This window comes from Ezakiella coagulans (genome assembly GCF_003096635.1).
Classification (GTDB): domain Bacteria; phylum Bacillota; class Clostridia; order Tissierellales; family Peptoniphilaceae; genus Ezakiella; species Ezakiella coagulans.
In genome coordinates, this window is the sequence record NZ_QEKV01000004.1 from 1 (window position 1) to 57,671 (window position 57,671).

At 34.5% G+C, this 57,671-nt stretch carries 54 protein-coding genes, 4 tRNA genes, 1 pseudogene and 1 riboswitch (1 of these 60 running past the window's edge); of the genes and pseudogenes, 54 read left to right on the forward strand and 5 right to left on the reverse strand.

Going from position 1 to position 57,671, the window contains the following annotated elements:
- The first annotated feature begins 279 nt into the window (after positions 1 to 279).
- The 16 genes from C7381_RS03840 to C7381_RS03915 all read left to right on the forward strand — a co-directional run bounded on the left by C7381_RS03840 (position 280) and on the right by C7381_RS03915 (position 18,522).
- Complete coding sequence (locus C7381_RS03840; RefSeq protein WP_116479956.1) at positions 280 to 1,005, forward strand: rhodanese-like domain-containing protein; 726 nt, start codon at positions 280 to 282, stop codon at positions 1,003 to 1,005.
- 125 nt (positions 1,006 to 1,130) lie between these two features.
- On the forward strand, positions 1,131 to 2,582 hold the full coding sequence (locus tag C7381_RS03845; RefSeq protein WP_116479957.1) for a TIGR04282 family arsenosugar biosynthesis glycosyltransferase: 1,452 nt from the start codon (positions 1,131 to 1,133) through the stop codon (positions 2,580 to 2,582).
- A 1-nt stretch (position 2,583) separates the two neighbouring features.
- On the forward strand, positions 2,584 to 3,303 hold the full coding sequence (locus C7381_RS03850) for a TVP38/TMEM64 family protein (RefSeq protein WP_116479958.1): 720 nt from the start codon (positions 2,584 to 2,586) through the stop codon (positions 3,301 to 3,303).
- Entirely contained in the window at positions 3,269 to 3,964 is a 696-nt protein-coding gene (locus tag C7381_RS03855; RefSeq protein ID WP_116479959.1) for a TVP38/TMEM64 family protein, read from the forward strand. Before C7381_RS03850 ends, C7381_RS03855 begins: the two co-directional genes overlap by 35 nt.
- Positions 3,965 to 3,979: 15 nt before the next feature.
- Positions 3,980 to 4,666, forward strand: coding sequence for a TIGR04283 family arsenosugar biosynthesis glycosyltransferase (locus C7381_RS03860; protein WP_116479960.1), 687 nt, complete (start codon positions 3,980 to 3,982; stop codon positions 4,664 to 4,666).
- 9 nt (positions 4,667 to 4,675) lie between these two features.
- The gene (locus C7381_RS03865) at positions 4,676 to 5,647 is read left to right on the forward strand and encodes a heterodisulfide reductase-related iron-sulfur binding cluster (protein ID WP_245893729.1); all 972 of its coding nucleotides are present in this window, start codon (positions 4,676 to 4,678) and stop codon (positions 5,645 to 5,647) included.
- 4 nt (positions 5,648 to 5,651) lie between these two features.
- Positions 5,652 to 6,083: a C-GCAxxG-C-C family protein gene (locus tag C7381_RS03870; protein WP_245893736.1), complete on the forward strand. Its 432-nt coding sequence runs from the start codon at positions 5,652 to 5,654 to the stop codon at positions 6,081 to 6,083.
- Positions 6,084 to 6,129: 46 nt separating this feature from the next.
- Positions 6,130 to 7,407, forward strand: a complete 1,278-nt coding sequence (locus tag C7381_RS03875) for an ABC transporter substrate-binding protein (RefSeq protein WP_116479961.1) — start codon at positions 6,130 to 6,132, stop codon at positions 7,405 to 7,407.
- Positions 7,383 to 8,243, forward strand: coding sequence for an ABC transporter permease (locus tag C7381_RS03880; RefSeq protein ID WP_116479962.1), 861 nt, complete (start codon positions 7,383 to 7,385; stop codon positions 8,241 to 8,243). The genes C7381_RS03875 and C7381_RS03880 overlap by 25 nt, the downstream gene beginning before the upstream one ends.
- Positions 8,227 to 9,012, forward strand: coding sequence for an ABC transporter permease (locus C7381_RS03885; RefSeq protein ID WP_165803586.1), 786 nt, complete (start codon positions 8,227 to 8,229; stop codon positions 9,010 to 9,012). Before C7381_RS03880 ends, C7381_RS03885 begins: the two co-directional genes overlap by 17 nt.
- Entirely contained in the window at positions 9,000 to 9,920 is a 921-nt protein-coding gene (locus C7381_RS03890; RefSeq protein ID WP_116479964.1) for an ABC transporter ATP-binding protein, read from the forward strand. The genes C7381_RS03885 and C7381_RS03890 overlap by 13 nt, the downstream gene beginning before the upstream one ends.
- 1 nt (position 9,921) lies before the next feature.
- The gene (locus tag C7381_RS03895; protein WP_165803587.1) at positions 9,922 to 10,746 is read left to right on the forward strand and encodes a nucleoside hydrolase; all 825 of its coding nucleotides are present in this window, start codon (positions 9,922 to 9,924) and stop codon (positions 10,744 to 10,746) included.
- Between the two features lie 741 nt (positions 10,747 to 11,487).
- Positions 11,488 to 13,026 (forward strand): copper amine oxidase N-terminal domain-containing protein, encoded by a 1,539-nt coding sequence (locus tag C7381_RS03900; RefSeq protein WP_116479966.1) that lies wholly within the window; start codon positions 11,488 to 11,490, stop codon positions 13,024 to 13,026.
- Positions 13,007 to 15,598 carry a hypothetical protein gene (locus C7381_RS03905; RefSeq protein ID WP_116479967.1) on the forward strand — a complete coding sequence of 864 codons (2,592 nt, stop codon included), beginning with the start codon at positions 13,007 to 13,009 and terminating at the stop codon, positions 15,596 to 15,598. The genes C7381_RS03900 and C7381_RS03905 overlap by 20 nt, the downstream gene beginning before the upstream one ends.
- Before the next feature lie 155 nt (positions 15,599 to 15,753).
- A complete protein-coding gene (locus C7381_RS03910) occupies positions 15,754 to 17,541 on the forward strand; it encodes an RNA-guided endonuclease InsQ/TnpB family protein (protein ID WP_116479968.1) in 1,788 nt (595 codons plus the stop codon).
- 195 nt (positions 17,542 to 17,736) lie between these two features.
- Positions 17,737 to 18,522, forward strand: coding sequence for a hypothetical protein (locus tag C7381_RS03915; protein ID WP_116479969.1), 786 nt, complete (start codon positions 17,737 to 17,739; stop codon positions 18,520 to 18,522).
- A gap of 251 nt (positions 18,523 to 18,773) precedes the next feature.
- On the opposite strand, the gene C7381_RS03920 is transcribed toward C7381_RS03915, so the two are convergent.
- A complete protein-coding gene (locus C7381_RS03920) occupies positions 18,774 to 19,148 on the reverse strand; it encodes a hypothetical protein (protein WP_116479970.1) in 375 nt (124 codons plus the stop codon).
- Positions 19,138 to 19,839, reverse strand: coding sequence for a YdjY domain-containing protein (locus C7381_RS03925; RefSeq protein WP_245893738.1), 702 nt, complete (start codon positions 19,837 to 19,839; stop codon positions 19,138 to 19,140). The genes C7381_RS03920 and C7381_RS03925 overlap by 11 nt, the downstream gene beginning before the upstream one ends.
- Positions 19,840 to 20,052: 213 nt before the next feature.
- On the opposite strand from C7381_RS03925, the gene lon reads away from it, so the two are divergent.
- The 4 genes from lon (at position 20,053) to C7381_RS03945 (ending at position 24,020) form a co-directional block, all read left to right on the forward strand.
- Positions 20,053 to 22,380, forward strand: coding sequence for an endopeptidase La (gene lon, locus C7381_RS03930; protein ID WP_342748621.1), 2,328 nt, complete (start codon positions 20,053 to 20,055; stop codon positions 22,378 to 22,380).
- A complete protein-coding gene (gene yihA / locus C7381_RS03935) occupies positions 22,367 to 22,951 on the forward strand; it encodes a ribosome biogenesis GTP-binding protein YihA/YsxC (RefSeq protein WP_116479972.1) in 585 nt (194 codons plus the stop codon). The genes lon and yihA overlap by 14 nt, the downstream gene beginning before the upstream one ends.
- 18 nt (positions 22,952 to 22,969) lie before the next feature.
- Positions 22,970 to 23,545, forward strand: a complete 576-nt coding sequence (locus tag C7381_RS03940; protein WP_116479973.1) for a methyltransferase domain-containing protein — start codon at positions 22,970 to 22,972, stop codon at positions 23,543 to 23,545.
- Positions 23,546 to 23,726: 181 nt separating this feature from the next.
- Positions 23,727 to 24,020, forward strand: a complete 294-nt coding sequence (locus tag C7381_RS03945; RefSeq protein ID WP_133240923.1) for a hypothetical protein — start codon at positions 23,727 to 23,729, stop codon at positions 24,018 to 24,020.
- 30 nt (positions 24,021 to 24,050) lie between these two features.
- Here C7381_RS03945 and tyrS read toward each other — a convergent pair whose 3' ends face one another.
- The gene (gene tyrS / locus C7381_RS03950) at positions 24,051 to 25,265 is read right to left on the reverse strand and encodes a tyrosine--tRNA ligase (protein ID WP_116479974.1); all 1,215 of its coding nucleotides are present in this window, start codon (positions 25,263 to 25,265) and stop codon (positions 24,051 to 24,053) included.
- Between the two features lie 256 nt (positions 25,266 to 25,521).
- Between tyrS and C7381_RS03955 the strand changes: the two genes are divergently transcribed.
- The 26 genes and pseudogenes from C7381_RS03955 to C7381_RS04080 all read left to right on the forward strand — a co-directional run bounded on the left by C7381_RS03955 (position 25,522) and on the right by C7381_RS04080 (position 48,849).
- Positions 25,522 to 26,121, forward strand: a complete 600-nt coding sequence (locus C7381_RS03955) for a superoxide dismutase (RefSeq protein WP_116480090.1) — start codon at positions 25,522 to 25,524, stop codon at positions 26,119 to 26,121.
- 127 nt (positions 26,122 to 26,248) lie between these two features.
- Positions 26,249 to 27,391, forward strand: coding sequence for a THUMP domain-containing class I SAM-dependent RNA methyltransferase (locus C7381_RS03960; RefSeq protein ID WP_116479975.1), 1,143 nt, complete (start codon positions 26,249 to 26,251; stop codon positions 27,389 to 27,391).
- Complete coding sequence (locus C7381_RS03965; protein WP_116479976.1) at positions 27,378 to 28,490, forward strand: PP2C family protein-serine/threonine phosphatase; 1,113 nt, start codon at positions 27,378 to 27,380, stop codon at positions 28,488 to 28,490. Before C7381_RS03960 ends, C7381_RS03965 begins: the two co-directional genes overlap by 14 nt.
- A complete protein-coding gene (locus C7381_RS03970) occupies positions 28,491 to 28,727 on the forward strand; it encodes an RNA-binding S4 domain-containing protein (RefSeq protein ID WP_034545456.1) in 237 nt (78 codons plus the stop codon). It begins immediately after the preceding gene.
- On the forward strand, positions 28,714 to 29,022 hold the full coding sequence (locus C7381_RS03975) for an FtsB family cell division protein (protein ID WP_034545453.1): 309 nt from the start codon (positions 28,714 to 28,716) through the stop codon (positions 29,020 to 29,022). Before C7381_RS03970 ends, C7381_RS03975 begins: the two co-directional genes overlap by 14 nt.
- A gap of 265 nt (positions 29,023 to 29,287) precedes the next feature.
- Positions 29,288 to 30,670 carry an asparagine--tRNA ligase gene (gene asnS / locus C7381_RS03980; protein ID WP_412616372.1) on the forward strand — a complete coding sequence of 461 codons (1,383 nt, stop codon included), beginning with the start codon at positions 29,288 to 29,290 and terminating at the stop codon, positions 30,668 to 30,670.
- Between the two features lie 5 nt (positions 30,671 to 30,675).
- Complete coding sequence (leuS, locus tag C7381_RS03985) at positions 30,676 to 33,078, forward strand: leucine--tRNA ligase (RefSeq protein ID WP_116479977.1); 2,403 nt, start codon at positions 30,676 to 30,678, stop codon at positions 33,076 to 33,078.
- Positions 33,079 to 33,085: 7 nt separating this feature from the next.
- Complete coding sequence (locus C7381_RS03990; protein ID WP_116479978.1) at positions 33,086 to 33,616, forward strand: hypothetical protein; 531 nt, start codon at positions 33,086 to 33,088, stop codon at positions 33,614 to 33,616.
- On the forward strand, positions 33,537 to 35,006 hold the full coding sequence (gene glmU, locus C7381_RS03995; protein ID WP_081935415.1) for a bifunctional UDP-N-acetylglucosamine diphosphorylase/glucosamine-1-phosphate N-acetyltransferase GlmU: 1,470 nt from the start codon (positions 33,537 to 33,539) through the stop codon (positions 35,004 to 35,006). The genes C7381_RS03990 and glmU overlap by 80 nt, the downstream gene beginning before the upstream one ends.
- 2 nt (positions 35,007 to 35,008) lie before the next feature.
- Entirely contained in the window at positions 35,009 to 35,956 is a 948-nt protein-coding gene (locus C7381_RS04000; RefSeq protein WP_034545668.1) for a ribose-phosphate diphosphokinase, read from the forward strand.
- Positions 35,956 to 36,534, forward strand: coding sequence for an aminoacyl-tRNA hydrolase (pth, locus tag C7381_RS04005; protein WP_034545444.1), 579 nt, complete (start codon positions 35,956 to 35,958; stop codon positions 36,532 to 36,534). The genes C7381_RS04000 and pth overlap by 1 nt, the downstream gene beginning before the upstream one ends.
- Complete coding sequence (gene mfd, locus C7381_RS04010) at positions 36,527 to 39,949, forward strand: transcription-repair coupling factor (protein ID WP_116479979.1); 3,423 nt, start codon at positions 36,527 to 36,529, stop codon at positions 39,947 to 39,949. The genes pth and mfd overlap by 8 nt, the downstream gene beginning before the upstream one ends.
- 8 nt (positions 39,950 to 39,957) lie before the next feature.
- Positions 39,958 to 40,830: a peptidylprolyl isomerase gene (locus tag C7381_RS04015; protein ID WP_116479980.1), complete on the forward strand. Its 873-nt coding sequence runs from the start codon at positions 39,958 to 39,960 to the stop codon at positions 40,828 to 40,830.
- Between the two features lie 61 nt (positions 40,831 to 40,891).
- Complete coding sequence (locus C7381_RS04020) at positions 40,892 to 41,527, forward strand: 50S ribosomal protein L25 (RefSeq protein WP_116479981.1); 636 nt, start codon at positions 40,892 to 40,894, stop codon at positions 41,525 to 41,527.
- A 56-nt stretch (positions 41,528 to 41,583) separates the two neighbouring features.
- Positions 41,584 to 43,146, forward strand: coding sequence for a putative polysaccharide biosynthesis protein (locus C7381_RS04025; RefSeq protein ID WP_116479982.1), 1,563 nt, complete (start codon positions 41,584 to 41,586; stop codon positions 43,144 to 43,146).
- Entirely contained in the window at positions 43,143 to 44,006 is an 864-nt protein-coding gene (locus C7381_RS04030) for an SAM-dependent methyltransferase (RefSeq protein WP_116479983.1), read from the forward strand. Before C7381_RS04025 ends, C7381_RS04030 begins: the two co-directional genes overlap by 4 nt.
- Before the next feature lie 96 nt (positions 44,007 to 44,102).
- Positions 44,103 to 44,444: pseudogene (locus C7381_RS04035) on the forward strand (HU family DNA-binding protein); the annotation flags it as partial.
- A 120-nt stretch (positions 44,445 to 44,564) separates the two neighbouring features.
- The gene (locus C7381_RS04040; RefSeq protein ID WP_116479984.1) at positions 44,565 to 45,245 is read left to right on the forward strand and encodes a 2,3-diphosphoglycerate-dependent phosphoglycerate mutase; all 681 of its coding nucleotides are present in this window, start codon (positions 44,565 to 44,567) and stop codon (positions 45,243 to 45,245) included.
- Positions 45,246 to 45,259: 14 nt separating this feature from the next.
- Positions 45,260 to 45,760 (forward strand): cob(I)yrinic acid a,c-diamide adenosyltransferase, encoded by a 501-nt coding sequence (locus C7381_RS04045; protein ID WP_116479985.1) that lies wholly within the window; start codon positions 45,260 to 45,262, stop codon positions 45,758 to 45,760.
- Positions 45,760 to 46,611, forward strand: coding sequence for a DMT family transporter (locus C7381_RS04050; protein WP_034545430.1), 852 nt, complete (start codon positions 45,760 to 45,762; stop codon positions 46,609 to 46,611). Before C7381_RS04045 ends, C7381_RS04050 begins: the two co-directional genes overlap by 1 nt.
- A gap of 102 nt (positions 46,612 to 46,713) precedes the next feature.
- A tRNA-Gly gene (locus tag C7381_RS04055) sits at positions 46,714 to 46,787 on the forward strand.
- Positions 46,788 to 46,798: 11 nt separating this feature from the next.
- Positions 46,799 to 46,875, forward strand: a tRNA-His gene (locus tag C7381_RS04060).
- A 2-nt stretch (positions 46,876 to 46,877) separates the two neighbouring features.
- Positions 46,878 to 46,953: transfer RNA gene (locus tag C7381_RS04065), tRNA-Lys, on the forward strand.
- Positions 46,954 to 46,958: 5 nt separating this feature from the next.
- Positions 46,959 to 47,043, forward strand: a tRNA-Leu gene (locus tag C7381_RS04070).
- A gap of 130 nt (positions 47,044 to 47,173) precedes the next feature.
- Positions 47,174 to 47,734 carry a histidine phosphatase family protein gene (locus tag C7381_RS04075; protein ID WP_052085348.1) on the forward strand — a complete coding sequence of 187 codons (561 nt, stop codon included), beginning with the start codon at positions 47,174 to 47,176 and terminating at the stop codon, positions 47,732 to 47,734.
- A gap of 2 nt (positions 47,735 to 47,736) precedes the next feature.
- The gene (locus tag C7381_RS04080; RefSeq protein WP_034545427.1) at positions 47,737 to 48,849 is read left to right on the forward strand and encodes an amidohydrolase family protein; all 1,113 of its coding nucleotides are present in this window, start codon (positions 47,737 to 47,739) and stop codon (positions 48,847 to 48,849) included.
- A 42-nt stretch (positions 48,850 to 48,891) separates the two neighbouring features.
- On the opposite strand, the gene thyX is transcribed toward C7381_RS04080, so the two are convergent.
- Positions 48,892 to 49,611 carry an FAD-dependent thymidylate synthase gene (gene thyX / locus C7381_RS04085; protein WP_245893751.1) on the reverse strand — a complete coding sequence of 240 codons (720 nt, stop codon included), beginning with the start codon at positions 49,609 to 49,611 and terminating at the stop codon, positions 48,892 to 48,894.
- 114 nt (positions 49,612 to 49,725) lie between these two features.
- Here thyX and C7381_RS04090 point away from each other — a divergent pair, with 114 nt between their 5' ends.
- The 6 genes from C7381_RS04090 to C7381_RS04115 all read left to right on the forward strand — a co-directional run bounded on the left by C7381_RS04090 (position 49,726) and on the right by C7381_RS04115 (position 55,513).
- Positions 49,726 to 50,007, forward strand: coding sequence for a DUF503 domain-containing protein (locus C7381_RS04090; protein ID WP_116479988.1), 282 nt, complete (start codon positions 49,726 to 49,728; stop codon positions 50,005 to 50,007).
- Positions 50,004 to 50,657 carry an endonuclease III gene (gene nth, locus C7381_RS04095; protein ID WP_281261752.1) on the forward strand — a complete coding sequence of 218 codons (654 nt, stop codon included), beginning with the start codon at positions 50,004 to 50,006 and terminating at the stop codon, positions 50,655 to 50,657. The genes C7381_RS04090 and nth overlap by 4 nt, the downstream gene beginning before the upstream one ends.
- Positions 50,654 to 52,447, forward strand: coding sequence for an oligoendopeptidase F (gene pepF, locus C7381_RS04100; RefSeq protein ID WP_165803589.1), 1,794 nt, complete (start codon positions 50,654 to 50,656; stop codon positions 52,445 to 52,447). Before nth ends, pepF begins: the two co-directional genes overlap by 4 nt.
- 15 nt (positions 52,448 to 52,462) lie before the next feature.
- Positions 52,463 to 53,374 (forward strand): diadenylate cyclase CdaA, encoded by a 912-nt coding sequence (cdaA, locus tag C7381_RS04105; protein ID WP_052085347.1) that lies wholly within the window; start codon positions 52,463 to 52,465, stop codon positions 53,372 to 53,374.
- The gene (locus C7381_RS04110) at positions 53,352 to 54,641 is read left to right on the forward strand and encodes a CdaR family protein (RefSeq protein ID WP_165803590.1); all 1,290 of its coding nucleotides are present in this window, start codon (positions 53,352 to 53,354) and stop codon (positions 54,639 to 54,641) included. The genes cdaA and C7381_RS04110 overlap by 23 nt, the downstream gene beginning before the upstream one ends.
- 57 nt (positions 54,642 to 54,698) lie before the next feature.
- Positions 54,699 to 54,817, forward strand: a riboswitch (FMN riboswitch).
- Positions 54,818 to 54,859: 42 nt separating this feature from the next.
- On the forward strand, positions 54,860 to 55,513 hold the full coding sequence (locus tag C7381_RS04115; protein WP_116479991.1) for an ECF transporter S component: 654 nt from the start codon (positions 54,860 to 54,862) through the stop codon (positions 55,511 to 55,513).
- 38 nt (positions 55,514 to 55,551) lie between these two features.
- Here the strand turns inward: C7381_RS04115 and C7381_RS04120 are convergent, their stop codons facing one another.
- Positions 55,552 to 56,154: a ribonuclease H1 domain-containing protein gene (locus C7381_RS04120; protein ID WP_116479992.1), complete on the reverse strand. Its 603-nt coding sequence runs from the start codon at positions 56,152 to 56,154 to the stop codon at positions 55,552 to 55,554.
- A 125-nt stretch (positions 56,155 to 56,279) separates the two neighbouring features.
- On the opposite strand from C7381_RS04120, the gene mscL reads away from it, so the two are divergent.
- Together mscL and C7381_RS04130 are read left to right on the forward strand one after the other, a co-directional pair.
- Positions 56,280 to 56,717 carry a large conductance mechanosensitive channel protein MscL gene (mscL, locus tag C7381_RS04125; RefSeq protein ID WP_116479993.1) on the forward strand — a complete coding sequence of 146 codons (438 nt, stop codon included), beginning with the start codon at positions 56,280 to 56,282 and terminating at the stop codon, positions 56,715 to 56,717.
- Positions 56,707 to 57,671, forward strand: partial view of an MATE family efflux transporter gene (locus C7381_RS04130; protein WP_116479994.1) — the 5' portion only. Its footprint extends 409 nt past the window's final position; only the first 965 of its 1,374 coding nucleotides appear in the window; its start codon is at positions 56,707 to 56,709; its stop codon lies off the right edge, out of view. The genes mscL and C7381_RS04130 overlap by 11 nt, the downstream gene beginning before the upstream one ends.

Below are 57,671 nucleotides of genomic sequence, written 5' to 3' on the forward strand. Positions count from 1 at the left end.
TATGCACCTCCTTACTTGTGGTTTCTATTTTTAGTATAGGATGTTTTGCGTATAAGTGCAATTTTTTTACATAAAAATATCTATGGAGGGTTTTACTCCCCCATAGATATTATAGAGCCTTAAAAACTGATTAAAAATATCTATTATCAAACTATGGATAAATTTGTAAAAATTGGGTATAATATATAACGAAGGTCAAAAACGGTGCGAATTTCAATTATTTGCAGCGTGGAAGGCGAAAGGCTTATAAGCCGAATTTCATATGGAGGTAGATTGAATATGAAAAGAATTAATTTAGCTTTAATTGCAGCAGTATTGGCATTAGTTTTAGTTTTTGCCGGCTGCAAGACAAACAATGCACCGTCAGGTGATGCACCGAAGGAAGGCAGCTATGCTGAAATGAAAGGTGAAGATCTTGACAAAATAGAAGAAGACAACAAAGAAAAAGAAAAATATCTTGTTCTAGACGTAAGATCAGCAGATCAATACAACGAAGGTCACGTTAAACATGCTATCAACATGCCTGTTGATGAACTCGATTCAAGAATTGCAGAAATCGAAGCATACAAAGACAAGAATGTTGTAACAGTTTGCAACACAGGAAAGAAGAGCTCAGAAGCTGCTCAAAAACTTGTTGATGCAGGATTCAAGAATGTTTGGAATGCACAAGGTGTTAAGGATTTCAACTATACAACAATGACAAAAGCTGCAACACTTCTTCCTGAAGAATTCAAGAAGAGAGTTGAATCAGGTGAATACACAGTTATTGACGTAAGAGATGAAAAAGATTACAACGATGGACACATGAAAGATGCTATCCACACAACTGTTGATACAGCAGATGCTGATATCGAAACATTCCCTACAGATAAGCCATTCTTGACATACTGCTATAGCGGAAACAGATCATGGACTGTTGCTGACAAACTTGCACAAAAAGGTTATGAAGTATACAATGCATGGGATGGAACAAAAGAATACGACGGATACGAATTAGTTAAGTAGTATTGATATTCGGACTTTGGGATTTTTGAGGTAGTTAATGAATAAAAAATTGCTACTTCAAAAGCCTTAAGTCCGTTTTTATTTGCAATTTATTTATTCGTTGTTGATTGGAAGGAGGAGTTTAGATGGACAGAATAATATTTTTTACAAAGGCTCCGCGGCTCGGATTTGGTAAATCAAGATTAAAACCGTATCTTAGTGAACAAGAACGCCTTGAATTAATGATCAATTTAATAAACGACAATTACGAAAAAATAAAGTTATCCGGAAAAGATTATGTTGTCTATTATGACGGTGAGAAAAATGATATTGATTTTATCGGCGGCAAGAAACTTCTTCAATTTGGCGATGGTTTGGGTCGCCGCATGAGAAATGCAATTTTTCAAGAACTTGAAACTGCGGATAAAGTTGTCTTAATAGGTTCTGATTTAAACAATTTGACAACTGAAGATATAAATTGTGCTTTTGACAAGCTTGATGAATATGATGTGGTAATTTCTCCAACAAAAGACGGTGGATATGGTCTTATAGGCATGAAAAATCAGATTGATATTTTCATGGATATTATTTATTCGACACCGCGAGTTTTGGAAGATACTATAAAAAAGATAAAGTTCTTTAACAAATCTTATTACCTTCTTCCTACAATACGAGATGTTGATAATCTTGTTGATTTAGTTGGTGCAGAATTTGACAGCAATAATGTCAGCTTGATTGGTGCCGGCGAATATAATATGAACTTTAAAATTGACAATATGGTTGTTAGGATTAATATTGCTTCTCAACTAAATCTTGGCGATAAACAAATTGCATATGAATTTGGAGCATTGGAAGCCCTTGAGAATTCAGGTGTAACACCAAAACCAATCAAGCTTTATGAAAAGGGTAAATTTATCCCGTTTGGCTTTCTTACTATGGAATATATAGAAGGAAGACCACTTGAATATTATAGAGATTTTCAAATTGCTGCCGAACTTTTAGCAAAAGTTCATAATACTCTTATACAAGATGCAGATTTAATTTATGCAGAGAGACCGTTTCAAACTATGTATGATGAGTTTGTAACCATGTATTCAGTGTATAAGTCATGGGATGGCAAAAATGCTGAAACTGAAAAAAGAATCGACAGATTTATGGAGATAGCGAGAAATTCGGGACTTGAAAGTGAAATTCAAAATCCTTGCATAATTAACACGGAGCTCAATAATAGGAATTTCATTATTGGTAATAATTCTAAAATTATAGATTGGGAAAAGCCTATCATAGGTGAGTGTGAGCAGGATTTAGCTCATTTTCTTGTTCCTACAACCACAAATTGGAAAACTGATGTTATTCTTTCAATCGACGAGATGATGTCGTTTTTGGATATGTACGAAAAGTACAGACACGTCGACAGAGATAAGTTTATGAAATATTTGATGTTCAACAGTCTTAGAGGAGTGACATGGTGCTCTATGGCGAAGGTTGAATATTCAAATGAAAGAACGCTCAAAAATGATGAAACGTTAAATAAGATTAATAAATTTTTGAGTCCGGAATTTTTAGACATGTTAAGTATATTTTATGAGGTGAATTAAAATGACAGAAAGAAAAAATGCTTCGAAGGAATCAAGAAACAGAATTATAATGATCGGCATACTCGTCGTAGCACTTCTAATTTGTTTGTTTGTTCCTGCTGTTAACAGCGGAATTAAAGAAGCATTTAGAGTTTTGAGAAAAGCAGATATGGCACAAATTGCCGAATATATTAGAGGGTATGGCGCATGGGCGGTTGCAGTTTCATTTTTATTAATGATATTACAATCAATTGTAGCGCCAATACCGGCATTTTTTATAACACTTGCAAACTCAATGATTTGGGGATGGTGGAAAGGTGCAATCCTTTCTTGGTCATCTGCAATGGCAGGAGCTGCACTTTGTTTTTATATTGCAAGAGTTCTCGGAAGAGACGTTGTTAGGAAGTTTGCAACAGAAGGAGCTCTTCAATCAGTTGAAAAGTTTTTTGCAAGATTTGGCAAACAGTCAATAATGATTTGTAGACTTTTACCATTTGTTCCTTTTGACCCGGTAAGCTACGCAGCGGGACTTACGCCAATGAGCTTTTGGAGTTTCTTTATTGCAACAGGTTTAGGACAATTGCCTGCAACAATTTTATATTCATATTTTGGCGGACAATTGACAGGTGGGGCTCAAGCTCTTATGTATGGTCTTATCGGACTATTCTCACTCAGCTTGATTGCATATATCGGAAAGAAAATTTACGATGACAGACAACAAAAAAGAGAACCAAGAAAGTAGTATTGAAGAAAAACGAATGAACTATATAAAGATTGCGGTAATAATCGCAATTGCCGTCGCCAGCTTTTTTGTAATAAGAAACATAACCCTTGAAGAAATCAAAGCTTGGGTTCTTGGACATGGAGCGTGGGCGGCGGTTATATATGTAGCAACGTTCGTGATTCTTCCGATATTTTTCTTCCCGGTACCGGTTATTGTACTTGCAGGAGGAACTATTTTTGGACTTTTTAAAGGTTCACTATATACAATGATTGGCGTTTTAATTAATACGCCTATTATGTATTTTATCGGAAGATTTTTACTCAAAGATTTTGTGCACAAGTTCGTTAATAATCACATGAGTGCAAAGCTAAGAAGTGCACTTGAAAGTACGAATCAAAAGGTTTTATCACTTGTACTTTTTATAATAAGACTTAGTCCAATATTCAGTTATAATCTTGTAAATTACATTTCAGGAGTCACGGAAATAAATTTTTTTCCGTATATTTTAACCACAATTGCAGGTGTTTTACCGGGAGTAATTGTATTTATCAATATTGGTGAAAATGTTTTAAATGTCGGAAGTAAAGAATTTTTTATCAGTCTTAGCTTCTTGCTTTTACTTGTTGTGATCTCTGCGATTATATCAAAATTGTTCTTAAAAAATGAACATGAAAAATAGTAGGTCGGTGAAGAAATGATATCGATAATTGTTCCAACATACAATGAAGAAAAAAATATTATGCGATTTCAAGAAAATCTTAAAAATCTTAAAGGCGATTTTGAGGTTATATTTAGCGATGGATTTTCTTCCGACAATACATACGACATGATTGAGTTTGACAAAATTAGGGAAACTCGTTTCCGTTCGAATCAAATGAATGCTGCGGCAAAATATGCAAAAGGCGATGTGCTATGGTTTGTTCATGCTGATTCAATAGTCCATCCGGACAGCGTTATTGCAATCGAAAATGCAAATGCTGAGGCGGGATGTTTCAGACTAAAGTTTAACGATACAAATTTTTTACAAAGAATTTTTCAGTTTTGTTCAAACTATCGTGTTCTTTCCAGAAATATAGCCTTTGGCGATCAAGGAATTTTTATTACTAGAAAACTTTTTGATAAAATTGGTGGATATAAGCCGCTTCCAATAATGGAGGATTATGAACTTTCAATTTGTTTAAAAGAACACAAGATACCGCTTAGACAAATAAATTTGCCTATTATCACATCTTCTAGAAGATACTTGGAAAATGGAAGATGGGAAACAAATAAAAAGATGCAACGCCTTCAACAAACATATAGACGTGCAAGAAAAAAAGGCGATGAAAAATATTTGATTGAAAAGATTTATGAAGAGTATGAAGGCAGAAAGGCCGAATGAGGTGATATTTTGGGTTTTGAAAAATTTGTTGATGAGAATATGATTGAAAAGACAAAAAAGGAATGTATTCATTGTAATATTTGCAAGAAAAATTGCGATTTCTTGACGAAGTATGATATGAATTTGTTTGAATTTATAGAAAAGCCTGAACTCAGGTATTCATGTTTTTTGTGCGACAAATGTAGAGCAGTTTGTCCGAAGGATTTGTCGGGAGCACAAATTGCAACGGAGCTAAGGAAAAAATCACCGAAAGGCACTTTTAGAACTGAGTTTATGAAAAATAATTACAAACTTCGAAACAACAGCAAAAAGAAATCTACGGATTTGCTTTATCTCGGTTGTAATTTTCCGGGCTTTCTTCCGAAGACAAGTGAAAAAATAATTGAGATTTGTAGAGAAATTGGAATGGACTATAGCATTGACTGTTGCAAAAAGCCGGTTTATGAATCGGGCGGAAAAGCTAATATTTCACAAGTGGAAAAGCTTTGTCACGACAAGGGCGTTGAGAGACTTGTGTGCTGTTGCCCGAACTGCTATCATTTTTTAAAATCGAGACTCGACATTGAGGTCATTGACATTTATAAGTTTTTAAAAGAAAAGGGTATCGGAAAAAAACTCGACGTTGTTCCGGATGTGTTTTTTCCGTGCAGTGACAGATATAACCACGAAATTTTTGAATCGGTTAAGTATTTTATAGATGACTACAGAGATACATTTACGGACGTAAACTGTTGCGGTCTTGGCGGAGGAGCGGGAAGTAAAGAACCGGATCTTTTGGAAAAAACAAAGGAAAAGATGAATGCCCACAACGCCGAAAGCGTGTACACATATTGCAGTTCTTGTGCAGGAATATTTAAAAACAGATATGAACTTAAAAATGTAAAAAACTTTTTAACTGAAATTTTGGAGTTAAAAGAAGAACCTTCATCAAGTTATGGAAAAAATGTATTGAGATTTAAATTTAAAAATTTAAGGAAGTAGTTATATGATGAATTACGAAAAAATAGATGAATTGAGCAAAAAAGGATACAATTGCAGTCAAACCGTTCTCTGTTATTTTTCGGAAGAATTAGGACTTGACGAGGAAACGGCTCTAAAAATTTCGTGTCCGTTTGAAATGGGGATGTATGAGAGCGGGCAATGCGGTGCATTGACGGCGGGATACATGGTTCTCGGTTTAAAATACGGCTCAACGGATTTTAATAAAAGAATTGAACTTGCAAAAAAGACGCTTGCATTTAAAAACGAGTTTAAAGAAAAAATGGGCTCGACTAATTGCAAGGAACTTTTGGGCATGAAAGTAATGGAAGGCAACAACATCGAAAAAGCAGCGGAAGAAGGACTTCTTGAAAGCGTGTGCGGCAAGGCAATACAAACTTCAATTGTCGCACTTGAAAAACTGCTTTCAAATGATTAGGCATTAATTTTTATTAATATATATAATTTTTTATTATGGAGGATTTATGAAGAATTATAAGATTATTTTAGCAATTTTGATAAGCTTATTTATGGTCGTAGGTTGTTCTAAACCTGCACCAAAGACAGATGAACAATCAAATGTTCAATCAGAAAAAGCAACAGATGCAAAAGATACTGCATCAAATGAAACAAGTTCCGATTGGAATGAAATACTTGAAAAGGCAAAAGGTAAAACTGTAAACTTTTACGGTTGGGGTGGAGATGACAAGAGAAATGAATGGATTGACTCATATCTTATTCCAATCATGAAAGACAAATATGATGTTACAGTAAATAGAGTCGGTATGGATATCGATGAAATCAACAATCTTCTTCTTGCGGAAAAGAATTCGGATAAAGACGGAAATGTTGACGTTGTCTGGATTAATGGAGAAAATTTTGCAAATGCAAAGAAGAATGATTTTCTTTTTGGACCGTTTACGCAAAACTTACCTAACTTCAATGACTACATTGACGGAGAAGGACCGGATGTAAAATTTGACTTTGGTGAACCTGTTGAAGGAATGGAAGCACCATACGGTAAGGCACAATTCGTATTTTTATACGACAGCGCAAAAATTCAAAACCCACCTAAAAACCATGAAGAACTTTTACAACTTGCAAAAGAAAATCCGGGCAAGATAACATATGCAGCACTTCCGGATTTTACCGGTTCGGTGTTTGTAAGAAATATTATTTCCGACATACAAGGCTATGAAGATTTCATGAACAAGGATTTAACGAAAGAACAACTCGAAGGAATGCTTGAGCCAAGTATGAAATATCTTAAAGAATTGAGTGGATATTTATGGAACAACGGAGAATCATATCCACCGGATAACCCGACACTTGAAAACATGTTCGCTGATGGCGAAGTTTTACTCGCAATGAGCTACAATCCGAACACGGCGTCAATGCTTATTGCACAAGGAAAATTCCCGGACACTGTAAAGACATTTGTTTTTGATAAGGGTAATATTGGAAATACTCACTTCCTTGCAATCGGAAAGAAGAGCCCGAACAAAGAAGCTGCAATGGTTATGATAAACGAAATTCTATCTCCTGAGGCACAAATTTCAAAAGCAGATCCGAATGTTTTAGGAGATTTGCCGGTTGTTGATTACGACAAACTGACAGATGAGCAAAAGAAGAGCTATGACGCAATTCCATCGGGCGAGTCAACATTGCCGCAAAAAGAATTGGCTGAAAAGAGAATTCCTGAAATGCCGGCACAGTTGGTTCCACTTATCGAAGAAATATGGGAAGAAAAAGTTTTACACTAGGCAGATTTTTATACCTTCCGGGACTTATCGTCATTTTGACGATAGTTCTGGGAGGCTTATTTAAATCTCTACTTATCAGTTTCGGTTATTTCAAAGAAATTGGAATGACAGAATTCACTTTTGATTTTTATAAGAAAGTCTTGACGGACAAAACATTTATTGAAAGTCTTTTGTTTACTCTCAAATTTTCGTTCGTTTCCTCATTTTTAGCTGTAATCATTGGAGCGGTTCTTGCTTATAGCATATTCTTTTTTGACAAAACTAGAGAATTTTACTTAAACCTTCCGGTTATTATTCCACACATGCTTGTGGTTGTGTTTTTATTGAATTTTCTTTCAAACACGGGACTTGTGTCCAGAATTTTATTTCAAATAGGACTTATAGAAGAGCCGACTAAAATGATTCAACTCTTCTACAACAAAAATTCAATTGGAATTATTTTGGTTTATATTTTAAAAGGTGCGCCGTTTGCAGGACTTGTTATTTTACAAATATTAAAAAGTATATCCATAAATAAATTTTATGCGGCGAGAAATTTGGGAGCAGGAGTTTTTTCAGAAATAAAATACATCATTTGGCCGGATATAAAAAACTCCATGACTAAGATATTTTTGATTCTATTTTCATTCTCGTTTTCATCTTATGAGGTTCCGTTTTTGATTGGACCGACAAAGCCGAGAGCACTTGCAGTTAAGAGCTATATCGACTTTACAAAAAATGATTTTATTTATAAACCGACGGCAATTGTTATAAATATTATTATCGGACTTATTGGTATTTTATCTGTTTTGCTTATTCTTAGGATGGAGGACAGGGACAGTGAAAGCTTTTTCTAGAATAATTTTATATTTATTTATATTTCTAATAATTTTTGGCGGTGTTAATCTCTTTATTTCAAGCTTTCAAGAAAGTTACCCTTGGCCTAAAATAATCGAGGGGACCTATGGAACGAGGGCGTATAAATACATTAAAAACGACAACAAGGTGAAAATCGGCATAAAAAATTCTTTTATCATCGGTATTGCTGCAACTTTTTTAAGCGTATTACTTGCATATCCGCTCGCTAAAAAATTAAAAACGGTAAAAACAAAAAAGCTTTTGTCGGCGATTGTGTTCTTGCCGTTTGTAATCGGAGGGACATCGGTAGGATTTGGACTCCAACAGGTATTTTTAAAAATGGGACTTGCAGGAACGACATTTGGAATAATTTTTGTGCAACTCGCATATATAATACCGTATGCCGTTTGGATACTTTTGCCGGGCTTTGAGTATATAAGCGAAGATAAAATTTTTGCTGCAAAGATGCTTGGAGCAGGAACTGTAGATATTATAACAGAAATTATAATCCCGACAATGAGTCCGTTTATATTGACAGCACTTTCAATGGGATTTATTCTTTCGTTCAGCCAATATTATCTCACGATTATTATCGGCATCGGGCTTGTTGAAACCTACAGCACAGTTATATTTCCATTTATAATTGTAAAGGACAGGGCGCTATCGTCGGCGATGAGTCTAATTTTTGTTGCACTCAATTTATTATTTATTTTAATTATTCAATTCATACTCAGAGTTATAAAAAGGAGAAAAAGATGGAAAATATAATTATAAAAAATTTGTCGAAGTCATATGGGGATAAAGATGTTTTAAAAAATATAGACCTTGAAATCGACGACAGTGAAATTATTTCCGTTGTAGGAATTTCAGGCTCCGGAAAATCTACTTTACTTAAAATATTGTGTGGAATAATCGATGATTTTACAGGAGATATTTTTTATGGCAATGAAAATATAACCGATACATCTATTAAGGACAGAAAATTTATTATGATGTTTCAGGATTTTGAACTTTTTAATCACATGACTGTTTTTGACAATGTGGCATTTGGTCTCAAAATGCAAAAGATGGATAAAAATGAAATAAAGAGTGAAGTTATGAAGTATTTAAAGCTCGTCGATTTGGTTGAGCACAAGGATAAATATCCGGAAGAACTTTCGGGCGGACAAAAGCAAAGAGTTGCACTTATTAGAAGTCTCATTGTAAAACCAAGAATGCTCCTTCTTGACGAACCGTTTTCGAGTTTGGATTCACAAATGCGAGACAATATTAGACGCGAGACATTTAAAATTATTAGAGAACTTAAAATAAAAACGCTTTTTGTCACGCACGACATGAGAGAGGCGGCGGAAGTCTCGGATAAAATTGCAATTCTTATCGACGGACAATTTGAAGGCTTCGGAACGCCTGAGGAGTTATATGAAAATCCAACCAAAAGAAGTGTTGCGCAGTTTTTATATAAGGAAAATATTTTTGAAGACGGGCTCGTGAAACCGAAAGACATTGAAATCATCGAAGGCGATGACTATTTAATCGAAGAAGCAATGTACCACGGAATTAATTATGAATACAAGCTTAAAGGCGAAAGAGATTTAGTTGTTCGTGATTCGAAGAAAAGAAATGTCGGAGACAAAGTGGGCGTTAAAATTAAAGCAATTACAAAATTGGAGGACTGAGATGAAAAAAGTTATTATTGATTTTGACTGCACGATAAATGTCAGAGGATGCGACCTTGACGACGCATTTGCATGTCTTTATCTTTTGTCGTCGAAAGATGTCGATGTAAAAATGATAACAACATCTTTTGGTAACAGCAACGAGGACAAGGTCTATGAATCGTCTAAGAAGATGATTGAGGATTTAAATATTGATGTTCCGCTATATAAGGGTGGAATTTTCAGCCTTGACGCTGCAACGCATATGAGAGATTTGGTAAATACCGAAGACGATATAATAATTTTGTCGCTCGGCTCGACCACAAACACACAAAGAGCACTCACACTTGGCATGGACCCGACGAGAGTAAAGAGTCTTGTTTTGATGGGCGGAATCACAAGTAAACTTGAATTTAAGGGCCGGGTTATGGATGAGCTAAACTTCAGCATCGACCATTTGTCCACAAACTACGTTTTCAGTAAAATTAAAAATATAAACATCATAACCGGAAACAATTGCATGGCACACAGATATTTGGTTCCTGAAAATCCGAAATATAAATCGAGCTATATGAATTATATGAAAGATTCGCTCATAAGATGGACTGAAGAGTTTGATATAATTTATCAGGAGAGGGAACTTGTGCTTTGGGATGCGCTTGCGGCACTTTATATTACAAATCCGGAATTTTTCGAAGATAAAAAGAGAAGCATTGAGCTAAAAGAAAATATGGCGAGAGGATTTTTAAAAGAAGGAAACGATGCAGTTGTAAATTTGCCGGAGCTTGTAACAGATATTGACGCAATGGAATATATAATAAATGTCATTGAAGAAGGAGGCCGCTAGGTCTCTTTTTTTTCAACTTAACATTTAAACACAAAAATAAAATTTTAATTCAGGATTAAAAAATATAAAGCGCTGGCATTTAAAACAAAAAAACAAAAAAATACAAAACATATGACATTAAAAACATTTACTTTTATCAAAAAACATATCACTTTTACTAAAATTCATCCACTTGAACCAAAAAACATCCACTTTTACTAAAATTCATACACCAACATAATTTTTATTCCACAAAATGCTTTTTTCGTACACAAAAAGAAAATCATCCACTTACACCTCATTTTCTACCACAAAAACATACACATGCAAAACCTATGTCATTATAAATCAATCAAAATGATTTATAATGACATTGAAACATTTCAGTCTAAAAAATTTGAATAAAAGTGTAAAAAATAGTATAATAAAAATACAAACAAAAAATAACACAGACTTTGATTTTATTCTAGAACAATGAAACTTAATACTTTCAAAAGCAAACGCTTAAAACGGACGTGAAAAATCCGGTCTTGAGTCGCAACACAGACCATAAAGATCGCCAAGCTCATCAAACTTGGCAAAGTGAAAAAACACTTTAACGAGCAGGATAAAAACCTGACTAAGGGGTTAAAGCCGACCCTATTTTGTTGTAAAAATATTATTTTCTTATTCTTATAAAACTCTTTTTATGTAAAACTAAAAACTCCCTTTTAAAACTTTGAAAATAAAATCAAAGTCTTTTTTTATGTAAAGGAGAATAAAATGACAAATAAAAAGAAAAACACAAAAACAACAAAGAAAACAGCAATCGGACTTTTAGTCTTGGGACAAATAATGACAACAGGGGCACTGGCAGCTCCTCAGGAAGCAATAAGTGCATTTAAAGACGTAAAAGAAATAAGACAAGACATAGGACACTTCAAAGGAGAAATAAAACTCTTTATTGAAAAGGACGGAAAGAAAACAAGGGTAGACCAAAACATGAAAGACGGTCTAAGAGTAGTCGAAGGCAGAACATGCGTAGGCGTAAGAGATTTGGTAAATGCAATTGAAGGGGCAGAGGTCGAATGGGACCAAGTGAGCAAAGTTGTGGACATAACATACGATGGCAAAACAATCTCCTACCCACTGGGAAAACCGGTTATGTGGGACGGGGACAAAATGGTCACCATAGATGTACCTGCACAAGTCGACCCATCCATATCAAGAACATTCTTACCTATAAGAAATATCGCCGAAACATTGGGCTTCAAAGTAGATTGGAACCAAAAGACCAAAGAAGTAACCCTAACACCGGGCGCCGGCACAGGACAAACAACCACCACCCAACAACCAAAGGCAAACACAAAGCCAAACACAAAGCCAAACACAAAGCCAAACACAAAGCCAAACACAAACAAAGGTGGGGTAGCTAAAGGTGGAACATATACGCTAGCAAATGGTAAAACTTTGCCAAAAATAAACAACTTGCCAAAAGAATCTACAGGATATTTTATAAGCAAAGCAGACTTTACTGATAACGGAGACGGAACTATGACCTTTGCAAAAGGAACAGAGTGGGAAGCAACGGCACCTAAGCCATCAGTAAGAGTAGACTCGTCACCAGCCAAACCGGACTTCAAAATCTTAGGAGATAATGGACCTGATAACCGTATTGGAACAGCGGTGTTAATGCAAGAAAATCCATTGTGGGAAAAAGTATGGCAATTTGTTGTAGATAGGTATGGAGCAGATGATTATCAATGGGTTGATAAAGCTAAAGGAATAAAAAACCAACCGGATTTTGAACATTTTACAAGATGTCCGGGAGCATTTGAAGAATTTGAAGCACTACTGGCACCTAGGAAAATTAAACAGCAGTATGTAGATTATTTTATTAAAAATGGAAAACACATGAAATATAAGGGTGAGCCTTACGCAACGAGACAACCTTTGGCGGACGATGATTTTTACGATGCAACAGGTATTATAGACCCCAATGTAACATATGTAGGCACAGACTCATTTGGAACATCTCCATTAGCAAATAGTGATACTTATATAATAACAACAAATAATGAGTATTATCGTACGATTTTTGATAAAAACAAAAACACTAATATAGAAGTCGATAAAATATTAGTACCATATAAGAGTAAGACAGGTAAAATTTCGTGGCTAGTGATTGATGTACCTAATTTCCGTTTCAAGGTAAGTAATCCATATAATAATGAGTTTGGTCTAATAATGGTAGATTTAGAGAATATGAAGTTAATATTAAACAAGGAAGGGAAGTACGTAGATGAAAGCAAGTTTAAATAAAATCATGATAGTGGCAGTAGTTTTATTACTACCACTATTAATAGTACATAATATAACAATTAAAGCAGAAGAAGCAGCTGACGGTTCCAATATAGATAATACAGGAGCAACCAGTGAAGTTGTTGGAGGAAATGATGCACAAAAGAGCGTTATACCAATCAGTCAATATGATATAAAAGCCGGAGTTCCGATCACAACTAAAGAAGGGGTTGAAGTTAATATAAGCAATCCTGGAGGGGGAGATATAGTAAAAACTGATGTATTTTATCCCCTAAATATCCCAAGAGGGGAAGACGGTAAACAGCTACCCGTAGACAAAAGTATGTTTAACTTTGGTAAGGATGCACTGACTGATGGAGTAGCAACAAAAAATTATGGAGCAAATGCATTTGCAAACTTAATAGACAGTAAAGCTTTGATGACTGAAAAGGGATTTGCATACGTTAAAAATGAGAAAGGTGATATAGTAGGGGTTAAGGTTAGTTATGAAGGTTCGAAATCAGCAATGGAAAAAATTTCTGTACTAACTGAATCACTAAATAAAATAATAGATGACAAAGGTAAAACACCGGGAGACAAACTTTTAGCTCAATTATTGACAAAATTAGATATGACACCAGAACATCCAAATTATGATGCATATAAAGAGGCTTTGGAAAAAGCAATTAAAGATACTAATATAGCTAAAGAAACATTGGAATCCCTTCAAAAACAGTTAAATATGTTTATGGCTATGTCATTCCAACCGCCAAAACAAACTGTTCATACAAGTCCAGTACCATCTGATGGTGGAGCATGTGCAGCATGGAATGCTCAAGGTCAACCAGCTCCTGTAACTTGTCTAGGTGCAGGAACTCAACAAGGTCAGAGGGCAAATTGTAGTGTGTCACAAACACAAGAGTTTATGAGTTCATATACTACGACAGTCCCTAATAACTCAGACCCATTCATAAAAAACAGATCACCTTTCTGTGACTCACAAAGAGGTGGATATTTAAACTTTTCAGAAATAATGAATACATTTGGTCATAGGGTATGGTCAAAAGATGATCTAATGAATAATGGTGTTTCAGCATTTAATAGAGTTAGAATGCAGGACCAATTTACAAATAATCCGTGGAAATCATCTTGGCGTGGGGAAATGAGAAAATGGAATCCGTTTAAAGAAGGTAATAAATTATCAGGTATCCCATATAAAATATTATGGAGTCCTGTACTTGACTCGTGGACAGATGCCGACCACAGTATTAACCCTATGATAACAGAATCCATAGAACATAGAGATAATGCAGAAAGATCTAATGCAGCGTTTACTGTAAAATATGGATTGAATGACCCATTAAAGGTTTATAATAATGCACCAAATCCAAAGATGAGAGTAACAGCATTAGACCTAGATAATAATGCTTGGAATGAAAGTGAAACTGCAAATATATTCTGTGCAGGTCAATATGATATGAAAATTGAACCACGTTACGATATAAAAAGATGGGACAGACATAGATTATTTGACCTGCATAAGACAGAAGGACCATCATGGACTTTTACATGTAAATGTGTAGAAGAAAGAGAAGAAGAATATTGTAAAGGATGGACCTGGGAAAAAGATTCAAATGGTAGGCGGTCTAGAACGTGTGATGAATGGGGAACACGTAAAGTGTGTGTAAGAGAAGAGCATGTTCAAGTTAATTTAGGTGGAGTTAATGAAAAATATCCTAAAGGTACAACAACATCAGGACCAACAGATGCAGGTTCAATCCCTCCAATTTATAAACAAAGAAGAAAATATCAATATAGAATTGGAGCATTGGTAGAATATCATGCAATAGCTAGAAATACAATGAATCCAAGACTTAGACCAGTTCCAAATTCATATAGAGACCCATCTAAGATTAAGGCTGGTTATGGATTCAATTATACTTCAGGTATGCAAGTAATAACTGACTACGATAGAGACCCTAGAACATATAATGCATCACCAGTTATAATCAGACCAAATAAAGCTGTACCATTAAATATAGCTAGAAATAATTACCTAGGTAATTATGGTAGATTTAATCCTAACGTAAGATATGATAGTGTAAGAAATGCTCCAGAAAGATCTTCATCAATAAATCAAAACTTTATTGAAGAAGACTTAAGAGGGAGAATAATAGGAACAACTTTTAATACGAATGAAATATCAAATGTAGAAAAAGTAGATGGCAAAAAGAAGGATCTAAAAGATGTGGAACAGTTACCAGTAAGTTCATCAGTAAGAAGAACGCCAATAAATTGGGGCGAAAGGACAACATCATTTAGAATAGACTCAGACCCAACTAAATATTACCACGCTTATTGGAGAACTAGAGGAGAAGAGAACCTAGTTCCTGCTTATAGACCAGGACCATTACATTATATCTATCTGGATTACTTGAGTGGAACAGATTATACAGTTGGAAGCTTAGAGTTTATTAGATTAAACAATAGAGGATTTGGGGTATCCGCATTCAACTCCGGCTCGATTCGAGTTGTGGGCAATATGTGGGAAGACTCTTTCTCAAGACCGGATTTTAGAAAGTCGAGGGAATAATTATATAGAGAGGATTCAAAATCCTCTCTTTTCTTCAAAAATTGCAGTATCTAGTTATAGGTCAATCACTTCAGTGATGTCAGACCTTACTTCCATCATAAAATAAGTGATAAACAAAACTATAAAATAAGATAAAATAAAAGGAGGTGAATATTTTGTTAGTAAGTAAAGTAGAAAAAATAAAAGTAAAATTAGACAACAAAAATATTAAAAAATATGTAAGAACATGTAGGATATTTAATAGAGAATACAATAGTGTTTTATCAGAATTATTAACAGAAAAATATTCACTTCCAACTAGAGAAGAGTGGGATGATTTAATTTCTGATATAGTTCATTTAAAGAAAGAAATAAAATCTTTAAAATCAAGGAAAAAGACTGAAGATGAAATTTTTGAAGAATCAAAAGAAGCATTAAAATTATTTAAGGGAGAAATTATAGAAAATAAAACAGAAGCAAATAATAAACTACTTGAAGAAAAAGAAAAACAATTGGAATTATTACTAGAACATAAAAACAATATACAAATACTTGCTAATAATTCTAATATTACAAATACAACTATAAATTATGTTATGGGAGGCTCATCATTTGATTCATATTTAAAATCATATTTTCAAAGAATTTTAGTAACAAGTATAGACAGATTCAAAGCTAAACCTAAGAACAAGAGTAATACAGAATTTAATAAACCACTAGCTGGTTTACCTAAGTATAGAAAAATAAGCACCCCTATAACCCTAGAATTTACTAACCAATCCTATAGATTTTTAAAGAATAATAAAAATAAGATAACAGGCATAAAATTAGGAACATTGTTTCCAAATATCAAATTTAGAAGTAAATTATCAGATGAATTTTTAAATAATGAAATAAAAATAAATAATATCGCATTAACGCCAGTATCTCAGTATTCAATAATAGATGGAAAATTTTATATTTTAATAAACTATGAATATGAAAACCTAAGACCACTTCCAAATTTTATAAATAAAGTAGGAATAGATGTAGGATTATCAGACTTAGTAGTAACCTCAGATGGAGAAAAATTCAACTATCCAGAAGGAGTATTAGAAAAGATAGAAGAAAAAAGAACAAGATTACAATCTATTCTATCAATTAAGAAAAATAAAAACAAGTATTGGAAAAAATCTAAGAGATATAAGAAATTAAAAAATAGGATAGACAAACTATATGCAAAAGAAAAGAATATAAGAGAGGATTTTGCTCACCAAGTATCAAGATATCTAGTAAATAAATATGACGTTATAACAATGGAAGATTTAAATATACAAGGAATGTTAAAGAATAAAAATCTTTCTTTTAAAATAGCAAATGCCTCTTGGAATAGATTAGCCATTCTTTTAGAATATAAATCTAAAAATAACAATAAAATATTTAGAAAATCCTATAGATTTTATCCATCTACAAAAATATGTAACAATTGCAAAACAGAATCAGAAATATTCAAGGGTCCGCAGTCTTTAAGTATAAGAGATTGGATATGCCCTACTTGCGGGACACATCACGATAGAGATATAAATGCTGCTAAGAACATAAGAGATTGGGAACCTGAGTCAGAAAATGCAATATCTAAAACATACAAAATGATAGAAAAAGTAAGAAAAAGTCAATTAAGAGATTTTACAAACTGGATAGTTTTCTCAACATACCTAGATATTTTAAGAAAAGATAACAATAGAAAAACATTAAATAAATTATTAAAACTTTCAAATATAAAAGAACTAAATCAAGAAGATTTAAATTATATAGACGAACTATTAGAAAAAGATAAGACAAGACAAAACAGGAAATATGATTTATCAAACAATAAAATAAAAGAACTAAAAGGTTTAAAACAAATAAGTCAGTTAGAAAATAAATTAAGAGTAGAACAATTAAATAGGATATGTCTTAGACTAGAGACACTAAATATAAAGTAAAAAATAAAAATAAAAATATAAAGTAAAAGTAAACAAAAACGCCGACAGAACATCGGTTAAAAGATCTTAAAAAGATAAAAACTCCACAGAATCTCAGTAAACTAAATAGATAACTAAAATACCTATTAAAGAACATAAAAGAGATACAGAAGTAGAGTCTCGTGACTTTAGTCACGAGTAGTTCAAAGAATCGGTGTGGATAATGAATACCACGCAACAGCATACAAAACTACTCCACGAGCTAGATTAAGACCTATACCGAATTCAAATAGAGATGAAAATACTGTTAAATCAGGTTACGGTTTTAACTACAGTGCAGACAGATGGAGAATTATTACTGACTACGATAATCCACAATTCAATGGTCAATCAGATTTAGTTAGACCGAATAAGACTACTAATATCAGGCTTAATAGAAGTTTAGCAGCTAATACGCAAAACTTCGACCCTAATGTAAGATTTGATAGTGCAAGAAATGCACCGAATAAGTCATCATCTAAAAACTCAAGATATATAAATGAAAGATTAAGAACTAATATTGTCAATTCAACATTTGATAGAGATTTAATTTCAAGATTTGTATCACCAAATAAAGATGATCCAAGCATTATGAGATTACAAAGAAATACTGGAACACAATCCGGTATAAGCGGTGGAAGAATTACGAGAAATGGTTCAGCAATACAAATGGAAACTGAATTTGAATCAAGCTCTGACCCAAATAGGTACTACCACGCATATTGGGTAACAAGAGGTGAACCAAACTTAATTCCGGCATATAGACCTGGTCCACTTCATTATATTCATCTTGACTACAGAAGTGGCAGTGATTATGATGTTTATTCAATGAATAGGGTGGTCATAAGACCTGGATTTACGATTGACGCATTCAACTCCGGCTCGATTCGAGTTGTGGGGAACATGTGGGAAGACTCTTTCTCAAGACCAGATTTTAGAAAGTCGAGGGATTTTAATATTTAATTTTTATATAAGGATAAATCAATACATATTAAAAATAAATTTTGCCGATTTGCATTAATTTTTTACATATAAAATTTAATAACCGGTTTACTATAAATGGTTAGGGTGAATATTTTTATATTTATTAATTATAATTTATCAATTCGAATGTAAAGTTTAAATGGATACTCACCGAATAAAGATTTAGGTGTTTAATTTAATTTAGTTTTTTATTTAATTTGAAAATTTTTCAAATTAAAAAGATAGAGCGGTTAAACTCTATCTTTTGAAAACATAAATATATTCATTATAATAAAAATTAGTATTATGATATAAAGTGATTTTAATATCGGTAGTTTTATAAAAAAGCTGTCTCTTATATCATAAATCAGTACAGAAAGTTTATTTCCGATTGCTGCAAGCAAAAATGTTGTTAGCTCAAGCAGTGGAAATAAAATCTTATTTATTTGAATTTTAAAAATCGTTAGTATAATAAATGTCACAAAAAATGTTGCCCATATTATTATGGGAGCTTTTATTCTCATGCGAAGCCAGATGCTGTAGGTCGAAATCATATCGACCATGAGTGCAATGAAAAACGAAAGGATAAGATTTTTTGCGATATTTGTTATTTTATTAGTCTGCAAGTTTATAAGTTATAACAACTTCAGAGCCGTCTGCAGGAAGTACGTCTTTGTTTCCTTTAAATTCAACGCTCTTTTGTTCTTCAACAGCTCCAAGTGGGTAAGCAGCATTTGATGTGATTCCTACAAAGCAGCTGTCGAGGCATGTGATGCAACCTGTGTTAAATTCTTTTGAATTGTCCATGTTGCCGCTGAAACGAATGTCGAGCGGTGTTCCGTTTGAATCAAGTACAGCTTCGTTTATATCTACATCTTTTTTGTCACCGAATGAAAGTGTTACATTTAGCTTGCTTCCTTCAGTTGTAGTTGTTGCTGCATTTTCAGCTGTCATATTGTCTCCGGCTTTTGCACCGATTTCAAGAAGTCCGTTATAGAAATCTGTCGGAGTTACAGGTGTTTTAAAAAGCGCCATGTCAGCAATTTTTCCACCTTCAGAAATTGCCATATGTCTTGTAACTTCGTCAAAATATTTTCCGTTTACTGTTGCAAGAATGGAAATTGTCTTTGCTTCTTTGTCAACAACGATAGGGTTTTCCTTTGAAACTTCCATTTTGTTTTCTTCTGTGGTGGTTGTTTCGGTTGTATCAGTTGTTTCAGTTTTTGTTTCGTCGACAACTTTGTCGTCTTTCGGTTTGTTTGTGCAGGCTGTAAATGAAAATACTACAGCTACTGCAATTAAAAATAATCTTTTCAATTTGATCTCCTTTTCTAATTTATGCCTTCCCAAATATTATACCACTATGTGAAAAAAATGCAACACTTGTTCATGAATATTTATAAAGATTAGTCGGATATAAAATTGAATTAGAGATTTTATTGTAATTTATGCACTTTTAAAATGGGTAAATATATGTTAAAATAAGATTTAAGATTTATATTTATGCAGATATTTATAGGAGGAATTTTTTTGGATATATATAATATTAAAAAGATAAATATTCCGATAATAGCGCTAAGGGGCATAACTGTTTTTCCGGACACTACAGTCAATTTTGATATAGACAGTCCGAAAAGTGCAAGGGCGCTTGAGGTTTTAAGTGATAAAAATAATATGATTTTTGTTGTTTCTCAGAAGCAGGCGGACCTATTAAATCCGAAAGCTGAGGATTTATTTGAGTATGGCACAATTTGTACGGTTGAACAATTCGGTCAAATGCCGCAAGGCGGAATTAGAATTTTAGTCGATGGTAAAATGAGGGGGCGTATAGTCGAATTTACGGAAACAAATGATTATTTTGAAGCAAATATAGAAGGACTTGAATTGAGAGAAGACGCATTTTCTGATTTTTCAGAAGAAGGAGATGCACTTTTAAGGCTTATAAAAAAAGATGTGGAAGAATATTCAAAATTAAATTCGAGAATTGCAGAAAAGTCAATTGCACAATTTATGGAAGAGAATGACCCGGAGAAGGTTGTAAACATTGCATCTTCTACAATTCAAATTAGCACGAGTGAAGCTCAAAATGTTTTAAGTGAACTCGACTTTGAAAAGCGCGCGATTTTACTCCACACTTATTTTTTGAGAGAAATTGCAAATTTGAAGATTGAAAATGAGATAAATGTTCTTGTACAATCTCAAATGAATAAAACGCAAAGAGATTATTATCTTCGCGAAAAGATAAAAGTTATCCAAGATGAACTTGGTGACGGCGAAAATATTCAGGCTGAAGTTGATGATTTAAGGGAGAAAATTGCTGAAAAGAATCTGCCGAAAGAAGTTGAAGAGAAGGCATTAAAAGAAGTTAAAAGACTTTCTCAAAATGCATTCAATCAAGCTGAAACAGGTGTAATTAGAAGCTATGTGGATTGGATTTTAAGTCTACCGTGGACCGAGTCGAAGGATGAAGCTGTAGATCTTGAATACGCAAGAAAAGTCTTGAACGAAGATCATTATGGCTTAAAAGATATCAAGGAAAGAATTCTGGAATATTTGGCTGTAAAAAAACTTAATCCGAAATCAAAGGGGAACATTCTTCTTTTTGTAGGACCACCTGGAGTTGGAAAGACCTCGATTGCAAAGAGTATCGCAAGGGCACTTGACAGAGACTTTGTCAGAATGAGTCTGGGTGGAATCAGAGACGAAGCTGAGATTAGAGGACATAGACGAACATATATTGGTGCGATGCCGGGAAGAATTATTTCTGGAATGAAAAAAGCGGGTTCAAATAACCCGGTATTTTTGCTTGACGAAATCGACAAGCTAAATTCGGATTTTAGAGGGGACCCTGCAAGTGCACTTTTGGAAGTTTTGGACCCTGAGCAAAACAAGGATTTTGTGGATAACTATTTGGACCTTCCGTTCGATTTGTCGCAGGTATTTTTCGTCACAACTGCAAACAGTTTAAATATACCGCCGGCACTTCTTGACAGAATGGAAGTTATACGTCTTGCGGGATATACAAATGATGAAAAGCAAAAAATAGCAGAAAAATTTCTTGTAAAGAAACAAATGGCGAATAACGGAGTTAATACAACGAATTTCAATATTACTCCGGGTGCTATAAAAGAAATTATAGAATATTACACGAGAGAGTCGGGGGTCAGAAATCTCGAAAGAGAAATTTCATCGGTTATAAGAAAAGCGGCTGTAAAGATTGCAGAAGGAGAAAAAGAAAAAGTATCCGTTACGATAAATATGGTTCAGGATATGCTTGGTCCAAGAAGGTTCTCTATAGATGAACTTGGAAAGAAGGATAGAATCGGAGTTACAAATGGTCTTGCATGGACAAGCGTTGGAGGAGTCACTCTTCAAGTTGAAGCGATTGCTACACCGGGAGTCGGGAAACTCACACTCACCGGAAAACTTGGGGATGTTATGAAAGAATCAGCAGCCGCTGCAGTTTCGTATATAAGAAAAAATGCAAAGAAGCTTGGTGTCAAGGAAGATTTTTATAAGAAAACAGATATCCACCTTCATGTTCCGGAAGGGGCAGTTCCAAAGGATGGACCTAGTGCAGGTGTAACGATTGCAGTTTCAATTTTATCTGCACTTACAGAAAAACCGGTTGACAGAAATGTTGCTATGACAGGAGAACTTACTTTGACAGGTAGAGTGCTTGCAATTGGTGGACTGAAGGAGAAAGTCTTGGCAGCTCTAAGAATGGGGGCAAAGATTGTTGTACTTCCTGAAGAAAACAAAAAAGATATGGTTGAGATTCCGGATGATGTAAAAGAAAAGCTGGAATTTAAATTTGTGAAGGATGTAGGTGAGGTGTTCAAAATTGCCATTAAATAATATAAAAAGTGCAGATTTAGTTCAAATTGCAGTAAAACCTGACCAATATCCGGATGAGAGCTTGCCGGAGATTGCTTTTGCAGGACGAAGCAATGTAGGAAAGTCAAGTCTACTAAATGGCATAATGAACAGAAAATCGCTTGCAAGAACTTCTTCAAAACCGGGTAAGACAAGGACGATAAATTTTTATGGAGTTAATGATGAGATTAGGCTTGTTGACTTGCCGGGATATGGATATGCAATTGCTTCACAAAAAGAAAAAGAAAATTGGAAGGTTTATATAGAAACATATCTTGAGAGCAGAAAAAATTTAAAAGGAATTGTGCTTGTGGTCGATATAAGACACGAGCCGACAAACGATGACAAGATGATGTATGATTATATAAAGCATTTCGGATTCAATTGTCTTATTGTTGCGACAAAGGCTGATAAGATCGCAAGAAGCAAATATCAGGGGGCAGTTTCGAAAATTCGAAAAAAACTGGAAGCAAAGGATGAGATTTTGCCGTTTTCAAGTTTGAACAAATTCGGAATAGACAGAGTTAGAGAAAAGTTGGACGAGATGGTTTAAAAGTAAAGGAGCGGTTTTATGGCTGAAAAATTTAATACAAAAAAATATGTAGACGAATTTTACAAAAGAATTGCTCAAAACAATAGAGTTTCCGACGAAGAAAAGCAGCGTGCGGTCGCTTATTCTCTCGGATACACCGACGAGGATATTGAACTTGGCGGAGATCTTGGTCTTGGCTGTGGTAATCCGATTCAAAACGCAAAACTCAAAGAAGGGGATTGGCTTCTCGATTTGGGTTGCGGAAAAGGCGTTGACGTTTTTAAGGCGGCAAGAGAATTAAATGGAACCGGAAAAGCTGTCGGTATTGATAGACTTCCGGAAATGATTGAAAAGGCCAATGCTATACGGGACAAAAGGCATTTCGACAATGCGGACTTTGTTGTGTCGGATATTGACAATATAAATCTTCCGGATAACACTTTTGACGTTGTAATTTCAAACTGTGTTATAAATCTTCTCGAAGATAAAGAGAAAGTTTATAGAGAAATTTTCAGGGTTTTAAAGCCGGGTGGACGAGTTTCAATAAGTGACATTATTCAAATAAAGCAACTTCCGAAAAATATTCTCGCAGATCCGATTTTTCACGCAACATGAGTTGGGGGCTCAATCACTTCAGAGGCTCTGAAGACGATTCTTCAAAAAGTCGGATTTATGCCGTACACAATAGTCGAGGAAGATTTAACACCGGAATATTTAAACAAATGGGGTCACGAAGGCCTTGACGAATTTATAAAGAGGGGGAAAATTTTGGCAATTAAGCCGGAATAAAATGGAAATGATTGGAAGAGTAACGCTAACTTTTATATTCTTGCATTTAATTGTATGTATTTTATATTTTGCAAGTAATTTCTATAAGAAGAGTGACTTTCTGAGCTTTTTAAAAGGGCTTAGTTGGATAAATCTTGGTGGCGTATTAGTTATAATCGGAATAATCTATAATAAAATTAGAAAGACTAATGAGGGTTTTGGAACAATGGGAATTGTTGAACTATCTCTTTTACTTTTTCTAATGGTTGGTTATTCGGGATTTATAACTTATAAATTAAATTTTAGTAAAAAGACAAACTAAAAGCCTGATTCATAATGAACCAGGCTTTTTTTATTTTACATAAACTTTTAAAAATGTTTTCTTACCCTTTTGAATAATGATTTCATTCTTCAATTCTTCAAGAGAAACAGTCATTGATGGATCGATTACCTTCTCGTCATTTATACTTATTCCGCCACCTTTTACAAGGTTTCTGCCTTCGCTGTTGGACTTGCAAATTCCTGTTTCAACAAGAAGATTTAAAAGCCCAATGCCTTCAGTTGCTTTATTTGCATCAAGTTCAAATTCAGGCATATTTTCAGCATTAATTTTTCCGCTGAAGAGTGCACGTGCAGTATTTATAGCGTTGTCAGCTTCTTCTTTGCCGTGAATATCTTTTGTGATTTCGTATGCAAGAATTTCTTTTTGTCTGTTTATATCTTCTTCTTTTTCAATTCTTTCAATTTCATCAAGCGGAAGGAATGTAAGGACTTTCATAAATCTTATAACATCTCTGTCGTCGACATTTCTGAAATATTGATAGAAGTCAAATGGCGAAGTTTTTTCTTTGTCAAGCCAAACTGCATTACCCATAGATTTTCCCATCTTGACACCGTCAGCGGTGGTGAGAAGTGGGATTGTCATATTGTAAACGGTTCCATTTTCAAGCTTTCTTACAAGTTCATAACCGCCAAGCATGTTGGACCATTGGTCATTTCCGCCGACTTGAAGCGTACAATTTTCTTCTCTATATAGTTTCAAAAAGTCGTAGGATTGCATGAGCATATATGAAAATTCAAAGAAAGTTAACCCCTTTTCAAGCCTTGTTTTGTAGCAATCGAATTGGAGCATTCTATTAACACTGAATTCTGTTCCTATTTCTCTTACAAAATTGAGGAAATTAAGATCCAAAAGCCAGTCTTTATTGTTCATAAAGATACCGTGTTCGCCGTCCATATTTAAAAGGCTTGAAAGTTGTCTTTCAAAACATTCTGCATTATGGTCGATAAATTCTCTTGACATAAGCTTTCTCATGTCGTTTCTACCGGACGGGTCACCAATCATTGTTGTGCCGCCACCAATCATGCAAATTGCTTTATGTCCATGTTTTTGTAAATGTTTAAAAAGGCAAATTAATAGGTAGTGACCGACCGTTAATGAGTCTGCAGTGCAGTCAAATCCGGCATAGAAAGTGAGTTTTCCGTCATTTAATTTTTCTTCGAGCTCTTCCGGGTATGTCATTTGTTCAATAAACCCGCGGGCTCTTAGTTCATCAACTAATTTCATAAATTCCTCCTTAAAAATATAAAAGCCCATGAATAAAAGGGCATCAAAACGCGGTACCACCTTTCTTCATGGGATAATTCCATCTCTATAACTTTTAACGCAAGTAAAACGTATACGTATTTCTCGTATAAAAAATTCCCGTCCGTATTAACGGTATTTAAATTATATATTATTATTTTTAAATTGTCAAGTTTTTGATGTTTAGTATTAATAATTGTGGGGTAAGAAATATATAGAATCATTAAAGGAGGAATTAATAATGATTGAATTAATTAAATTACCATATGCATACGATGCATTAGAACCTGTTATAAGTAAAGAAACAATCGAATATCATCACGACAAACACCACCAAGCTTATGTAAACAAGCTAAATGAATTGATTGAAGGAACTGAACTCGCAGATATGCATCCTTGTGAAATTTTGAAAAACTTGGACAAGGCTCCTGCAGATAAAAAACAAGCAATAATCAACCAAGGCGGTGGAGTTTACAACCACAACGTTTATTGGACACAACTTGCAAAAGACGGACAAAAAGAACCAAAAGGTGAATTGAAAGAAGCTATTGACAAAGCTTTCGGCTCATTTGATGAATTTAAAGAAAAATTTGAAAAAGCTGGTGCTGGACAATTCGGTTCAGGTTGGGCTTGGCTCGTTGAAAAAGACGGAAAACTCGAAATCATGACCACAGCAAACCAAGATGCACCGATTTCAAAAGGATATAAAGTACTTCTAAACAACGACGTTTGGGAACACGCATACTATATTGACTACAGAAATAAGAGAGCAGAATATCTAAAAAAATTCTGGGACATCGTTGACTGGAGCGTTGTTGAAGAAAGATTTGTAAAATAAATAGTTTAATTTAAAGAAATTAATAAAAACTCGTCATTTTTGACGAGTTTTTTTATTATTTGTATAAATATCATTTTGGTCTTTAAATTACTCGTTATATTTGCTATAATTAAGTTGGAGGACAAGAATGATTTATACATTAACAGCAACATGCCATTTTGGAACAGAGGCAGTTTTAAAAAGAGAAATACTTGATTTGGGCCTCGAGATAAAGAGTGTGACCGATGGGCATATAGAATTTTACGGTACGAGCGCCGATATATTTAGAGCAAACCTTTGGCTTAGAACAGCGGAGAGGGTTCATATTAACTTGCTTGAATTCAACGCTTATACTTTTGATGAACTTTATGAGAATGTGTTCTCTTTAGATTGGGCAGACATTTTGCCGGAAGATGCAAATTTTGTAATTAACGGTAGAAGTTACGAGTCTAAACTTTTTTCAATTTCAGATTGTCAAAGAATCACTGAGCGTGCAATAATTGATAAGCTCAATTTAACATATAATAAAGACTATTACGAAAAAACAGGAAAAAAATTTAATTTTGAAATCAGTATAAACAGGGATCATGCAATTTTATATCTCGACTCTTCAGGAGCGGGACTTCACAAAAGGGGATATAGAAAAATGCAAGGAGCTGCACCTATAAAAGAGACGCTTGCTGCAGCTATGATAAATTTAAGTGTCTGGAACAAAGACAGACCGCTTTACGATCCTTTTTGCGGCTCAGGAACAATTCCTATTGAAGCTGCTATGATTGCCAGAAATATTGCACCGGGAATTTTGAGAAGATTTTCGTGTGAACATTTCGAATTTTTGGATTTGTCAGAGTTTAGAACTATTAGAAAAGATGCTAAAGCAGCAATTAATAAGGATATGGCTCTTAATATTACAGGCTCTGATTATGACAGAAATATGATTATGATAGCTAGAGATAATACCCAAAACATCGGGGTTGAAGATATTTTTCTCTTCACAAAGGAAGTCAGAAAAGTCGAAATAGATGATGAATATGGTGTCATTATAACAAATCCTCCATACGGTATAAGGCTTGATGATGAGCTTCTTGACAGGACGTATGGAAATTTTAAAACGCTTATAGATAAATTACCAACTTGGAGCACGTATATTATAACTGACTATGAAAAGTTGGAAACTGTGCTTGATAGGAAAGCAGATAAAAATAGAAAGTTATACAATGGAAAGATAAAGACTTACTATTATACATTTTTGGGTCCAAGACCGCCAAAGGAGTATTATGAAAAACTTTAACTTAGTTGATTTAAATAGCAATCTTGATGTTCTGAATTTTTTGCCGGATTGGGTTAAAATTACGAGTGTAAACGGCGTGGTTATTTTTGCAAATAAACCTCTTGTTAATAAGCTCAATTTCGATCCTCAAGGAATGAAGATTGACGATTTGAAAACAACAAAATTTAAAGAAATTTTCAGTGTTGGAATTTATCCATCAGATTTTAAAGAAGACGATATGAAAAAATCGGATTTGAAATATGATGGAAAAGTTTATGATGTTTTAACGGCACCTATTAGAGATGATTTCGGAACAATTACGGCATATGTTGACATATATAGAGATATGACTTCTTTAAAAAATATACAGAATGAAATCACATTTAAAAATGAAATAATGAATAAGGATCTCACTCTGACAAAGAAAATTCAGGAGTCGATTTTGCCGGTAGATTTAAATTTCGGCAGACTAAAGGTGGATTATATGTATTTGCCATGTGAGCAGCTTAGTGGTGATATTTTTGACGTTATAAGTATAAATAAAAATATTACAAGTGCATATATTTGCGATGTCTCGGGTCACGGAGTTCCTGCAGCAATGGTTACGGTTTTTGTCCGAGAAACCATGAGAAATCTTCAAGATTATCACAGCAGTGCTTATGATTTGACTGAGCTTCATCGTAGATTTTTAGATCTGAGACTTGACATGAGTCAATATCTTACGATGTTTCATGTTTTGATTGACACAAACGAACAAACTATTTCGTATTCAAATGCCGGTCATAATTGTCCGATGTTTTTAATAAGACAAAATGATGTTACCAGAATTGAAATGACGGGAAAACCGGTATGCAACTATTTTGAAAAGATATACTTTAAAGAAAAGGTTATAAGATTTAATCCGGGTGATAAGATTTTACTTTTCACAGACGGGATAAAGGAAACACAAAACAAAGACGGAGAAGAATATGGACTTGACAGAGTTGAGAGTATTATAAGGACAAAGCCGAACGACATTTTGAAGACTCTTAGGAGGTCGCTCGATTATTTTAACAGTGGTGTAAGATATGACGATATGTGTGCAGTTTTGATAGAATTTAAGGATAAAGGTGATGTTTAATTGAGATTGGATAAGTTTTTAAAAGTTTCAAGAATAATAAAAAGAAGAACTGTTGCAAAGGACGCTGTGGTAAACGGGTTTATTAAACTGAACGGAAATCCTGCAAAGCCGGGTTCTGAAGTTAAGTTAGGCGATGTGATTAGCTTTGAAAGTAACAGAGGGAATTCAAAATTTGTGGTTATAGGATTAACACAAAAAGATGAAGCATATGTGAGAATGGCAAATGAAAACGAATAGTTTATATAGGCTAATTTTTGCAACTGTAATAATTATTTCTTTTGCAGCTTTTGCTGTTGGGTTCTACAATAATTTAAATGAAAAGTCTCGTTTGAAAAAAGAAAAGGCTAGCCTTGAAAATGATTTAGAAGAGCTTAACAGTAAACTAGAAACAATAAATTATGATTTGGAGAACTCAGATAGTTTGCAATTTATTGAAAAAGAGGCACGTGCACTTGGTATGATTAAGCCGGGAGAAACCATTATTATAGATATGGATAAAGAAAAAGGCGGAAAAGAAGAAAATAATGACTAAATTGATTGATAATTATTCGATTTAGTGGTAGAATATATGTAATATACGTCCTTGGAAATAGGCGATTTATTAAATCCCAAAGCGAACTTGAGACGGTGAGAGTCAAGTGTTTTTAATAAATAAAAAGCCATAACATGTTTCTTTATTGGACAATCGTTCGCTCGCGATAAGAGCATCTAAGTATTAGAAGGGTTGGCACCTACGAAGATTTCTCGTACCTTTTCGGTTAGAGGAATCTATTTTTTTAAAATCAATGGAGGTAAATATGGAGATAAAAAGTTTATTTGAAAAAGCTGTCGAACTTGATGGAAAGGCTGTTGAAGCGGAAGGTTGGGTAAGGAATCTTCGCGATTCAAAGAGCTTTGCATTTATAGAATTGAATGACGGAACAGATTTTAGATCTGTGCAAGTTGTAATGGATGAAAATACAGAAAATTTTGAGGAACTTAAAAAACTATATCTAAGTTCAGCTATAAGGGTCAAAGGAACTCTTGTTATGACGCCGGAAATGCAACAACCTTTTGAAATAAAGGCAACTTCAATTGTAGTTGAAGGAGAAAGTACTGCTGATTATCCGCTTCAACCGAAAAGACACACAAGAGAGTATCTTAGAACAATTGCACATTTAAGAGCAAGAACTAATTTATTCAGAGCAACATTCAGAGTTAGAAGTGTTTTGGCTTATGCTATACACAAGTTTTTCCAAGACAGAGGTTTTTTATATGCACAAACACCTCTTATTTCAGCTTTTGACGGGGAAGGGGCAGGAGAGATTTTCCACGTCACAAATCTTGATTTAAAAAATATTCCGAAAAATGATGATGGAAGCGTTGATTTTTCACAAGATTTCTTTGGAAAACCTGTAAACCTTGCTGTTACAGGACAACTTGAAGGCGAAACAATGGCTCAAGCTTTCAGAAATATATACACATTCGGACCGACTTTCAGAGCTGACCATTCAAACACAAAGAATCACTTGGCTGAATTTTGGATGGTTGAACCGGAAATGGCATTTTGTGATTTAAAAGGCAATATGGATGTCGCTGAAGCTATGATGAAATTTATTATCAGATACACTCTCGATACATGCCCTGAAGAAATGCAATTTTTGGACAAATTTGTAGAAAAAGGTTTGATCGAAAAACTTGAAAAAATTGCAAACAGTAATTTTGCACGTATAACATATACCGAAGCAATTGATATAATAAGACATGCTGACCACAAATTCGATGTTATACCAAATTGGGGAGATGATCTTCAACGTGAGCACGAAAGATATTTAGCAGAAGTTCATTCGGACGGACCGACGTTTGTTACGGATTATCCAAAGGAAATAAAGGCATTTTATATGAAGCTGAATCCAGATGGAAAGACCGTTGCAGCTTGTGACCTACTTGTTCCGGGCATTGGAGAAATCATAGGCGGAAGCCAAAGAGAAGAAAATTATGAAGTTCTTTTGAATAAAATGAAAGATTTCAAATTGAATGCTGAAGATTATTCATGGTATTTGGATTTGAGAAAGTATGGTTCAACAATCCACTCAGGATATGGACTCGGTTTTGAAAGAATGGTTATGTATATGACAGGAGTTGACAATGTTCGTGACGTTGCACTCTATCCAAGAACTGTAAACAATTGTGAATTTTAGGAGTTATTATGGAATATAATCATCAACAAATAGAAAAAAAGTGGCAAGATAAATGGGCTGAAACTCATGTTTTCGACGCCAAAGAAGATTATGATAAAAAGAAATACTATCTACTCGTTGAATTCCCTTATCCTTCCGGACAAGGGCTTCACGTCGGACATCCAAGAAGTTATACCGCTCTTGACGTTGTTGCTAGACTAAAGAGAATGCAAGGATTCAATGTCCTATTTCCAATCGGCTTTGACGCATTCGGACTTCCAACAGAAAGATATGCAATAAAAAATCATATGGATCCGGAAGTTGTAACAAAGAAAAACATTGAAACATTTAAACATCAATTGACAAGTCTTGGAATCAGTTTCAGTTGGAACAGGGAAATAAATACAACAGAGCCGAGCTATTATAAGTGGACACAATGGATTTTCCTTCAAATGTATAAGAAAGGTCTTGCCTACAAGGAACAAATGTCAATAAATTGGTGTCCGGACTGTAAAATAGGTCTTGCAAACGAAGAAGTTATTAATGGTTGCTGCGAAAGATGTGGTCATACTGTTGAACACAAAGTTAAAAATCAATGGATGCTTGCAATTACAAAATATGCTGACAAACTTGTAGATGGGCTCGATACGGTTCAATATATTGAAAAAGTTAAGACACAACAAAGAAATTGGATTGGTAGAAGCTACGGCGCTGAAATTAATTTTAAAACTACAAATGGTGATTCTGTTAAGGTTTATACAACTAGACCGGACACTATTTTTGGTGCGACATATATGGTTTTGAGTCCGGAACATCCACTTCTTGCAAAATGGGATTTGAAAAACAAAGACGAAGTTAAAGCATACCAAGAAGAGGCAAGAAGAAAAAGCGACTTTGAAAGAGCAGAACTAAACAAAGACAAGACTGGAGTTTGTCTTGAGGGTGTAAAAGCTATAAATCCTTTCACAAATAAAGAAATCCCAATTTTTATTTCGGATTATGTTCTTATGACATACGGCACAGGTGCAATTATGAGTGTTCCTGCACATGATACAAGAGACTATGATTTCGCAAAGAAATTTGATTTGCCGATTGTGGAAGTTATAAAAGGTGGAGATATTTCAAAAGAAGCTTACACCGATACAGCTGAAGGGGAACTTATAAATAGCGGTGAATACAACGGCCTTTCTGTCGCTGAAGCTAAGGAAAAAATTCTTGAAAGATTGCAAGAAATGGGAATTGGTGATAAAAAGGTAAACTTTAAACTCCGCGATTGGGTTTTCAGCCGTCAAAGATATTGGGGGGAACCGATCCCTATGGTTTATTGCGAAGACAAGTGGGTTCCGATGAACGAAAAGGATTTGCCGCTCACACTTCCACATGTTGACAGTTACGAACCGACTGACTCCGGCGAAAGTCCACTTGCACTTATTCCGGAATTTGTAAATACGACATGCCCGAATGACCCAAGCGTTCCTGGAAAGAGAGAAACTGACACGATGCCGAACTGGGCAGGGTCAAGTTGGTATTATTTGAGATACTGCGATCCGCACAATGATGAAGCACTTGCCGACTATAAAAAACTTAAATATTGGCTTCCGGTCGACTGGTATAACGGTGGAATGGAACACACTACACTCCACCTTCTCTATTCGAGATTCTGGCACAAATTCCTCTACGATATTGGAGTTGTTCCAACCGAAGAACCGTATATGAAGAGAACTTCACACGGTATGATTTTGGGCGAAAATGGCGAAAAGATGAGTAAGTCCAGAGGAAATGTTAGAAATCCGGATGAATACGTTAAGGAATATGGCGCAGATGCTTTAAGACTTTATGAAATGTTCCTAGGGGACTATGAAAAGAGTGCACCTTGGAATGATGACGGTCCTAAACAACTGAGAAAGTTTGTTGAAAGAGTTATAAGACTTTTGGATGTAACAGTTGATGGCGATGAAATTAGAAAAGAACTTCTTCCGATTTTCCACATCACAATTAAAAAAGTTACAAACGACTATTTGACTCTCAAATACAACACTGCAATTGCTCAAATAATGACTCTTGTAAATGAGATTTATTTAACCGAAAAGATTAATAAATGTGAATTTAAGACATTAATTACTCTACTAAATCCGGTTGCACCTCATATAACTGAAGAATTGAATGAAAGATTGGGATTTGACAAGATGATTTGTGAATGCGAATGGCCACAATATGATGAAGATTTAACTGTTCTCCAAACAATTGAAATCCCGGTTCAAATCAATGGAAAAGTTATAGAAAGAATAAAGATCGAAAGAGATATGGAAGAAGCAAAAGTTATAGAACTTGCTCTTGCTCTTGAAGATATAAAATCTAAAACTGAAGGCAAAACAATTGTTAAGAAAATTTTTGTTCCGAACAAAATTTTAAATATTGTTGTGAAGTAGGTGAAGTATGCCGATTATTATAAAACCTAAAGTTGAGGATTATATTAAAGTTGCACTTAGAGGAATTTATACAGGGAAATCATTTAAGAGAAGTCTTTGGATGCAAAGACTTACTCTTCCTGTCATTGCGATGCTTCTTGTTTTGCTCGCAAAGCCGATTGTGCCTTTAAATGTTCTAATAGCAGCTGTTATTTCGGCGGTGTGGATTTACTTTATACCAGAACTTTTTAAGAAGAATATAAGAAAGAAAATTGAAAGAGCTTTTCTTGCAAAAGCAAGCACAGACAGTTCATTTTTGCAAGAATATAAGATAGACAAAATAGAAGGTGGACTTGAAGCATTTAGAGGTGAGAATAGATTCATTGTTTTATTTGACAATATGAGCGAATATAATGTCGAAGATGATTATATTTATATTCTTTCTCAAGATAAGGAATTTGACTTTTTAATTCCTAGTCATGCTTTTAAGACAAAGGAAGAATTTGAAGGGTTCAAGGAAGCACTTGACAGACAAATTCAAATTGCAATTAGGAAGTGATATTATTAAAAAGGCAATAATTTTAGCGGCCGGTGAAGGCTCGCGAATGAAATCGTCAAAGTCTAAAGTGCTACACATGCTTTTATTTAAGCCACTTATTATGCACGTTTTTGACTCTGTAAAAAATGCAGGATTTGACGAAATTATAACAGTGCTCGGCACAAAAAATATTGATGAAGCGGCACCGGTTCTTGAAGCAAAAGGCTCTAAAATAGTTAAACAAGAGCTTGGCGAAGGAAAGCCATACGGAACGGGTTATGCCGTAAAGCTTGCAAAAGATTTTATTAAAGAAGAAGACTCTTTAATGGTTTTATATGGGGACACACCCCTTATTGATTCAAAAGTTATTGAAGAGTTCACAAAATTTCATAATGAAGAAAAGTCTGATATAACTGTCCTTTCGGCTATTTTGGATGATCCGAAAGATTATGGGAGAATTGTTCGAGAAAATGGCGAATTCAGTGCGATTGTTGAAAAGAAGGAGTTAAATCCGAATAAGACTTATACAAATGAGGTCAACTCAGGAATATATCTTTTTAGCGGTAATGCATTTTTAAAAACAATCGACCTAATAAACGACAACAATCTCAAAAAAGAGTATATGATTACAGATACAATAAAATATGCCAAGGAAATGGGAATGAAAGTCAGTGCCTATGTAACTAGTGATACAGATATAATTTTAGGCGTGAACGACAGAGAGGATTTATATTTCTGTGAAAGAGCTTTGATTAAGCGTGAAAATAGAAAGAGAATGCTTTCGGGTGTAATGATTCATAATCCGGATCTTACAATGATTTCTCCTGATGTTAAAATTGAACAGGATGTTGAAATCTTTGGAGAATGTAAAATCTATGGGGAAACAGTAATAGAATCGGGCACGGTTATTGAATCATCGACTTTAAAAAATATGAAAATTGGAAAAGATTGTCACATTATTAATACTGTCGCTGAAGATTCAGTTGTTGGGAACAATGTTTCATATGGTCCATTTTCAAGGATAAGACCTAATTCCGTTATAAAAGATGGAGTTAAAGTTGGAAATTTTGTTGAGGTCAAAAATTCAACTTTGGGCGAAGGCACAAAGGCAGGACATTTGGCATATATTGGGGATGCCGATGTTGGAAAAGGTGTTAACATAAGCTGCGGAGTTATATTCTGCAATTATGATGGAAAACATAAACACAGAACCGTTGTTGGGGATAATGCTTTTATAGGTTCGAATGTAAATTTGGTTGCGCCTGTGGAGGTTTCGAATAACGGATTTGTGGCTGCGGGCTCAACTATCACGAAGCCTGTGGAAGAGGATGAACTCGCTATAGAGAGAAGTGAGCAGAAAAATATTAAAGAATGGGTGAAGAAAAAGGGACTTCACAAGGAGGATTTTTAATGATGGGTTTTTATAAGGGAATTAAAGTACTTACAGGAAATGCAAACAGAAAATTAGCTAAAGACATTTGCGATAAAATGGGAATCGATTTACTTGACTGCGATGTAACGACTTTTTCAGACGGAGAAATAAATGTTGAAATCAACGAAACAGTTCGTGGATGCGATGTATTTATTATTCAACCTACACACAGCCCTGTAAATGACAATTTGATGGAAACTTTGATTTTGATTGATGCATGCAAGAGAGCAAGTGCCGGTAGAATTAATGCGGTTATTCCATACTATGGATATGCAAGACAAGACAGAAAAACTCGTGCACGTGAACCAATCACAGCCAAACTTGTTGCAAACCTTTTAGAAAAAGCCGGTGCAGACAGAGTTGTCACTATGGACCTTCACGCAGGACAAATTCAAGGATATTTTGACATTCCTGTTGACCATTTGTCAGCAATTCCTGTTTTGGCTGATTATTTCAAGGACAAAATTGATGAAAATTCAACTGTTGTAAGTCCTGACTTGGGTGGAGTTACAAGAGCAAGAAATTTTGCAAACAAATTGAATTTACCTATTGCAATTATTGAAAAGAGAAGACCAAGACCGAATGTTTCAGAAGTTATGAATGTTATTGGAGACATTAAAGGAAAGACTTGTATTTTAGTTGATGACATCATTGATACAGCCGGAACAATATGCCAAGCTGCGAAAACTTTGAAAGAAATGGGAGCAAAGGAAGTTTACGGATGTGCAAGCCACGGTGTTTTATCTGGCCCTGCAATTGAAAGACTTCTTGATAGTGATTTAAAAGAATTTGTTATCACTGATTCAATTCCACTTCCTGATCTTCCTGAAATTAGAGATAAAATTAAAGTTGTATCTGTTGCAGAAATGTTTGCAAAAGCACTTTCAATTATCTCAAACAACGAATCAATCAGTAAAATATTCGACTAATGAAAGTTATTGTTGGGCTTGGAAATCCGGGCGCAAAGTACGAGCTGTCAAGACATAATGCCGGATTTTGGGTTTTGGATAATTTTGCTGACAAACATGGAGTGTCGATTGATAAACCGAAATTTAATGCACTCGTCGGTGAGTTTAATAAGTCAGGTGAAAAAATAATTCTCGTTAAACCTATGACTTATATGAATGAAAGCGGGGTTGCGGTTTCTGAGATTTTAAAATTCTACAAACTCGATTTATCTGACTTGATAGTTGTTGTAGACGACATTGAAATTGAACTTGGTACTCTTCGCATCAGAAAGAAAGGTGGCAAGGGCACACACAATGGACTCAAGTCGATTTTTAATCATCTTAAGTCAGACGACTATATAAAGGTGAAACTTGGAGTCGGAAAATTTATGAGGGATTGTGATTTGGCAGATTTCGTACTTGCTCGTCCACCAAAAAAGGATTCTGAAATTATTGATCTCCTTGTTAATAAGGCGGTCGATTCACTAGATGCAATTCTCGATATTGGAATTGATAATGCTATGAATAATTATAATGGTAAAATAGAAATTAATGGATAAATTATTGGAAAGAATAAAAAAAGAGCCTGTTCTTGAAAGTTTTTTGAGGGCATATAAAGATGGGATGTCGGCACTTATTAGTGGTGTAGGCGATGAATTTTTGGATTATCTTATAACCCTTGTAGCGGGTGAGGATAGGCCTTTTTTTGCTGTATTTCCAACAGAGGCGGAAGCAAAACAATTTGTAGATAGAATAAATGAAGAAGAAATTGTTTGCGAATATATGCCGCCACGAGAAAAAATTTATTATGAAATAAAGGTAATTGACGATAAGGTTCAAAAAGACCGCTTATCTGTTTTTCAAAGAATGATAAACGGTGAGGTAAAGCTGATTGCACTTTCGCTTTTTACTCTATATGACTTCAATTTGAATTTAGACTTTTATAGAGATAAAATTATTAAAATTAAAAAAGGTGACAGATTTAATTTTGAAGAGCTTATTTCAATGCTTATTTCCAGTGGATTTAAAAGGGAACCGGAAGTCAGTTCGAGAGGTGAATTTAGTCTTCGAGGGGATATTGTAGACATTTTTCCTATTTGTGGAGACGGGCTTGTTAGAATTGAATTTTTCGATGACGAGGTTGACACAATAAGGCTAGTTGATTCTGACAGCAGACTTTCGACTGAGTATATAGATGAGGTTGAAATTTTTCCGAGCGAAGAACTTATAATCGACGATTATACAAAAAAGTCACTCATTGACGGAATTTTACAAGATTTAGAGAAAAAAGAAAATAGAGAGGACTATAAAAAGTTCGATATTATTTTAGAAAAGCTTCGAGACGATTCATATTCCAGTGAACGTGAAATTTTGTTTTCGTATTTTCCGGAAGAGCTTAAAGTTCGGACTTTTGATTTGGTAAAGGACTATAATATTCTTTTTATTTATCCGGATTTAGCGAAGAAAGAAATTTTAAGTTATTATGAGTATTTGGATATGGAGCTCAGTCATTTATATTTGAGTCACGAAATAATGGACGAGGATATTTATGGAGACAGACTTTTTGAACCGGATGCGATTAAAGAAATTAAGAATCGTTCATTTTATGTTTCGGGACTTCCATATAATATAAATGATGTTTTAAATTTCGAACTTAAAATAAAAAGTGTTCCGAAATACGGTCGCGATTTCAATGAGATTTTTAAAGACATTTCAAAATATGAAAATGAAAAATATAGGATTTATTTGAGTGCGAGTGACGACGTTAAGATAAAAGCTGTTGAAGAAAGTTTTTTGGAACACGGTTTTCCTTATACTTACGAAGACAGTGACGAAAATAATATTGTAATAACCAAGAAGTCAATATCAAATGGTTTTGTGCTTCCAAGTATTAATTTGGTTGTATTCGGTGATTTAAATATTTTTGGCTTCGGTGAAAAAAGAGGAAAGCGAAAAAAATCCAAGTCATCTTCGAACTTGCGTATTCAGGATATAAATGTAGGAGACTATGTAATTCATGAAGACCATGGGGTTGGTGAATATAACGGCGTTAAAACACTTGATATAAAGGGCGTGAGAAAAGATTATCTTGAAATTTTATACAAGGATAAAGATAAGCTTTATTTGCCTGTCGAAAATATAAATCAAATTGACAAGTATACATCTAAAGAGGGAGCAAAACCTAGAATTTATGGTTTGGACAGTATTCAATGGAAGAAAACCAAAGAAAAAACTAGAAAAGCAATAAATGAAATGGCAAGAGAGCTTATCGAGCTTTATGCCGTAAGAAGCAAAAAAGAGGGATTTCAGTTTAGTAAAGATACGGAATGGCAACATGAGTTTGAAGACAGTTTTAAATATGTTGAAACGGAAGGTCAGCTTATGGCGATTGATGAAATTAAAGCTGATATGGAATCAAAAAAGCCGATGGATAGGCTCCTTTTAGGAGATGTTGGATACGGTAAGACTGAAGTTGCACTTAGGGCTGCTTTCAAAGCCATAATGGACGGGAAACAAGTTGCAATGCTCACACCTACGACACTGCTTGCGGAGCAACACACGAAAACAGCAGAGGAAAGATTTAAAAACTTTCCTGTGAAAATCAGAAATTTAAGTCGTTTCAGAACAAAAAAAGAAATAGATAAGACGGTAAAAGACCTTGCAATGGGGCAAGTGGATATGGTCATCGGGACGCATAGGCTTTTATCAAAAGATGTAAAGTTTAAAGATTTAGGTCTTCTAATAATAGACGAGGAGCAAAGGTTCGGAGTAAAACACAAGGAGAGAATTAAGTCGCTTGCGGAGGACGTCGATGTTTTGACGCTTTCAGCAACGCCAATTCCTAGAACGCTTTCTATGAGTTTGTCCGGTATACGATCGATGTCGGTTATTGAAGAACCACCGCACAACAGAATACCGGTACAGACTTATGTTTTGGAATATAATGAGAATATTATTAGAAGTGCTGTTTTAAAAGAAATTAATCGTGGCGGTCAAATTTTCTTTTTATACAACGATGTAAAAAGTATGGAAGTAATAAAGGGAAAACTTGAAGAGCTTATTCCGGAAGCAAGATTTTTTATTGCAAATGGACAAATGTCGGAGAGAGAACTTGAAGATGTATTTTATAGATTTGAAAATAAAGAGTCGGATGTTTTAATCACGTCAACAATTATTGAGACGGGTATGGATCTTCCGAATGTTAACACATTGATTGTATACAATTCCGATAGATTTGGGCTGTCCACACTTTATCAGCTGAGAGGAAGGGTTGGAAGAAGCAATAGACTTGCCTATGCATATTTTACTTACGATAAGTCACGTTCCATTTCAGAAAAAGCTATAAAAAGACTCATGGCGATGAAAGAATTTACAGACTTTGGGAGTGGATACAAGATAGCGATGAGAGACCTTGAACTTAGAGGGGCGGGAAATGTATTAGGACTTAGCCAATCTGGGCACATGGCTGAAGTTGGATATGAACTTTATATGAAATATTTAAATTATGCGATTGGAGAGCTTCAAGGAAAACCTGTGCGTGAAACATTAAATACAAAAATTGATTTTATGGTTGAAAGTGCAGTACCTGAAGGATTTATAGAGGACACGTATATAAGAATGGAACTATATAGACGCATTTCAAATATTCAGACATTTAAAGAAAAAGATGATCTGACTGATGAAATTATTGACAGATTCGGTGATATACCGGAAGCTCTAATAAATCTACTGAATATCGGGCTCATAAAAAATATTGCAAGTAAACATTTTGTAAAAAGTATTATTGAAAATAACAATATAATAAAAATAGACTATGCACCGGAAATGCTTGACGATGTTGATATGGCAAAGCTTCTGAAAGATTTTCCGGATGGGCTTAGATTTGATTCCAAATTGCCGATAATAAGAATTTCTATAAAAGTCAATGCAATTGAAACGGTGTATAAATTTTTTAACAGTGCTTTTGGAGTTTAGGGGGGAAGATGAATAAATATATATATTTAATATTATGTATTCTTTTTTTGACTACCGGATGCTCAAGACCTCCGAAGGACGTAGTTGCCTCAGTTGATGACGAATATATAACTGAAGAGGAATACAATCCGTATAAAGAAGAACTGGAAAAACTTTCTCTCGGTGATATAAAGTTTTCTTCATCTGAAACAAGTGCTATAGAAGGACTCGTTGACAGAAAAATTGTAGATAGGGAGTTTAAAAAAGCTGGATTTACATTGGATGAATCAGAATTTAAAAATTTCAAAGCTTCTTATATTGAAAAAACTATCGGCGAAGATGCCTTTAATGAATTTTCAGAATATAAGAGTTTAAATAAAAATGTTTTAGATGATTTTTTAATAAATAAATTCAAAATTGATAAACTAAAAGAAAAATTTGCGAAAGAATTTAATCTTACTGATGATAATTTGAGAAACGAATACCAAAACAAATCTGCAAAATATGATTCATATAAGCTGCAATTTATATTTATGAAGGATTTGGAAAAAATGAAAGAGAATGTTTTACCTATGAACTACGGGCTAGATATACTGGCCACTCTTTATAGCGAAGAACCAGTTTCTGCATCAAATGGAGGAATCGTTGACGAATATCACATTGGAGAAAAAGAACCGAAGTTTGATTTAACTATTCAATCTTTAGATAGAGGAGAAACGAGCGATATAGTTGAAACAAAAAATGGATACTATATTATAAAACTTATTGATATAAACAGCGGATTTGAAAATCACAAAGAAGCTGTTAGAAATAATTTGATAGCTATAAATTTTAAACACTATATGGATAACATAAGAAGGAATGCAAAAGTTAAAATTTATCGTGATTTGACGACTGAATAGTATTGCATTGATTATTTTTTTATGATATAATTGTAGTCAGGATATTTTAAAGGAGGAAAAAATGGCTAATATTAAATTAGAAGCTAAGAATAGAGCCGAATTTGGTAAGAACCGTGTAAACAAGTTAAGAAACGAAGGTCTTATCCCGGCAGCTATTTTTGAAAAAGGCACAGAAACATTGCCTATTACGATATCATCAAGAGATTTTGAAATTGTATATAGAGAAGCAGGCGGAACATCAATCGTTGACGTTAATGTTGAAGGTAAAGCACACCCGACAATTATTAAGGAAATCGATAGACACCCGTTTAAGAATCAAATTCTTCACGTTAATTTCCAAGGTGTTAACATGAACGAAGCAATTAAGGTTGAAGTTCCTATTGAATTTGTTGGCCGCGACAGCATCAAAGCACAACCATCAGTATTCAATGCACTTATAAATGAACTTCACATTGAATGTTTGCCAGGGGATCTACCTGACACAATTGAAATTCCTGTTGAAGGAATGCAAATTGATGACGTAATTTATGTTAAAGACTTAGAAATTGCTAAGAACAAGAAAATTACAATTTTGGTAGACCAAGACGAACCAGTTTGTTCATTGGCACCACAACAAGAAGTTGCAGAAGAAGAATCTACTGAAACAGCTGCCGGTGATGTACCTGTTGTTGGTGAGGAAAACAAAGAGGAAGAATAATCCACAGAATTTAAGGAACCGTGACTTTTCACGGTTTTTTTATTAAAGAGGTTTTTATGAGTAAAAATAAAAAATCATCAATTGGGAAAAATGCTGCGATACTCGGTTTAGCAGGAATAATTGTAAAAATTTTCGGGGCTATCTATAGAATACCGATGACGGCTCTTATTAAAGATGTCGGTATAGGATATTTTCAATCTGCATACCCGATTTATGAAATAATGCTTGCGATATCTACGGCGGGTTTACCTGTTGCTGTTTCAACAATTGTTTCAAGGGAGATTGCTAAAGAAAATTACTTGAATTCAAAAAAGACTTTTAAAGTTGCATTTTGGTTTATGGCATTTTTAGGAACGCTTCTTGCACTTCTTCTTTGGATATTTGCGAAACCACTTGTAAATTTCTTGGGAAATCCGGGAAGCTATTACTCTATGCTTGCATTAATTCCTGCCATGGTATTTAGTCCACCGCTTGCAGCTATGCGTGGTTACTATCAGGGACTTGAACTTATGACCTCGACTGCAATAAGTCAGATTATTGTTCAAGGAACAAGAGTTGCAACAGGACTATATCTATGTTATCTTTTGATTCCGTATGGTCTTGAAGCATCGGCCGGCGGAGCATCTGCAGGAGCAGGAATCGGGGCATTTCTCGGGGTTATGTTTATGCTTTTAGTGCATAAAAAACATAAAAGAGAAATCGGAGATTCTTTAAATACAAATAAAGATAATGTGATGAATTCCAAAGGAATATTAAATGAGCTTATTAAGATTGCCATTCCGATTTCTATAGGGGCTGCAATATTGCCGATTATGGACACTATTGACATTCGTCTTGTTATGAAGGGACTTTTAAAGGCAGGTTTTTCACTTGAAGAGGCCAATCTAAGATTCGGATGGTTGAAGGGTATGGCTCAAACACTTATCAGTCTCCCGCAAGTTATAGGTATTGCACTCGGGGTATCAATGATTCCGGTTGTTTCAAAACTTTTTACATTGAAAAAAGATGAACAACTTGTAAAAAAAGTTTCCAGCATAAATAGAATTACTCTATTCATTGCGTTTCCGGCAATGTTCGGATTATTTTCACTTAGTGAACCTATAATAAGACTTTTATATGGTTCAACCGGGGCTGAAGCAATTGAAGGAACTGCGAGAATCCTAAGAATACTTTCGCTTTCAGTTCCGGCTCTGATGCTTATAAACGTAAACACATCAATTCTTCAGGCTGTTGTAAAAGAAAAAATTCCTGTAATAAATTTGGTAATTGGTGGAATTTTTAAAATAATTTTGACATATGTTCTTACACAAAGACCGGAGGTAAATGTGTATGGAGCAGCAATAGGTACTGTTGTTTCATTTACAATAACAGCTTTATTGGACATCTATTATGTCAAAAAGGAAATAGGTCTTAAAATGGCTTATAAAACTTTTATAAGTGTCATTTCATCAGCACTTATGGGTGGAATAGCATATATGGTTTGGAAAGCTTTAAACGCAAGATTATCGTCGAACATTGCCACTTTAGTTGCGGTCATGGTAGGAGCGATTATTTATGTGTCAATATTATTTGTAACAAAAACTGTCACAAAAAGAGATTTGGAGGAAATTAGAGAGTGAAATTAACAATAGTTGGATTGGGATTTGGTGAGAAAAAAGGAATAACACTTGAGGCAATTGAAAAGATTAAAAGTTCTTCAAATGTAATTTTAAGAACGAAACATCACCCGACGGTTGAGTTACTTGATGAGATGGGAATTAAATACAAAACTTGCGATGAACTATATGAAAAAGCGAACAATTTTGAAGAATTGTATAGAAGTATTGCAAAAAAAGTTCTTGAAGAAAGTAGGGAAAAAGACACGGTTTATGTTGTTCCGGGAGCACCGTCAATCCTTGAAAGTACAGCGTTTCATATAATAAAAGATGAACCTGATGTGGAAATTGTTGAGGCTGTAAGCTTTATTGAACCTTGTGTTACTGCATCGAAAGTAGATATAGGCGAAGGTTTAGTTATGGTGGATGCAGTCGATGTAAATTTCTTTAATTTAAATCCGAATTTTAATATTATGATAACACAATTATGGAATGAGTTTATTATTTCCGATGTAAAACTCGCTCTTATGGAAGTTTATGGCGATGAATATGAGATTGAAGCTATTTATAGTGCCGGCATTAAGGGAGAGGAAGAGGTTAAGAAACTCAAGGTTTATGAGATGGATAGAATCTTAAAGCCTGACATAAGACTTTCGTTGGTAGTCCCAACTTATAAAGGAAATAACTTTTTGCAACTTTTGAATGATGTTTCAAATTGTGACAATTTTAAAAATATTGATAAATTTGATATAGATCCGGAATTAAAATCGGCAGTATTAAAACTATCCGAAAGCTATAAAAATTTAAAAAATCTTGTCGATGAAGGTTATTATGAAATGAATGAAGTCGTTTTAGCCTTAAAAACAGTAATTAATCGCATATAATCATAAAAATTTACAAAAATACACTAAAAAAACGCAAAAACACTTGAAAATATTTGTTATATCGGTTAAAATGAATGTAAGCGGAAGAAATGTTCTTTCGTAGCGGCAATCATAAGGAGGAAAATTATGAATAAATCCGAATTAATCTCAGCAATCGCTGAAAAATCAGAATTGACAAAAAAAGATTCAGAAAGAGCTTTAAATGCATTTCTTGAAACAGTCAGTGAAACATTGACAGAAGGTGACAAAGTTCAATTAGTTGGCTTTGGTACATTCGAAGTTAGAGAAAGAAAAGCAAGAGAAGGCAGAAATCCTAGAAATCCTGAAGAAGTTATTAAGATCCCTGCATCACTTGCACCTGTATTCAAAGCAGGAAAAGCACTTAAAGAAGCTGTTAACTCAAAGAAAGCTTCAAAGAAAAAATCAAAGAAAAAATAACTTATGTTATGTGTTTAAGAGCAACTCATAGTTGCTCTTTTTCATTTTGTAAATAATTATAGTTTCAAAACTTTTTAAAATGTGGTATTATATGAATATAGAATAAATTTGGAGGCAAATATGAAATTAGTACTAGTTAGACATGGTCAAAGCTTATGGAATCTTGAAAACAAGTTTACAGGTTGGGTCGATGTTGATTTGTCTGAAAAGGGCGTAGAAGAAGCGAAACGTGCCGGCAAAATATTAAAAGAAGAAGGAATTCAATTTGATAAAGCATACACAAGTGTGCTTAAAAGGGCTATAAAAACACTTCATTTTATCTTGGAAGAATGTGATGAATTGTGGATTCCTGAAGAAAAGTCGTGGAGATTAAATGAAAGGCATTATGGGGCGCTTCAAGGATTAAATAAATTGGAAACTGCTGAAAAATATGGTGAGGAGCAAGTTCATATTTGGAGAAGAAGCTATGACACGCTTCCGCCGGAAATAAAAAATGACAATCCGCTCAGTCAAGACGGTGATAGACGTTATATCTATAAAGATGCTGTGCCGCACACGGAAAATCTTAAAGTCACACTTGAAAGAGTAATGCCTTTTTGGACGGATAAGATTGCGCCGGATTTGCTTGACGGGAAAAACGTTATTGTCGCAGCTCATGGAAACAGTTTAAGAGCTCTCACAAAGCATCTTGAAAACATTTCCGATGAAGACATTATGGGACTTGAAATTCCAACAGGAAGTCCGATAATTTACGAACTGGATAAAAAACTTGAAATTGTTGACAAAAAGATATTTAAATAATTAATGGAGGAATTATGTTATTTTGTATTACAGGAAATGGAAAAGGTAAGACAACCTCTTCAATAGGGATGACGGTAAGAATGATCGGAACCGGCAAAAAGGTTCTATTCATTCAATTTATGAAAGGGACTGAATATTCCGAAATAAAGGCCCTAAAGAGATTCCCGGAAGCAGAAGTTCACACAATGGGAAGACCGGGATTTATAAAGAGAAATGCTGAAGAAGAGGATAAGAAAGCCGCAAGAGCCGCTTGGGAGTTATTTAAGGAAAAATTGAACGAAGACTTCGGTCTTTATGTACTTGATGAATTAAATGTTGCAATGTTCTATGAACTTTTACCGATGGATGAAGTGATTGAAACACTAAAAGCTGCGGCAGAAGATCATGAAATAGTAGTAACCGGCAGATATGCTCCACAGGAAATCCAAGATCTCGCAAAAATGGTTTCAGAAATTGTTGAAGTTAAACACCATTATCAAGAAGGAATTCCTGCAAAGAAAGGTATTGAATTTTAATGGATAGAACACATAAAGCGTCTATATTTATGTTGCTTTCTGCATTTAGTTTTTCTATAATGCAGATTGCAGTTAAATATACAGCACAGACAATACCTATTGCAGAACTTGTATTCATGAGAAATTTTGTCATGCTTCTAGTTGCAGGTTCTGTTGTTATAAAAAATAAAAAACCACTATTCAAAGAAAAGAAAAATCTTCCACTAATATTGGGAAGAGGATTTTTTGGTATGCTTGGAGTATTTTTATATTTTCAAGGTACGAAATATCTTCCGAGTGCTGAAGCTTCAGTACTTCAAAAATCAAGTCCTTTTTTCGTAGCAATCTTTGCATATATAACTATGAAGGAACCTATGAGCAAAGCAGATATAATATCTATGATTGTTGCTTTTATAGGAGTACTCTTTGTAACAAAGCCAAGTGCAAGTGGATTTAATTTTTATGCGGTTATTGCACTTTTATCCGGTATATTTGCCGCAATGGCATATACATGCATAGGAATGCTCAAAGGTAAGGAAGAAAGCCACACAATCATGCTATCGTTTGCTATTGTAACATGTGTTTGTATGATTCCACTTATGTTTGGAAACTTTAAGGTGCCTAATCTACACGAAACTATGGGCCTTGCAGTAATAGGGTTGTGTGGAATGCTTGGACAATGGTTTTTAACATTCGGATATATGATGGCACCGGCAGGAAAGGTAAGCATTTTTAACTATACAACAGTTGTTTTTACAAGCATATTGGGATATATAATATTCGGAGATAAAATTGATTTGTTGAGCGGTATTGGAATTTTGCTTATATTTATGGGGGCATATGTTGCATATGTTGGAAAAAATAAAGCTTAGGTTCGCTAAAAATATTTTTATAAATTGTAAAATTTATTAAAAAAACACTTGACAAACAAAAATTAGTATTATATAATATTAAATGTTGACAATAAATGTATCGCGGGTGTAGCTCAATGGCAGAGCATCGGCTTCCCAAGCCGGCTACGAGGGTTCGATTCCCTTCACCCGCTCCAGTATTTGTATGGTGGATGTAGCCGAGCTGGTTAAGGCGCCAGATTGTGGTTCTGGAGACCGTGGGTTCGAATCCCATCTTCCACCCCATTGATCCATTAGCTCAGTCGGCAGAGCACTTGACTTTTAATCAAGGTGTCCCGAGTTCGAATCTCGGATGGGTCACCATATATGCGGGAATGGCGAAATTGGCAGACGCGCTGGATTTAGGTTCCAGTGCCGCGAGGCGTGGGGGTTCAAGTCCTCTTTCCCGCACCAGAATAAAAAACCATCGTTTTAAACGGTGGTTTTTTTATTAGTTATAATATTTTAAAATACATATAATTTGATTTTTATGCTTGTAATTAATATAATAAGGTTAATAGTATTTTATTTTAGGAGGAGTGTTATGATTTATATTATGAGACATGGAACCACGCCCTACAACAAGGAGGGAAGGCTACAGGGTCAAAGAGATATTCCTCTTAGTGAAGAGGGGATAAACCAAGCGAAAGAAGCTGCTCTAAGGCTTAAAGATATACATTTCGACGAGATATATTCGTCTGATTTGATGAGAGCACACAAGACTGCGGAAATCATTGCACGCTTTCACGACACGGGAGGCGTCATTAACGATAGGCGACTTCGTGAAATAGGTCTCGGAACTTGGGAAGGTAAGACTTATGATTATTTGAGAAATAATGAGCCTGATTATGTGCTTTTTTACAATTCACCACAGCTTTATAAGGGAGATATTCCTGAAAAATATTCAGACGTTCTGAAAAGACTTAATGATTTTTTCAATGAACTTGACCATGACAAGGATATTTTAGTTGTGAGTCACGGTTTTGTGATTTATCATCTGCTTAAAGATATTCACAATTATGAGCCGATTGTTCCGATTGATAATTGCGAAGTTATAAAATATGATTTTAAAAATAATACATTTGAAAGAAATTTTATGAGGTAATTATGTTTTTATTTAGAAATGCAAATTTAAAGGGTTGTATTGTCGACATTTTATGTGAAGGTGGAAGGATTTTTAAGATTGAAGAAAATATAGAGAACTTTTATAATGTTCCGGAGTATGACATAGAAAAAAGAGTCGTGCTTCCAAGCTTGATTGACGGACATGTTCATGTGACCGGCGGAGGTGGAGAAGGTGGCTTTACAACCATGGTTCCACCGATAAAGTTTGAAAAGATTATAAGGGCAGGGGTAACAACTTTGGTTGGGCTTCTTGGAACTGACTGCACTACACGCTCTGTTCAAAATCTTATTCAAAAGGTGAGAGAACTTTCGGAATATAATATAAGAACTTATGCTTTGACCGGGGCTTATGACTATCCATCGCCGACAATAACGGGTTCTGTTAAAGGGGACATAGTTTTTATAAATGAGATTATCGGCTCAAAGATTGCAATTTCAGATCACAGGTCAAGCTATCTTGATAAACATGAGCTTTTAAGATTAGCCAGCGAATGCTTTTTAGGTGGATTAATTTCCGGAAAAGTGGGCGAGCTGCATATGCACACTGGCAGGCTCGGAAAAAGACAACTTAAAGATGTTTTTGAGATTCTTGAGGAATCGGAAATTCCTATTAAAGTTTTTAGACCTACGCACTGCGGCAATTTGGTCGACGATGCAATAAAGTTTATTAATATGGGCGGATATGCTGACTTTACCGCAGGCGAAGAAACTCCTGAGATTTTGGATTATGTAATGAAAAAAGCACCGCTTGAAAGAATTACTCTTTCAAGTGATTCAAACGGAAGCATTCCTATTTGGAATGACAAAAAAGAGGTTGTTCGAGTTGAGGCCGCGGAGATTTCGGGACTTTATGAAAATATAAAGACGCTCGTTAAAGATTTTAATGTCGACATTGATATCGCACAAAGACTTGTTTCGAAAAATGTTTCCGAAGCTCTTCAAATTTCAAATATAACGGGCGAGATTAGAGAAGGACTTTCGTGTGATTTTATTTCAATTGACGAGGATTTAAATATCATTGACGTTGTGAGCAAGGGAATTATAGAGTTAAAACAAAATGAGATAACAAGAAAATTGAATTTTCAAAATTTTTAACGAAAAAAACCTTAATCCGAGTTGACGGATTAAGGATTTTTATTATTGATTCATTTCATCTTCAGTTAAAAATGCTTTTATGCCGAGTGGAAATTCTTCTAGTGCAAGATCTTTCACTGCTTTCGCATATTGTCTTATTTCAAATTGGCTGTGTGAATCCATTCTTTGCTTTATAAAGTGTGCAACAGATTGAAGGGAAGCTGTCCAGTACCATCCGACATACATTCCGTATGCAGGAAGGAAAAGACGTGCTTCTTCGGCACAAATTCCGTCTTCCATTGCTTTTTCATAAAGGTCCACACCTTCGTTTATATATTTTTTTAATTTTTCTGTGTATTCTTTGCCGAGTTCTGCTGAAACAGGTTCTTTAGAACCTTGTTTGTTGTTGTCCGGTTTTCCTCTCCATTCGTTTTCATTTGGGATATAAAAAGTCGGTTCTTGTGTTATATATCTTCTTGAACTTTCGTTCCATGCGTTCATTGGATCTTGGCATCCTTCGAGATGTGAAGAGCCTATAATATATTTCCACCATTGCCTTGCAACCATTAAAGGTGCAAAAATTTCAAATTGAAGCATTGCGTGTCTAAATGGAGAAGTATGATCATTTTTTGCAAGAAAAGCGATTAATTTTTCGTCTTTTTCTGTCATTTCAATGCTTTCTTTGGCATAACTTGCTCTAGCGGCATTGACGATTGTAAGGTCTGAGCCCATTTTATCAACAAGTCTTACATAGCCTTTATCTAGTATTTTTTTCAAATTTATTCCCCCTTTCATTTATATTTAATTATATCATATAACCATAATTATTTAAATATGTTTTTTACTTTAATTTGTTCGAGAAATGGGGTATAATTAAATTATAGGTTGAGGTGTTTTATGAGGGTTATTGCCGTTAATATAATTTTTAGATTATACGAAGTTTTTAGTTTGAAAGAAAAAAGAAGCATAAAAAGGAAAGTAATCGAAAGAATTAAAAATAAATTTAATATTTCGATTGCAGAAACAGGCAGTATGGATTCTCTTACAACACTTGAAATCAGTTTTTCAGCGGTTTCAAATGACTATAAACATCTCGATGAAATTTATCAAAATGTGATTAATTTTATAGAATCTAATTTTGTGCTTGAGATTGTGGATGTTCAGAAGGAGTTTTTGTGAGAAAAAGATATATTTTAAATAAAAATGAAATTGAAGAAGTTTCTAAAATACTTATGGAATATCATCATGATGCGCATTGCGAACTTGTACATGAAACACCATACGAACTTTTGATCGCGACAATTCTTTCAGCACAGTGTACGGATGTCCGTGTAAATATTATTACTGAAGAACTTTTTAAAGTTGCTGATACGCCTGAAAAAATGCTTGAACTTGGACTTGCGAATTTAAAAAAATATATCAAGAGTGCAGGATTTTTTAATATGAAGGGTAAAAACATTATTGAAGCAACTCAAATTATTATGGACAAGTTTGGCGGAAATGTTCCGGATAATATGAACGATTTAGTATCACTTCCGGGGGTCGGGAGAAAGACTGCAAATGTGGTGTTATCAAATTGTTTTGGAGTTCCAGGGATTGCTGTCGACACACACGTGTTTAGAGTTTCAAATAGAATTGGATTTTCAAATGAAAAAACGGTAGAAAAAACCGAAATGGTTTTAAGGAAAAAATTGCCGGAAGAAATTTGGACAAAGATGCACCATGTACTTATTTTTCATGGCAGAAGGATTTGTTTTTCAAGAAATCCCAATTGCAATGAATGTCCGGTGAAAGAATATTGTTTGTACAAAAAAAGGGAGGATTTATGAAGTTTACATTTAATGACAGAACAGAAATAGCAAAAGATTACAAGTGGAATTTAGAGAGTTTATATGAAAATGAAGAGTTTTTAGAAAAAGACATTAACGAGTTTGAATCAGGTCTTTCAGAGCTAAGAGAGTTTAAAGGAAAACTCATGGAAAGTGCAGAAACTCTTTATTCATATTTGACAAGAAAAGATGAACTCGAAATATTACTCACAAAAATCAGCACATATATTTCAAATCGTTTCAACGAAAACAATAGGGATTCAAAGTATCAAGCTCTTGAAGGAAGACTTGAAGGTCTTTATTCAAAGTACAGCCAAGCTGTAAGCTTTGAAAATCCGGAACTTTTGAAATACACAAAAGCAGATTTTGAAAAGTTTTTCAATGAAGAAAAGGAACTTAAGATTTACGAAAAATATTTGGATGATATTTTGAAATTTAAGCCTCACACTTTGAGCGAAAAAGAAGAAAATATGATGTCCACATTGAGTCCGGTTTTCAATTCATCTGAAAAATCGTTCAGCATGCTTACAGTAGCGGATATGGGTTTCCCAAGTGTAAATATAAACGGAAAAGATGTTGAAATCACACAAGGAAATTTTGTTCCACTTCTCGAAAATGAAACGAGAGATATCAAGGAAGAAGTTTATAAGAAATTCTATGGAGAGTTTGAAAAACATATAAACACTCTAGCTTCAACTCTTGAAGGAACAGTAAAGTCAAATGTGACTGTTGCAAGACTCAGAAATTTTGATACGGCAAGAGAAGCTGCACTTTTCAACAACGCTATTCCAATAAGCGTGTATGACAAACTCACAGAGACAGTTATAAACAATTTGCCTGCACTTCATGAATATATGTCCATAAGAAAAAAAGCACTTGGTCTTGACAAGATGTATATGTATGATATCTATTCAAATCTTGTAAATGATGTTGATTTATCTTTTACATTTGAAGAAGGTAGGGATTTAGTTTTAGAAGCATTAAAACCACTGGGAGAAGAATATATTGCAAACTTGAAGAAGGGCTTTGAAGACAGATGGTGTGATGTTTATGAAACACCTGGTAAGCGTGGAGGAGCATATTCAAGCGGTGGATATGGAACTATGCCGTTTGTATTATTGAACTTCCATGGGACACTTGACAATGTGTTCACAATTGCCCATGAAATGGGGCACTCGATGCACACATTCAATTCGTGCAAAAATCAACCGTATGTATATAGCGGATATTCGATTTTCGTTGCTGAAGTTGCATCGACAATGAATGAAAGTATGTTAACATATTATCTTTTGAAAAAGTGGACCGATAAGAACTTAAGAAAATATGTAATTAATCATTTCTTGGATACAATAAAGGGCACGCTATTCAGACAAACACAATTTGCTATATTTGAAGATATGATTTATAAAGAATTCGAGAATAACGGCTCTCTTACAGCAGATTTCTTGAATGAAGAATATGGTAAATTGAACGAAAAGTTCTATGGACCGGAAATGGAAAAGGATGAAATTATAAAATATGAATGGTCGAGAATTCCTCATTTCTATTATAATTTCTATGTATATCAATACGCAACGGGAATATCTGCAGCATTAAGTTTTGCAAAGAGGATTATGGAAGGCGGAGAAAAGGAAAGGGATTTATATCTTCAATTCTTAAAATCCGGTTCTTCAATGGACCCTATCGACGTTCTAAAAAGAGCGGGAGTCGATATGAATAGTCCGCAACCTATTGAAGATGCAATTCAAATGTTTAAGGAATTTTTGGAAGAATTTAAAACACTAATATAAATATAAGGAGCAAAAATGGACGGAGCTAGATTTTTAAGTTCCATAAAGGACACAGTTTTAAATTTCAAATTTAATAATGTGATCGATATCCTTATAATTGCTGTCATTATTTATAATACCTATAAATTGGTAAAGCAAACAAGAGCGGAACAACTTGCAAAAGGGCTTGTTGTTCTTCTCATCGTTACAAAACTTTCCGGATGGTTCAAGCTATACACTCTAAGATGGCTCCTGGATTGGGTTTTGGGAGCAGGACTTATTGCGCTTGTAGTTATTTTCCAACCGGAAATAAGACGTGCTTTTGAATTTATAGGAAGATCACAATTTATAGGTTCGAGATTTAGAACTTTGGAAGATGGACAAGTTAACCCGGTCGTTGAAGAAATTGTACAGGCATGTGCATCTCTTTCAAGACAAAAAATTGGGGCGCTTATTGTAATTCAAAGAAAGACCGGTTTGGGAGAGGTAATAGAAACGGGTACTGAGATAGAAGGTTACGTTTCTATGGGACTTTTAATAAATATATTTATTCCAAACACTCCATTGCATGATGGCGCTGTAATTATAGACAAAGAAATTATCAAAGCAGCTGCATGTTTTCTTCCAATAACCGATAACAATAGGTTGTCGAAAGATTTGGGAACAAGACACAGAGCAGCTCTTGGTATAAGTGAAAAAAGTGACGCATTCGTAGTGGTTGTTTCAGAGGAAACAGGCGGTATTTCAACTTGTGAATCGGGCGAAATTTCGAGATATTTGGATGAAGATACTTTGAGAAAGAAATTGACAGATATTTATAATCCGAAGCCTGAAGAAGGTGGAATATTGAATAAATTTATAAATGAATTTAAATCGGAGGACTCAAAGGAGAAAAACGTTACAACTGAAGAGGGGGATGACAAGGATGAAGAAGTTAAATCTAAGTAAATTCAAAGATAACAATATGATTGCCAAAATATTGTCACTTGTCATTGCAATTCTTTTATGGAGTTATGTAATGGGGGTTGAAAATCCTAATGAATCTATAACGATCAGAAATGTTCGTGTAAACTTTCAAAACATGGATAGCCTGGAACAAAAAGGTTTGATTCTACTAAGTCCGAGCGAACAATTTGTAAATATAAAAATTTCAGGAAAGAAAAATGATCTCGATAAAATAAGACAGGGAAGTGTTTATGCAACAGCGGACCTTGAGGGATATGGTGTAGGGGATTCAAGAGTTAGAGTCGAAACTCGCTTTGAGTCAAATCCGGGAACTGTTCAAGTTGAAAGTGTTTCACCGAGAGATGTGCTTGTTTCAATTGACAAGGTTATTACACGTGAGATGGAAGTTAAAATTGACACAAACGGAAGTCCTCTTGAGAACTATATTGTCGGGGAAGTTACAACTTCGTCGCCAAGAATAAAAATAAAGGGTCCACAACATGTTCTTGATAAGGTTAGAAGTCTTGTTACAACTGTTGATATAACAGATAAAACTGAACCTTTTACGGTTTCGAATTCTGTGAAAGCGGTAGATGAAAACGGCGACGAATTGGTTTCGGTTGAAACCACACCGAATGTTATTGATATATCGGTTCCGATTTTCAAAACAATAATTATGCCGATTGAATTAAAAACAAAGGGAGCACTTCCTACACTTGTTAATATGAGGTCGTATGACATTACGCCGAAAACTATAACTCTAAAAGTGTTAAACGATGCAAAAGTGCCGAAATCTATCGAAACGGAGCCAATAGACCTATCAACTCTTAAAGGCAATACCAATCAAGAAGTAAAACTCAATATACCTGATGGAATGGCACCTGTGGATGAAAATGTAAAATATAATCTAAGTATTTTGTTAGATAATTTTGCAATCAGACGTGTAGAAATTAATAAATCTCAAATTCATTTTACAAATCTTCCGGAAGGACTGAAGCTTGACGAAACGAGTATACAAGATATTTATACGGTAGATATAAGTGGAGAAGAGAAAAAAGTTACAAATTTAGATGAATCTGGATTGAAATTTTTCTGTGATATGGGTAATGCACTCCCGGGAGTTCAGAAATACGAACTGCAATTAGAAAAGAATCCGGATAATATTGTTCTTAATAATTCGGTAACTATTGACTTGAAGGTGATTGAAAATCCTGAAGAACATAATAACAATGACAATCAAAACGATAAAAATAATGACAAAAATAACTAAAAGAGAGAAAAATTCTCTCTTTTTTGTTGCAATTATATTTTATATGGTGTATAATGTATTTGTCTTCAAGGGGTAGGTTAAATTCCTCACCGGTGGTAAAGCCCACGAGCCAAATATGGCAGATCAGGTTTGATTCCTGAGCCGACGGTATAGTCCGGATGAAAAGGAAGATCCCCTTTTTATAGGGTTTTTTTATTGCCCAAAAGGAGGTTATTTTTATGAACAGTAAGACAGAAAGAAGAGTTGGTCTATCCAACGTAAAAACTTTGACAAGTTTGGCTATGTTTGCTGCACTTGCCTATGCACTAATGGTTGTAGGGAGATTCCCAATAGTACTATTTTTGAAGTATGACCCGAAAGATTTCGTTTTGGTCATTTGCTCATTTATGTTTGGAATAATTCCGGCAACTATTGTAACGGCTATAGTTAGTGTCATTGAAATGGTTACCGTATCCGATACCGGACTTATCGGACTTTTAATGAATGTGGTTGCAACACTTGCATTTTTAATTCCGGCAAGTTATTTCTTCTACAAGTCAAAAAGTGTAAAAAATGTCGTTGTCGGTTTGATTGCAAGTACACTTCTAATGACGGTTGTGATGCTTCTATGGAATTGGGTAGTAACTCCGTTTTATATGCACGTTCCGCGTTCTGAAGTTGTAAAGCTTCTAGTTCCGGCAATTCTACCTTTCAATTTGATTAAAGGTTTTTTGAATTCAGCATTAATAGCATTTTTTTATAGCAGAATTTTAAAAATCAAGTCAAACGTATTGGCGCAAAACATTGAGCCGCAAGAACATGCTCTTAGAAATTCTCTAATTGCTGCTGTAGGACTAATTGTGCTCGCACTTATTCTATATGCAATAATATAATTATTAAAAGCAGTAGTTGTACGAAACAACTGCTGCTTTTATATTTTCGCATCTTTGGCGAGTTTATCAACTTTTTCGTTCATTTCAATATTGCTGTGTGCTTTAACTTTTATAAATTTTACATTGATATTATTTTTTATAGTATCAAAAAACACCTGATATTTTTGTGTGAGTTCATTTTTAGCTTTCCATTCTTTTAGAGCCCAATGTCTTATGCCGCTGTAGTCGTGATGTAGATAAACGGTTTTTATGTTTAACTCCATAGCTTTTTTTATGCCGTAAACTGCACCGAAAACTTCACCTGCAACATTTCTGAATGAAATTAAAGATGGAATGTCATATCTTTGTGAGCCTTCAAATTCGCCGTATTTTGTAATTAGTACATATCCATAAGAAAAAGTATTGTCAGCTTGCCTAAAACTTCCATCTACATATAAAATAGCTTCATTGTCGCCAATTTCTTTAGAATTATTCATATATTTTTCGTTTAAATCAGAGCCTTCCATAAAATTAATAGCATCTTCTTCAGTATCAAATTTTTTATAAATAGCGCCTTTGAAACCATGGATATTATCTTTGCACTCATCCCAAGTGTTATATATTCCCGGAACTTTTCCATTTTTTACAGCATAGTATTTCATTTTATCAACCTTTCTTTGTTGTTATCAATCATTCAATTATATAATATATTAGAATTAAAAGCAATTGAAATTTTAATGCCAATCGTGTATAATAGAAGTATAAAAATATTTAGGGAGGAAGAATTATGTTAAAGGATTTTAAAGATTTCATTAACCGCGGAAACGTCTTCGATATGGCAATCGGTGTTATAATCGGTGGTGCATTCGGCAAGATTGTCAGTTCACTTGTGAATGACATACTTATGCCTCTTATCGGAAAATTGACAGGCGGATTAGACTTTTCAAATTTGTTTGTTTCACTTGACGGAACAAGCTACAATACACTTCAAGCAGCTGAAGAAGCAGGCGCAGCTGTATTGAAATACGGATCTTTCATTCAATCTGTTTTAGATTTCTTAATTATTGCATTCTGTATATTCATGATGGTAAAAGCAATTATGAAAGTAAAGAAACAACCTGCACCTGCAGACCCTACCACAAAAACATGTCCTCTATGTAAGACAGAAATTCCTATTGGGGCTGTAAAATGTCCTCATTGTACAGGAGATATCAGTGGAAAATAAAGACTACGGTCTGGGAACTGAAGATATTAAAAGTCTTGTCCTTAAACTCTCGATACCAAGCATCATTGGAATGCTTGCAAATGCATTATACAATATTATAGACAGAGTTTTCATAGGACAGGGCGTTAATGAGATTGCAATAGGGGGAGTGTATGTTACACTTCCTTTAATGTTTATAATCATGAGTTTTCAAATGCTTGCATCGGTAGGCGGCAGCACACTTATGAGTATAAGTCTCGGCGAGGGCAATCGAAAAAAAGCGGAGCAATTTTTAAATACATCATTCTTGCTATGTCTTATTTTATCAATTTTATTGCCGACTTTATTTTATATTTTTGCAGATAATTTACTAAACATTGTTGGAAGCACACCGGAAAATCACCAATATGCAAAGGATTACTTTGACATTGTTCTTTTCGGAGCTCCGGCAATCATTATAGGTTTCGGTTTAAACAACTTTATTAGAGCTTCAGGTGATTCAAAAGCAGCAATGAATACGATACTTATAGGAGTATTTTTAAATGCAATACTAGACCCTATTTTTATTTTTGCTTTAAAAATGGGTGTTAAGGGAGCTGCATGTGCGACAGTTATCTCACAATATGTGAGTATGATTTGGGTTTTGATGCATTTTGTTAAAGGAAAGCACGCATTAAATCTCGATCCTAAATACATGAAACTGGACAGAAAAGCAGTACCTCTGATACTTGAAAATGGTATGCCGCTATTTCTTATAAATATAGCGAATGCAATAGTGACGAGTATAATTACGTTAAGTGTTAGAAAGTACGGAGGTACGCTCGGCATTTCTGTTCTTTCAATAGTCGGCTCGGTAACAAATATATTCTTTATGCCACTATTCGGTATAAATCAAGGGGTTCAACCGATTATTGCATACAATTATGGTGCAAAAGACTATGAAAGACTATCAAAAGCATATAAAATCGGTGCACT

Coding starts and splice junctions, on each gene's coding strand:
- C7381_RS03840 (WP_116479956.1), top strand. CDS start 280: ATGAAAAGAATTAATTTAGCTTTAATTGCAGCAGTATTGGCATTAGTT.
- C7381_RS03845 (WP_116479957.1), top strand. CDS start 1,131: ATGGACAGAATAATATTTTTTACAAAGGCTCCGCGGCTCGGATTTGGT.
- C7381_RS03850 (WP_116479958.1), top strand. CDS start 2,584: ATGACAGAAAGAAAAAATGCTTCGAAGGAATCAAGAAACAGAATTATA.
- C7381_RS03855 (WP_116479959.1), top strand. CDS start 3,269: ATGACAGACAACAAAAAAGAGAACCAAGAAAGTAGTATTGAAGAAAAA.
- C7381_RS03860 (WP_116479960.1), top strand. CDS start 3,980: ATGATATCGATAATTGTTCCAACATACAATGAAGAAAAAAATATTATG.
- C7381_RS03870 (WP_245893736.1), top strand. CDS start 5,652: ATGATGAATTACGAAAAAATAGATGAATTGAGCAAAAAAGGATACAAT.
- C7381_RS03875 (WP_116479961.1), top strand. CDS start 6,130: ATGAAGAATTATAAGATTATTTTAGCAATTTTGATAAGCTTATTTATG.
- C7381_RS03880 (WP_116479962.1), top strand. CDS start 7,383: ATGGGAAGAAAAAGTTTTACACTAGGCAGATTTTTATACCTTCCGGGA.
- C7381_RS03890 (WP_116479964.1), top strand. CDS start 9,000: ATGGAAAATATAATTATAAAAAATTTGTCGAAGTCATATGGGGATAAA.
- C7381_RS03895 (WP_165803587.1), top strand. CDS start 9,922: ATGAAAAAAGTTATTATTGATTTTGACTGCACGATAAATGTCAGAGGA.
- C7381_RS03900 (WP_116479966.1), top strand. CDS start 11,488: ATGACAAATAAAAAGAAAAACACAAAAACAACAAAGAAAACAGCAATC.
- C7381_RS03905 (WP_116479967.1), top strand. CDS start 13,007: ATGAAAGCAAGTTTAAATAAAATCATGATAGTGGCAGTAGTTTTATTA.
- C7381_RS03940 (WP_116479973.1), top strand. CDS start 22,970: ATGGCTGAAAAATTTAATACAAAAAAATATGTAGACGAATTTTACAAA.
- C7381_RS03945 (WP_133240923.1), top strand. CDS start 23,727: ATGATTGGAAGAGTAACGCTAACTTTTATATTCTTGCATTTAATTGTA.
- tyrS (WP_116479974.1), bottom strand. CDS start 25,265: ATGAAATTAGTTGATGAACTAAGAGCCCGCGGGTTTATTGAACAAATG.
- C7381_RS03960 (WP_116479975.1), top strand. CDS start 26,249: ATGATTTATACATTAACAGCAACATGCCATTTTGGAACAGAGGCAGTT.
- C7381_RS03965 (WP_116479976.1), top strand. CDS start 27,378: ATGAAAAACTTTAACTTAGTTGATTTAAATAGCAATCTTGATGTTCTG.
- C7381_RS03975 (WP_034545453.1), top strand. CDS start 28,714: ATGAAAACGAATAGTTTATATAGGCTAATTTTTGCAACTGTAATAATT.
- asnS (WP_412616372.1), top strand. CDS start 29,288: ATGGAGATAAAAAGTTTATTTGAAAAAGCTGTCGAACTTGATGGAAAG.
- C7381_RS03990 (WP_116479978.1), top strand. CDS start 33,086: ATGCCGATTATTATAAAACCTAAAGTTGAGGATTATATTAAAGTTGCA.
- glmU (WP_081935415.1), top strand. CDS start 33,537: ATGCTTTTAAGACAAAGGAAGAATTTGAAGGGTTCAAGGAAGCACTTG.
- C7381_RS04000 (WP_034545668.1), top strand. CDS start 35,009: ATGGGTTTTTATAAGGGAATTAAAGTACTTACAGGAAATGCAAACAGA.
- pth (WP_034545444.1), top strand. CDS start 35,956: ATGAAAGTTATTGTTGGGCTTGGAAATCCGGGCGCAAAGTACGAGCTG.
- mfd (WP_116479979.1), top strand. CDS start 36,527: ATGGATAAATTATTGGAAAGAATAAAAAAAGAGCCTGTTCTTGAAAGT.
- C7381_RS04015 (WP_116479980.1), top strand. CDS start 39,958: ATGAATAAATATATATATTTAATATTATGTATTCTTTTTTTGACTACC.
- C7381_RS04020 (WP_116479981.1), top strand. CDS start 40,892: ATGGCTAATATTAAATTAGAAGCTAAGAATAGAGCCGAATTTGGTAAG.
- C7381_RS04025 (WP_116479982.1), top strand. CDS start 41,584: ATGAGTAAAAATAAAAAATCATCAATTGGGAAAAATGCTGCGATACTC.
- C7381_RS04040 (WP_116479984.1), top strand. CDS start 44,565: ATGAAATTAGTACTAGTTAGACATGGTCAAAGCTTATGGAATCTTGAA.
- C7381_RS04045 (WP_116479985.1), top strand. CDS start 45,260: ATGTTATTTTGTATTACAGGAAATGGAAAAGGTAAGACAACCTCTTCA.
- C7381_RS04050 (WP_034545430.1), top strand. CDS start 45,760: ATGGATAGAACACATAAAGCGTCTATATTTATGTTGCTTTCTGCATTT.
- C7381_RS04075 (WP_052085348.1), top strand. CDS start 47,174: ATGATTTATATTATGAGACATGGAACCACGCCCTACAACAAGGAGGGA.
- C7381_RS04080 (WP_034545427.1), top strand. CDS start 47,737: ATGTTTTTATTTAGAAATGCAAATTTAAAGGGTTGTATTGTCGACATT.
- C7381_RS04090 (WP_116479988.1), top strand. CDS start 49,726: ATGAGGGTTATTGCCGTTAATATAATTTTTAGATTATACGAAGTTTTT.
- pepF (WP_165803589.1), top strand. CDS start 50,654: ATGAAGTTTACATTTAATGACAGAACAGAAATAGCAAAAGATTACAAG.
- cdaA (WP_052085347.1), top strand. CDS start 52,463: ATGGACGGAGCTAGATTTTTAAGTTCCATAAAGGACACAGTTTTAAAT.
- C7381_RS04110 (WP_165803590.1), top strand. CDS start 53,352: ATGAAGAAGTTAAATCTAAGTAAATTCAAAGATAACAATATGATTGCC.
- C7381_RS04115 (WP_116479991.1), top strand. CDS start 54,860: ATGAACAGTAAGACAGAAAGAAGAGTTGGTCTATCCAACGTAAAAACT.
- C7381_RS04120 (WP_116479992.1), bottom strand. CDS start 56,154: ATGAAATACTATGCTGTAAAAAATGGAAAAGTTCCGGGAATATATAAC.
- mscL (WP_116479993.1), top strand. CDS start 56,280: ATGTTAAAGGATTTTAAAGATTTCATTAACCGCGGAAACGTCTTCGAT.